Here is a 50,481-nt window from a genome sequence, read left to right as displayed (position 1 = left end):
GCGGCCGACGCTCGTCTATGGCGCCCGCAGCCCCGCGCAGGCGCTGTTCCGCGAGGACCTGGCGGACTGGCGCGCGCGGGGCGTCGAGGTCGAAGCGACGGTCGACCACGCCGGCCCGGACTGGCGCGGCCATGTCGGCGTGGTTCCGCCGCTCATCGCGCGGCGGGTGCGCGACCCGGCCCGGACCGTCGCCTTCGTCTGCGGGCCGGAGGTGATGATGCGCTTCGCCGCCTCGGCCCTGCTGGAGGCGGGGGTGGCGGCGGAGGCCATCCACATCTCGATGGAGCGGAACATGAAATGCGCGGTCGGCCTGTGCGGCCATTGCCAGTTCGGGGGCGACCTGCTGTGCCGCGACGGCCCGGTGGCGCCGCTGGCGCGGGTCGCCGACCGCCTGCACGTGGCGGAGCTGTGACCATGCCCCGCCCCCGCGTCGCCGTCTGGAAATTCGCCTCCTGCGACGGCTGCCAGCTGACCCTGCTGGACTGCGAGGACCTGCTGCCGGAGATCTTCGCCGCCCTCGACATCGCGTATTTCCCCGAGGCGCTGCGCACCTCCGCAGCGGGCCTGCCGGAGGGGGCGTTCGACCTGTCGCTGGTGGAGGGCTCGATCGCGACGGCGGCGGACGCGGCGCGGATCCGCGACGTGCGCGACCGCTCCCGCCTGCTGGTCACGCTGGGCGCCTGCGCCACGGCGGGAGGCATCCAGGCGCTGCGCAACTTCGCGGAGCCGGGGGCCTTCGCGGCGCTGGTCTATCCCTCGCCCGAGACGATCGACGCGCTCGCGGCCTCGACGCCGATCGGGGACCACGTCGCGGTGGATTTCGAGCTTCACGGCTGCCCGATCGCGAAGCCGCAGCTGGTCGAGACGATCTCGGCGCTGCTGGCCGGGCGCAGGCCGACCTTGCCGGGCCACAGCGTCTGCATCGACTGCAAGGCGCGGGGGACGACCTGCGTGAGCGTGGCGCGCGGGGTTCCCTGCCTCGGCCCCGTCACCCGGTCCGGCTGCGGGGCGATCTGCCCGGCCTACGCGCGGGGCTGCTACGGCTGTCACGGGCCGATGGAGACGCCCAACACCGCCGCGCTGGCCGCCAGCCTGCGCGCGCTGGGCCTGGAGCGGCCGGAGATCGCCCGCCTGTTCCGAACCTTCAACGCCGCCGCGCCGGCATTCCGCGAGGAGAGCGCGCGCCATGACGACTAGGACGATCTCGGTCGACGTGCTGGCGCGGGTGGAGGGCGAGGGCGCCTTCCGGGTGACCCTGCGCGACGGGGCCGTGCGCTCGGCCGAACTCTCGATCTTCGAGCCGCCCCGCTTCTTCGAGGCGCTGCTGCGCGGACGCCACTGGTCGGAGGCGCACGACATCACCGCCCGCATCTGCGGCATCTGCCCGGTCGCCTACCAGATGAGCACGGTGCATGCGGTGGAGCGCGCCTTCGGCGTCCGCGTCGAGGGCCCGCTGCGCGCCCTGCGCCGGCTGATCTATTGCGGCGAGTGGATCGAGAGCCACGCCCTGCACATCCACCTGCTGCATGCCCCCGACTTCCTCGGCTTCGACGACGCCGTCTCGATGGCGCGGGAGCATGGCGAGGCCTTCCGCCGGGGCCTGTCGCTGAAGAAGGCCGGCAACCGGATCGTGGCCCTGCTGGGCGGGCGCGAGATCCACCCGATCAACGTCCGCGTCGGCGGCTTTCATCGCGCCCCCCGCCGGCGGGAGCTGGCGACGCTGGTCCCCGAGCTGGAGCAGGCCCGCGACGACGCGCTGGCCTGTCTGCGCTGGGTCGCGGGCTTCGACGTCCCGGACCGCGAGCGGGATTACCTGTTCGTCGCCCTGCGCCACCCCGGGGAATACCCGTTCAACGAGGGGCGCATCGCCTCGAGCCGCGGGCTCGACATCGACCCCGCCGCCTTCCCCGAGCGGTTCCGCGAGCGCCAGGTGGAGCGCTCCACCGCCCTGCACTCGCGCACCGCCGAGGGCGAGGCCTACCTGGTCGGCCCGATGGCCCGCTACGCGCTGAACGCCCCCCGGCTGCGGCCGCTGGCGCGGGAGGCCGCGGCCGAGGCCGGGCTGGGCCCGGTCTGCCGCAACCCCTATCGCAGCGTGGTGGTGCGCGCGGTCGAGATGCTGCACGCCCTCGACGAGGCCCTGCAGATCATCGCCGACTACGAGGAGCCGGACCGCCCCGCCGTCGAGATCGCGCCCCGCGCCGGCGTCGGCGCGGCGGCGACCGAGGCGCCGCGCGGGCTGCTGCACCACCGCTACGAGATCGGCGAGGACGGGTTGATCCGCGCCGCGGCCATCGTCCCCCCCACCTCGCAGAACCAGGCGAGCATCGAGGAGGACCTCCTGCACCTGGTCGACGCCGACCCCGACCGCCCGGACGAGGACCTGCGCCGCCTGTGCGAGCAGACGATCCGCAACTACGACCCCTGCATTTCCTGCGCCGCGCATTTCCTGCGCCTCGAGATCGACCGCGGGGACCGGCCGTGACCGGGCGGCCCGTGCGGGTGATCGGCCTGGGCGCGCCCCTGCGCGGCGACGACGCCGTGGGCCGGGAGGTGGCGCGCCGCCTGCGCGCCCACGCCCCGCCCGGCGTCGAGATCCACGACAGCGACGGCGAGACCGCCGCCCTGGTCGAGCTGCTGGAGGGCGCGCGCGCCGCGATCCTGGTGGACGCCTGCCGCTCGGGCGCGGCGCCGGGCGCGCTGCGGCGGCTGGACGCCGCGGCGGGGCCGCTGCCGGCGGGGCTGGGCGCGGTCTCGACCCACGGGCTGGGCCCGGCCGAGGCGATCGAGCTCGCCCGCGCGCTGGGCGTCCTGCCGCCGCGCTGCCTGGTCTACGCGATCGAGGCGGCGCGCTTCGACCCCGGCGCGCCCCTGACGCCCGCCGTGGCCCTGGCCGCCGAACGGGCGGCCGAACGCATCCTCGAGGACCTCGCCCTCCCCCATGTCTGACGCCCCCTCCGACCGCCCCTTCCACGCGCTGACGGCCGAGGCGGCGCTGCGCGCGCTGGACGCCCCGGCCGGGGGGCTGACCTCGGACGAGGCCGCGCGCCGGCTGACCCGCCACGGCCCCAACGCCCTGCCTGAGCCGCCGCGGCGGGGGCCGCTCCTGCGCTTCCTCGCCCAGTTCCGCAACGTGCTGATCTACGTGCTGCTGGCCTCGGCCGCGGTGACGGCGGCGTTGCAGCACTGGGTGGACGCGGGCGTGATCCTGGCGGTGGTGCTGGTCAACGCCGCCATCGGCTTCATCCAGGAGGGGCGGGCCGAGCAGGCGATGGAGGCGATCCGGGTGATGCTGGCCCCCCGCGCCGCGGTCCTGCGCGACGGCCGGCGGGCGACGCTGGACGCCGCCGACCTGGTTCCCGGCGACGTGGTGCTGGTCGAGGCCGGCGACCGCATCCCCGCCGACCTGCGCCTGCTGGAGGCGCGCGGCCTGAAGGTCGAGGAGGCGATCCTGACGGGCGAGTCCGTCCCAGTCGACAAGGCCGTCGCCCCCGTTCCGGCGGAGGCGGCGCTGGGGGACCGCGCCTCGATGCTGTTCTCGGGCACGATCGTGGCGGCGGGGACCGGGCGGGGCGTGGTCGCCGCCACCGCCGGCAACAGCCAGATCGGGCGGATCGGCGCCCTGCTCTCGGACGTCGAGGCGCTGACCACGCCGCTGCTGCGCCAGATGGACCTGTTCGCGCGCTGGCTGACCCTGTTCATCCTGGCCGTGGCCGCGGCGGTGCTGGCCTGGGGGCGGCTGGCGGGCACGATGCCCTTCGCGGACCTGTTCATGGCGGTCGTCGGCCTCTCGGTCGCCGCGATCCCCGAGGGGCTGCCGGCGGTGCTGACCATCACGCTCGCGGCGGGGGTGCAGTCGATGGCCCGGCGCAACGCCATCGTGCGCCGCCTGCCGGCGATCGAGACGCTGGGCGCGGTCTCGGTGATCTGCACGGACAAGACCGGGACGCTGACGCGCAACGAGATGGCGGTGGCGGCGCTGGCCGCGGACGGGCGGATCTACTCGGTCGAGGCGAGCGGCTACGCCCCCGCGGGCGCAGTGCGCTGGCAGGAGGCGGAGGCGGACCCCGCCGAACATGCCGTGCTGCTGGACTTCGCGCGCGCCGCGGCCCTGTGCAACGACGCCGGCCTGCACCCCGGGCGCGACGGCTGGCGGATCGAGGGCGACCCGATGGAGGGCGCGCTGATGGCGCTGGCCGGCAAGATCACCGGCGAGGGCCGCGCCCCCTTCCCCCGCTGGAGCCGCAGCGACGCGATCCCCTTCGACGTCGCCCACCGCTACATGGCGGTGCTGCACCACGACCATGCCGGCCGCGCCGCGATCCACGTGAAGGGCGCGCCCGAGGCGGTGCTGGCGCTGTGCGCCGACCAGCGCGCCCATGACGGCGGGACCCGGCCGCTGGACGCGGAGGGCTGGCGGCGGACGGTCGAGGACCTCGCCGCCCAGGGGCAGCGGGTGATCGCGGTGGCGATGCGCGCGACGCCGCCCGAGCACGTGGTGCTCGACGTCGCCGACCTGCAGGGGACGCTGACGCTGATCGGCCTGATCGGCCTGGTCGACCCTCTGCGCGCGGCCGCGGCCGAGGCGGTGGCCGAGTGCCGCCGCGCCGGCATCGCGGTGAAGATGATCACCGGCGACCACGTCGCCACCGCCCGCGCCATCGCCGCCCAGGTCGGGCTGGAGCGTCCGGACCGCACCCTGACCGGGGCGGAGATCGACGCGATGGACGACGCGGCCCTGGCGCAGGCGGCGCAGGAGGCGGACGTCTTCGCGCGCACCTCGCCCGCCCACAAGCTGCGCCTGGTTTCGGCCCTGCAGTCGCGCGGACTGACGGTGGCGATGACCGGCGACGGGGTGAACGACGCGCCCGCGCTGAAGCGCGCCGACGCGGGGGTCGCGATGGGGCTCAAGGGCTCGGCCGCCGCGCGCCAGGCGGCCGAGATCGTGCTGGCCGACGACGACTTCGCCTCGATCGTCGCGGCGGTGCGCGAGGGGCGCACGGCCTACGACAACATCAAGAAGGTGATCGGCTGGACCCTGCCCACCAGCGCGGGCGAGGCGATCACCATCGTGGCCGCCCTGCTCGCCGGGCTGGCGCTGCCGATCACCGCCGTGCAGATCCTGTGGGTGAACCTGGTCACCGCCGCCACGCTGGGCCTGGCGCTGGCCTTCGAGCCGACCGAGCCCGGGACCATGCGCCGCCCGCCCCGCGCGCGCGACGCGCCGCTGCTGACGCGGGAGCTGCTATGGCACGTGGCCCTGGTCTCGACCCTGATCCTCGCCGCGGTCTTCGGCATCTATGCCTGGGCGACCGGCCAGGGGCGCGCGCCGGCGCTTGCGCAGACGCTGGCGATGAACGCGCTCGTGGTCCTCGAGATCTTCCACCTGTTCTTCATCCGCAACATCCACGGCGCGTCGCTGACCTGGGCGGCGGCGCGGGGCACGCCGGTCGTCTGGGCCTGCGTCGCCGCGGTGACGGCCGCGCAGGTCGCGATCACCTACCTTCCGCCGCTTCAGTCGGCGTTCGGCACGCAGGCCGTGCCCCTGACGGACGGACTGCTGATCATCGCCGTCGGCATCGTGTTCTTCGCGCTGCTCGAAGCCGAGAAGCGGATCCGGCTCGCCCTGCACGGCCGCCGCTCCGTCGGCTGAGCGGCCGTCGCCGCGCACCCCCGCCCGCGAAGGCGCCGTCCGCCGTCGACGCTCCGGCCCCGACGAGCCGGGCGGCCCGCGCGATGGCGAGCGCCGGATCATCGTCCCGCGGGCCGGGATCCATGGGCTCGCGAGGGACGTGCGGGCGGGTCGAAACCTGGCGCGGCGCAGGAAGGGGACCACGGTCGCGTTCAGCGGGATGGACGAGCGCCTGCTGCAGTCGCTTCGGCGGCTCGAGGAACTGTGGGGGCGGCGCCGCCATACGGCCGGATGGCGGCTTCATGCGAGACGGTCTGATCTGCGCCATGCGGAGGAACCGGCCGTCACGCTTGCAGTCATCGGAGCAGCCCATGTCGGCGCCCTCGTCGCGACCGGCGATATCGGTCCGGCTGACCAACCCGCGTCGACCGCCAGCCGCCGGCCGGACGGGCGTCGCCCCCTTGGCCGATGCGTGGCCCGCGCTGGAACGCCTGCCGATACCCTGACGAAGGATGAAGCAACCGGGAGGAAACGCGGTGCGGCTCGACCGCACGCGCGTCGCCACGGCCAGCGGCGACAGCAGCACGCCGACGCGTCCACCCGCCGGAAGGCTGTCGGCCCCGGAGCTTCGACGGCGCGTGCCGCGCCCGCGACGACAAGGCCTTCCCCCGTCGCTGGTCGAGCATGCCGACAGGGAGGACGCGATCCGCGCACCGGGGAGGCTGCCGTCTTTCCAGCTGCGGGGATCGCGCCGACCTCCTGGGGAGATCGACGCGACAACGCACAGAGACGACGCGGCGCCCCCCGCACGCGATGAGACCGGGATACGCCCCCTCGCCGACCCGGGGGAGCTGCCGCGGCCGTTCACGCTCGAGGCGGCGGCCCGAGAGCCGCCCGCAAGCGGAAGGCTCGCCACGCTCCGCGCAGCCCTCCACCGAAAGCAGCTGTGCGCCAGGTTCCTCGGCGGCGCTTCCTCCTCGCCCTGAACGCCCTGGAGGACTTCGTCGAACGCCCCGCCCCTGCGCCCCGTCACGTCGCCACCAGCGCAACGGCGACGGCGCCCCCGTCATCGTCGAGGGCGGCAAACAGCAACGCCCGGGCCATGAGGCCGTCACGCGGAAACTCGAAGAGCGCTCGCGGATCGCCCTGCGCCCCGACGACCCGCAGGGCGCGGCCCTGCGTCGGCGTCGGAGGCGACGGTCGGCGAGCGCCTCTCGGACGCCCATCGACGGGCGTGGAACGGCACGCCGATCTCGAGCGTCAAGCCGGCGTGGCGGGAGACCCGCGAGCGGTCGGGCCTCGTCCCGGAAGCCGCGCCGCACACGCTCGAGCCCACGGCGGTCACGCGGGCCTTCGAGAGGGGCGTCTCGCGGGAGGACGCGACCGACGACTTCGGCGACGCTGGAGGGGGTCTGCCGGCGCCGCAGCCCGGAGCATCAGCAGCGGGCGGTCGCGATCATGGAGACGACAGCGGGGCGATCAGGTGAGTTTCGTTGCGCGTTTCGCTGCGGCTCGGTCCGAAAAGACCAGCTGAGCGCTGGTCGGAGTGAGAGGATTCGAACCTCCGACCCCTGCCTCCCGAAGACACCGGACACGCGTAAAAACGTGCGCAATCAGCGTTCCTTGCGCCCGTCGTGTGCCGTCGTTTCCCGAAACGTTCCGTCAAAGCTGGGCGGAAACTGGGCGCCTGAGAAGGAGAGAGAGATGACCCGAACCTACACCCCCATGGACTTTCGCCTGGGCGCGGTTGTCCTGCGCCGCGATTTCGACGGTGACGAGCGGCTAGGCCACGTCGAGGGCTTCGGCCGGAACGCGACCGGAGAGGCGGTCATTTCGGTCAGATGGGAAGGTGGTGGGGTGAGCATGATCCACCCGAACAACGTCACTTTGGACCCCGCTGACTGGCCCGCGCCTTGGTCCGAGAAGAAGTGCTTGGACAAGCTGGCGCAGCGCACGCGAGAGGCTGACGAGGCCGCCAGCAGGGCGCGACGGTCGAGCCTCTTCGGTTTTCGGATCTTCGGCTGACCCCCTAACCCCGCGCCTATCGCGCACCCCACCCGCTCCGTGACGGGGCGAGGAGAGATGGAGAGACGATGATGGCGCTGCCCTATGCTTCATCGACCGCCGGCCAGGCCCGCGAGAAAGAGATCCGAGACACCCTGCGGAGCGTCGGGGCGAGCGCGGTCGGGTTCATGGTGGACGACGATGCGGACCAGATCGTCGCCCAGTTCCGGCTTCACGGTCGCGAGATCACGATCCCGATCAACGTCGGTGCCTACGAGGCGGCCTGGCTGCGCGAGAACCCGCGCGGCTCGAGATCCCGGACCAGCGAGAAGGACCATAAAGCGAAGGCTCGCGCGCAGGCCGAGCGGGCCTCTTGGGCGATCCTCGCAGACTGGATCAAAGCCACTGTCGCGATGATGGCCGCCGGCTTCGTCGACGCAGACACCGCGTTCCTGCCGCACGTCCGCACGCCCAGCGGGGCGCGCGTGATCGAGGCCCTGGCCGATAAAAACGGCCCGAAGCTACTTCCTCCACCCACCTGACCCCCAGCGCCCCCGGATGGGATGCGCGAGACGAGGAGACGAGAGACGATGAATGTGATCGAGGAAATCGCCGCGGAGCGCCAGCGGCAGAAGGACGTCGAGGGCTGGACCGAGGCGCATGACGACAGCCACGCAGAAGGCGAGATGGCGCGCGCGGCTGCTTGCTACGCGCATTTCGGGAGCCTCATCGAAGATGAGCGCGTCCCGGCCAACTGGCAGCACGAGAACATCGGGGAGCCGCAACTGATTGTGACCCGCCGCCTGTGGCCGTGGGATTGGTCATGGTGGAAACCGAAGGACCGGCGTCGCGACCTGATCCGGGCTGCTGCGCTGATCGTGGCCGAGATCGAGCGCTTGGACCGCCTCCCCACCCCCGCGGGCGACGAGTGAGGGAGGGCGGGATGGGCGAGCGCGAGGACGCTAAGTTCTGGATCAACGCTACACGCGAATGGAACGGCGGCGCGGGCCTGATCGTTCCGCGCCCCGTGGCGGAGCACCTTCGTGAGATCGGCATCTCGGAAGGCTTCACCGAAGCAGTCCCGCTCCCCGCCGCCCCCGCGGACCTGAGAGAGGAGAAGGACGATGGCTGACCGCGAGATCCGGCCCGTGGACGGCCGAGCCGCGAAGTGCTGCGCCGACGCCCTGTCCGAGACCCTGGCGACCATCGACCCGGCCACGCAAAACCTCGTTCTGAGCGGGATCGCCTGCCACGAAGTCGTCCGCCTGCTGCGGCTGATACCGCAGGTCGCCGCGGGGACGCATGTTGTGGTGCCGGTGGAGGCCGCGAACAAGGAACTGGAGCTTCAGAACCTCCGCGCCGCCCCCACCGCCTCCCGGCGCGAGACGGCCGAGGCCCTGGCGCTGGTGGGGAAGATGCGGGAGGCGCTGGAGCCGTTCTCGGCCGCGCTCGATCTGGCTCAGGCCGCCCTGAAATCCGATGTGCCGTCCCCTCTGCACGTTGAACCGTTGGCCCGCGGCCTGATCGTCAATGGCGCGCTCCACAAAACCGCCGCCGCCCTCTCCGCCCCCGCCCCCGCTGCGCTGGAGTCGATGCGGGAGAGGATCGCCAATGAGGCTACGGCAGAGATGCGGGAAGCGTTGCAAGACCCGGTAAGGGTCCACGCGAACATGCTCCGCGGAACGGTCGCAAAGCCGACGCTGCCGAATCTGATCCACCTGATGCCTGACGAGTTCAAGGCGATGCGGGCCGAGATCAGGGCGGAGGCGCTGGAGGAAGCGGCGAGGAAGGTGAGTGGCTATGCGGGGCGGTACGACGGTGCAGATGTCGCACCACTCGCCGCCGCCATCCGCGCCATGAAGCGGGAGGGCGAGGGGTGATCGGGATGCTTGAAATGATGGACCTGAAGCAGTGCCCGTTCTGCGGCGCGGATGCGGAAATGAGATGGGTTCTGGACGACGTTGGCGTCCACAATGGGCACGGCGGGAAGGCGATCCGCGTCTCATGCTCGCGAGAGGGCGAGTGTCCGTCCCCATCGTGGCAGGAGGTTTGCAACGAGCACGAGGACGACGCCGCCTGCCTGCATAGCGTGGCGCGCTTCTGGAACACCCGCGCTGATGATTGGGAGCCTTTGGAGTTGCTTCGTCTGCGCGTGGCGCTGGTACGAGCGGAATCCGAACTGCGGGTGACGCGGATCGAGCGGGACAGGGCGCAAAAGGCTTGCGAGCAGATCGCCGAGACCATCGACAGGGAACGGGAGGGCGAGGGGTGAGCGCTTCAACGGCTTGGGCGCTCGTCATCTGCATGGGCGCGTTCACTGCAGGTGGCGGCGCGGCAACCTCGGACTGGCCGGCCGGGATTGCTGGGGTGATCGTCACGGGGGTTGGGGTCTTCGCCTTTCGTCGGTTCCGAGAGGAGGGCGAGGGGTGAGGGTCTTGGCAGGGGCGCTCTTCGGCATTTCCATCGAAACCCCGCACACAGATGTTGCGGCGTGGGCCATCTTCGGCGTCTGGATCTGCGGGGCGATCATCCTCGTTAGATGGTGGCGCAACCCGGAGCATGACCTATGAAGGACACGCCGGTGCTGCTGCCCACGGTCTGGATCATGGTCACCGCGGACGGCTGGTATCCGATCCAGCCCACCGACTGGTGCACGCCAGAGATCCACGCGAAGCTGAACGACCACGTTGTCAGGATCGAGGACGCTGAGGGGAAGACTCTTTGGGAGAGGACGGTTCAATGAAGGGTGTCGATCTGGCCGATAACCTTCACTGCGCCCGCTGTTCCGCTGAGGCGATGCTGCCCGAGCGCCTGTCGACGTGGCGCGAGGCCGACCGGCTGATGAAGGTCCGCGAGCGGCTGTCTCGCGTGCCTGACGTCGATTCGCGCGACCTTGCCGCGATCACCGAGGCGGCGGACCTGCTGCGGATTGCGACGGTGACGAAGGAGGGGGAAGGGTGAGCGAGCGCGACGAGTGGATCAAGTCAGCCTCCCCGGAATACGCCAGCCTTGCGCTTTCTATCCGCGACATGATCGTTTCGCTTGGCTATCATTGTGGGACGAGCCTTGAGTGCGAGGGGGGCGTAACTCTTGGCGTCGGCCTTACGATCAGGGATCGTCTCGGGCGATGCATCGGCGTAGCAACCGTGGACGAGCACGGCCTGACCTACGGCAATGCCGACTGGGCGGCGAAGGGTATCGATCTTACCGACACCCTTTGTGACCAGACCCGCCCCTGAGAGCGGGCCTGTCTCGTGAAAGAAAGCGGGCGGAATCTTTCAGGGAGCCCAGCCGCAGACCCGCGACCCGGCCTCGTTGTGCGCCAGGATCTGACCCGCGAGCGCGTCGCTCATCGCGTCCACGTCGGTAGAGGTCGGACGGATCGCCCGGACCCACTCGCAGCCGTCAGTCGCGGGACCACCGGCGCAGGCGCTCACGACGCTCAATAGCGTCAAGATCATCCACTTCTTCATCGACCTTCCTCCGGTCATCGGCGCGCTTGAACGCCGCCTCGCGCTGCTCCGCCTCGGCGTCGGCCTTGCCGTCGCTGCGCCACTTCGCCCGCAGGCCGAGGAACGCCCCCAGCACTAGCAGCGCGGCCCCGGCCCATCGCGCGGGGCGGCTGCTTAGGAGCGCCGCCAGAAGGCCGCTCACGCCGTCCTCCCGGCCCGCAGGCGGCCAATGACGAAGGCCACGGCCAGGGCCACCACGGCGACGCCCACGGCCCCCGCGAGCACGGTCTGCGCCGTGTCCCCCAGACCATCGGTCAGGCCGCGCAAGGCGGCGGCTCCGGCCCCCGCTGCACCCGCGGCTTTCTGCGCCTGCTCCACCCGGCGGTCGAAGGCGTCGGGTGCGGCGGCCGGCTTCGGCTTCTCTACGGCGGTGCGGAGCTGGGTCCAGGTCCGCGCGCCCACGATCCCGTCAGCCGGCAGGCCCTCGGCCTCCTGGTAGGCGCGGACGGCCGCCAGCGTGTCGGGGCCGAAGACCCCATCGGCTTCAAGGCCGAGCGCGCGCTGCAACTCGGTGACCGAGGGGCCGCGATCCCCGAGGCGCAGAACGGTGGGCGAACTCTGGCCGGCATGGCGGCGATAGGCCGAGGCCAGCAGGCCGGCGTAGCGATCCACCTGGCCGGGCCCGTTGTAGCCCCGGGCGAAGGCCGACCAGTCCTGACCGCGGAGCGCGCCCAGAAGCCCGGAGGCCCGCATGAAGGAGACCATGGCGTCGAGCTGCGCCTGCGCGTCGTCGGCGAACGCCTGCACCATGGCGATGGCCGAGGGATAGCCCACGGTCCCGGCGTTGAACCCCATGATCTGAGGACCGCCCCAGCTCGTCGCGGCGCAGGCGGCCTCGGGGTCCATCTTGAAGACCTCGGCGAACAGCGCCTCGCGCGCGGTGGTGGAGAGCGCCGCGGCCTTCTCCCAGCCGCCGACCCAGCGGATGCGCTCGCGGATCGCGGCCGGCAGCTTGTGCGGCTCGAAGCGGCGGGGCAGGGTGCCGTCGCGGTTGAACCAGCGGCCCGAGGCTTCGACCTCGATCACGGCCTTCAGGGCGGCGACCTCGCACCCGATCTCGCGTGCGACGGTTTCGACGGCTCCCGCGGGCAAGGGGTTGGCGTTGCCGACGTAGATCGGTGAGCGCATAATCATCATCTCCAAGGCTTGATGAGAAGGGCGAGTGCGAAGGCGATCAGGACGATGAGCCAGAGCACGTCCATGTCAGAGCGCCTGCCCCTCGACGGGCAGGGGGTCGGGCGACCATCCCTCGCCGCCGGCTACGATGCAGGACAGACCGGCGAGCGACGTGGACAGGACCGTGAACGATCCCGTCTCCGCGTTGACGAAGACCTCCACCACGCGCGCGCCGTTCTGGATGCCCATGCCGATGCGGTGTTCCCCGAACTTCTGGGCGAGGGCTTCGACCACGATGGGCCGGGGTGCGCACTGAGGCTGCGCCACGACCGGAGAGGCGGCGAGCGCGATTGCTGCCGCCGACAGGATGGTCCGCATGGCGGTTTTCCTTGATCGGTGGATGGTGATGAGGTAATTTCGCGGCCAGAGCAGCTAGACTGCCATTAGCCCAGAGCCCCTAGAGGGCCGACCTGCGGGTGATAGGACTATCAGGTGGGCAGAACCCCGTCGTTGCTTTCCCGCAGCGGCGGGGTTACTCTTTGGGGGCGAGCGCGGCGCTGAAAGCAGAAGCGCAGGCATCCTAAAAGTCGTGGGAAGGCGAAAGGCAATCCAGCCGATTAGCAGATCCCCCACCGCCGATAGATCGCCGGAGTAGCGCCCGGCCGCTCGCACAAGACAGGCTCAGAGGTTCGCGGGCTCCGGCCTTCCCTCTGGGTCTACGGCTTGTAAGCCGCCGGGCATCTCGGCGCAGATATGGGGGAAGGATTGGGCAATCCCGGTCGGCCGCCCCGCCCCACCCGTTAACGAACCCGCCCTTTCGCGAACACGTCGGCGGTGATATGTTCGTTCGGCGAACTCGGATCGGCCAAGCCCCCGCGATGCAGATGCAGGCGGGGGCTTTTCGTTCAGCGAGGCGCGGTGTGTCCATCGTGCAGGATGCCCACGAAGGAAGCGCCGTCCGCTTCCGCCAGGCGCGACCCAACTTCGTTCGCATGGGGCTCGTGATCGAACTCGCCGAGGCATTCGGAACTAAAGGAGCCGCAGCCGTCCGCATCCTCGCTCTCGGTGTAGCGGGTCACGACGTATCGCGTCACCGGGCGCACCCGGTATTCGATCTTGGTGGTCATGGTCTCTATCCTCGGATAGATGCGCGTTGACGCTCGCGCGGGCGAACCGCAGGTGCGGATTTCTTGCCGCAGCGTGACGGCGGTGATATGTTAAGCGGGCTCGGCAAGGCAGTCCGCATGGACGTTGCGCCGCCCTTCACATCGCGAGTTTCCTAGGCCAGCAGATGTGAAGTGCGGCCCCACCTCACTCCACCCGATCCAGATCCGCCGCGGTGGAGACCTGCGCCGGCGACAGCGCCAGCATCAGCGCGATCACGGCGGCGGCGGCCACACGATGATACCCTTGGCGTAGGCCCAGACCCCCAGCCCCCCGGCCGCCAGCGCCCCAATGAGCCCGAACCGCTTTCGCCAGCGCTCGATCCGATCCCACATGATCGTCTCGGCTTCCACCGTCCGGGCCACCGCCACCAGCGTTTCCGCATGAGGCGAAAGCCTCTCCAAGCCGGGCGAGGCTCTCGAAGCCTTCGACAGACCATCGATGAGAGCCATCAGCTCGGCCGGATCGCTGTTCAGGTAGAGCAGCAGTATCTCCGCCTTCGCCAAGTTCGCGGGCGAAAAAACCCGTTCGATATCTCTCAGGTGCGCCCACTTCCCAGCTAGTTCCGCCAGGAGAAGGCGATCCTCGTCCGTGATCTCGCCGCCCATCAATCATGCCTTGATAGCCCCAGTCCTCGAATACGTGGACGGCACGGCCCCCCGCGCGCCCGGCTCAACTCGCGTTACGGTCCGTGCGCTGCCAGATGATCCCCATCACCCCGGCGAGCAGCAGACCACCCAAAAGCGCCCCCGAAGCCCACGCGGCCACGGAGAGCGGCAGAAACGGCCCGCACAGCCCCGCGGCGACCGCGCCGGCCGTGTGGCAGCCGAAATCTTTGAAGGCGTCCCAGCGACGCGCAGACGCCCTCTCAGCGCCTCTCTGCCTGAGAAGGTGCCAGACCTCCCACGCGGCCGAGACCCCGAACGGCACGGCCACGCCCCACCAGCCCCACAGGCTGCACGGCACGAGCCCGAACAGCAGGCCCAGGTAGGCGTGCCCGGTCTGGTTGGCGCTCTCCACGTAGCTGCCCCACGCGGACTGCACCGAGGGCGTCAGGATCGACCGCAGGAGGCTCATTCGATCACCTGCAAGCCGGCCGGAAGCAGCGCCCGCATCGTCGGCGACAGCAGGTCTTCCTCGCCCGGGCTCAGCACCGCGTCGAGGTGGTCGCTGCCCCACAGCCCGCCATCCCGAAGGTGGTAGCTGTAGACGATCTGCGCCACGTCCAGCGGAGGCAGACCGAAGCCCGCTTCCAGCTTTGCGAGGATGACCGGACCCGCGTCCGTGTGCAGCGCATAGTGGGTCGCGGGGGCCGACCCCGTGGCCGACAGCGCGCAGGCGAAGCCTCGCCCGTAGCCGTCCGCCTCGGAGGCGTCCCGAACCTCGCCCACAAGAGCGGCGGGGACGATGATGACGAGGGAGTAGGGCTGGTCGCTCACGGGTTCAGCTCCGCTACGCGCGTCGCATTCAGCGGCGCCAGAATGTCGGTGTGATCGCTGTCCGAGATCGCACCCTCAAGCAGCACGACCCGGGACAGGTTGATCGCGCCTGTGCCGCCCCGGGATAGCTCGATGGGCAGGGCCGTGTTCATGGTCGCGGTCCCTATGGTCATCGCGGTCCACGAGCCGCCGTTGATGCTGTATTGAGCCGTCGTCCCATTCCACCGAATGGTGATCGCGAAATAGACATCCTGAGCCGGCGCAGGCACGAAGTCGAAGTTCCCACCGTTCCTGATGTTGTAGGTCAGTTTCGGGCCAGAGTTGCCGAAAAACACCGTGAAACTTGGGCTGTCCTGAGCGATCAGGGGCTCGAAGACAGACGTGCGGGTTGCGACCACGAGGGAAAGCGTCCACGCCGCCCCCGAGGCCGCGTTCAGGGCCGGGACCACCGTCCCCATCGCGAGGTTCATGGTGTCGTCGGTGTTGTCGAACACCAGCGCCCGCGAGGAATTGACGGTCGTGAGCAGGGGCCGTTGGCTGTCGCTAGGCGCGACGGCATCGGCAGCCGCATCGGTGTAGGACCACACCCGCACGCCATTGCCAGGGGCCGCAGCCGTCGTCTTGGCCGCGTCCTGCCACAGGGGGCTGTCAACCGCGTCCAGCGTCCCGCCGCCGTAGGTCGAATGCAGGCTTTCGAGGCCGCTTCCGCTGTCGAACGCGCCGGGACCGCTGCGCCCCGGGCCATAGCCGAGAATGAGCTTGCCGAAGGTGTTCATACGTGGCCTCCCGGATCGGGTGAGGGATCAGGCATCGAGAACCCAAATCTCGGCTTCGTGGATATCGACTTCGGAAGTGGACGCCTCCGATCCACTGTCGTTCGGACGGAGGTTCACCCGGATGTCCTCATCGCTTTCCACGTAGGCGACGAAGCTGTGATAGGTCCGGCTCCCAGAGCCCGCCTCCTCGGTCCACGAGCTGGCGGTCGTCATCTTGGAGAGCCCGGCTCCCTGAAGTCCGCAGTTCAGGTTGAACGGCCCGGCGCCCTTCGGCGTGGCGGTCATCTGCAAGACGATGATCTTGCCGACGAGGCACTCGCTGTCCGCCTTGGAGATCGCCGCCGTCTGGAAAACGTTGCAGCCCGTCCCGTCGCAGACCGCCCGGAGGCGACCGCTGACGCTGGTGAAAGAGGAAAGGTTGCTCGACGTCCATCCGGTCGTGGTGGTCATGTCCCCGGCCCAGACGCGCTTATGGCCGTTCCCGCCGACCCTCAGCGGATAGCCCTGCGACTGAGGCTGGAACCGGCCGATGAAGTCCGCATAAGACCCGTCCGGGTTGTCGGTCACATGGTAGAAGTTGGTTTTCAGCGGACCTTCGATCCGCAAGAAAGAGCCGCTGTCGATGCCGAGCACCGAGAAGAGCTGAAGCTGCCGGCCGGATTGTGGGTCGGGCGGGGATGCCGGGGTGAATGGGACAGTGTTCCCGTCGATTGGAACGCTGCCCGTGATGTAGTGAATCCATGCACCGTCCCGGGCTACGATGAGATCGCTCGCCCAGCCGGCATAGAATTTCTGCGGGCTGTCGATGACGATCCCGCCGTTGGGGTAGATATCTCCGCCGTCCGCGAGAATGCCGATGGGAGAACCCGTAGGGACGCCCGCGCCTGAACGGAAGCCCACGTTCTCGATGTAGGGCCCGCGGATGCTCAGCACCCGGGTCGGCTTCGTTGGCGTGAACTTGATGAGCCCCTGCACGCCGAAGGTGAAACGGCAGTCCGTCCAGTTCGCCTGGTAGTCGCCCCAATAGCTCCAGCCGTTGCAGTTCGCGAAGGTGCAGTTGATCCCCGAGATGGGGCCAACTTCCAGATGCCGGAAGGCGGCGCTTCCGGAGTGCGAGCTGGGGGCGTTTTCGATGATGACGCGCTCGAAGCGCGAGCCGTCATTGTTGCCTTCGACCTTGATGCCAAAGTCGACATAGCCGCGGATCATCGTGTCATGAACGAGGACGTGATGGCTGAACGAGATCTCCGCCATTCGCAGCGGCACGAGGGCGACGTCGTTCCCCTCGATGCGGACATGGCCGATCTCGCAACCATAGGCCGCGGCGGTCTCGCCGAACGCGAAGGTCGCGGCGGCGTCGAGCATCTGAATGAAGGTCTGCCCCTGTCCGATGATGCGGCGGAAGTAGCCCGCGGCCGAGACGTCTACAGCACCGGAGATCGCATACGATCCGGTGAGGCCGACTTCGCTGCGGAACGAAAGCGCGCTCTGCAACGCGCCCCGTGCGTTCGTGGCGCCGTCAGCCACGGCGCCCAGTTGCTCGACCTGAACTTTCGCGTTCGCGATCTCCCACCAGTTATCTTCAGCGTCTTGGAAGCTTCCGGCGTGCCCCGGCGAGGACGCGGCCCGCTTGTATTGCGCGGTCTCGCCATCCCCAGCCGTCGTGTAGCCCAGAAGCCGAACCGCCCCCACATCGCTCGCGATGGTCGCGGCCTGCGCCGCCGCCCGATTGTCGAAGTCCTTGGAGATGACCGAAGTGATGCCGACGCCCGCGACCACGTTGTCCACGGGATAGCCGGAGATGGCCGCACCCGAGGCCGTCGTGACGCCCAGCTTGTAGGTTCCCGGCGGGACGTAGACCGGGGGGAACACGCCGGCCGAGCTGGCGACGACAGGGACGCTCTGGGCGATGCTGAGGTCAGCGTCGCTGTAGGTCGGGACCTCGGTGGTGGTCCCGGCCTCGTAGACCGTCAGCAGCGCGCCGGGGACCGGCTCGTCATCGCTGTCTGTGGCGCGCAGGATGCTGTCGCCGAAAAGTCGCGGCATGGGCAGGGTCTCCAAATGAGAAAGCCCCGCGCGATGGCGGGGCTTGGTCTGCTCGGTGGGGGGGGGGGGGGGGGGGGGGGGGGGGGGGGGGGGGGGGGTTGTGCTGGCCGTCAGGCCGGGAACGAAAAAGGCGGCCCCGGAGGACCGCCTTGGTGGTTTGCGTCTATGTGGGGCGCGTCAGGAGCCGCCCACCTGATCGTGATGGACGCGCTCGCCTCATTTCGGTGTTAGGAGGCGTGCACTATATTTTCGTACCGTCGCGATTCGCGGCGCGCGTCCATAGGGGCTCCCATGAAGCACTTCTCCATCGTTGTCCGCGCGAACTGGGACGAAGAAGCTCGCGTGTGGGTCGCGTCCAGCCAGGATATCGACGGCCTCGCCGTCGAAGCCGATACCCTCGAAGCCCTCCAGCCGAAGGTTGTCGCTGCGATCTGCGACCTTCTCGAAGCGAACGGGGATGGCTCCGATGAGCCTGAGATCCCGGTTCGCATCCTCGCCGAGCAGGTCTCCCGCGTCCCCAATCCCTGCCACTGACCTGTGCCCGGCTACCGGAAAGAGCTGCTCGCGCTGCTCCGGGAGGCCGGGTGCTACTTCGTCCGCCAAGGGCGGGGCGATCACGAGATCTGGTACAGCCCGATCTCGGACCGCAATTTCACCGTGGACGCCGGCGTGAAGTCCCGCCACACGGCGAACGAGACGCTCAAGCAGGCCGGGCTCCCCAAGCAGTTCTGAGATGGAAGGACGGCCCCGTGGGGCCGCCCCGTGGGTGGTGGCCGGCCGCGTCAGGAGCCGCAGGCGACTTGGGACGGCCCCGGCGAAGCTGCGTAAACCGCGCTAACGAACTGCTCCACGAACACCCTCACGGCCGGCAAGAGATCACCCAGGAGATCTTCCATCTCGTGCGGATACTCTTCGAAGTCCGAGAGCATGGCCCGATGCGCCTCCCTTACGTCAAAGCCGGCTGAGTTGAAGGCGGCGTGAGCGGTGACCATGGCGAGTGGGGCCGAGATGATGTCGACGATCTGAGACGGCGACATCCGAAAGCCCTGCTCCGGCAAGGGAAACAGGCGGTCAAAGAATTCCCTCGCCCGCGCTTCGTCGATCTCAGGTCGGATCTTGCGCGGGTAGTCGCTTGCGACGGGATGAAACCCAGCCACCACATCGTCCGCGAGCAGCCCGAACCATTCCCCGACCCTTCGGTGCTGGGCGAAGCGCGCATGCATGTCCATTTCAAGGCCCCGCGCGTTCAGTTCGGCATCGAAGAAGTATCCGTGCAGGAACTCACGCCCGGATGCGCCAGACAGCGTGGATGCCCGCGCGGTTGGGCTTGCGGCAAGGCCAATCTTCGTCGCCCCGTCGAACTGCATCACGTAGACCACCTGGTGCCGGCGCCTGACCTGTTCGCCAGAGTTGAACTTGATCCACATGGCGGTCACCGCCCGATCCGGCGACGGCTCGCCCGGTTGTCGCTGACCGCCTGATGGACAGAGCGGGCGGCCATGGCGGTGACGTCGCAACACTCGTCGGCACCCCAGCTCCGCTCGTCCTCCATGTGCTCGGTCGCCAGCTCTTCGGCGAGGATCACCTGCGCCAATTCCATCCGGCTCATGCGGTCACGCAAGTTGGCCTTCTTCGGGAGACCCATTCGCTCCCGCATCCGCCCGGCGCTGGCCCCGAACAGCCCGACGTAGGTCGCGTTCGTCGCTCGGGCGAAATCACGAGGCTTCGTCACCCCATGCTCGGCCAGCGTCGACGTGAAGTCGTTGCGCATGGCGCGGGATTCCTGCCGCACCGCGAGCCACCGCGTGTCCTGCGGGCTCGGGGGAGGCGTCCCCTCCATGTAGGCCCGGACGACCTCGTTGCACCATGCGTGGAACGCGGGGCTGAGGTACTTGGCGTAGGCCATGCCGATCTGCCAGTGAGCCCAGGTGCCCCCACCCCGACCCGGCCGGTTCTCGAAAAGGTGGGCTGTCCCCACCTTTTCCCCGATTTCTCGAATGAAATCAGAGCCTTCGTATCGACTCCACTCCGCCGGCTTCTTGTTTCGGGGAGAGCCGGCGGCCTTCCACATGTCGGTCAGACAGAGCATCTGTTCACGGTCCCGGATCGGCGTGTCGTTGAAGCTCAGTGACGAGATGGACGTTTTCATGTCAACGGTCCTGTGGGTCCTGCTTTGCCTTGGGAGGATTCCCGCGGCCGGGGGCGCTCAGGTGGCCGCCTGAGCGATTGGTCCCCCGGCCGGTCTGCGACCAGGACCAAGTCGCAAACCTCGATGTCAGGGTGTGACCCCGGCGCTTGGTGCGCTAGGGCAGAAGTGCCTAGAACGTGAGCGTCAGGCCCTCCCGAGGATGTTGCGGACCTGGCCGAAGAACGCCGACGTGTTCGGGCAGGACGGGTCGTCGTCCAGCGTGGAAACGGCCTGCATCACGAACTCGCGAAGCGTCTGGGGCCGGATCTCCAGCATCCGATCCACGCGGCCGGCGACCTCGTAGGCCCTCGCGTAGAACCAGTCGTCGCCCATGTGGTGAGGCGCGGCCTCGACCACCTCGTTGATCTCCTCGATTTCGCGGAACAGCGCCTCGATCTCGCTGGGCGCGGCAGCCGCGACGGCCGAGGGCGCCATGGCGACGGCGGGCAGGGCCGCAGCGCCGAGGGCGAAGGTGCGGCGGGTCGGGCCTTTCGGCTTCGGGCGGCGGGCGGTATCTTCGGCAGCAGCCATGCTCGATCTCCTGTTGATCGTGCTTCGGTCAGGCCCCGTTTGACGTTGCAGCGTCTTGCGGGGCCGCTTCATATGTCATAGCTTCTCTAACGTCTGTCAATGGCAAATGTTAGAGAACCGCAGAATGGCCAAGTCAGCCCCGATTGGGTTCCGCATCGATCCAGAGATCAAAGCCGCGCTGGAGCGGGCGGCGAAGGACGACGACAGGTCGCTGTCATCGCTCGTGACGATCATCCTGCGCGACTGGCTGCGTGCGAAGGGCTACCTCCCGGAGTGAGGCGCTTCCCCGTCGCTCGCTCCCGTGGGAGAGTGCTCCGAGGAATTCAGGGGGAGGTATTCATGCGCTACGCTGCCGTTTCGATCATCACCGCAGTTGCGCTGTCCGTGCCCGCGAGCGCCCAAGCACAGGAACCAAGCGGTGATGCGGATACCGTTCGGACGCTAATGCTCGGATGCGAGGGCGCTCTCCGCGGCGAATGGTCGGACCCCATATCCTTTTATTGCCTGGGGGTCGTGGCCGGAATTTCGTGGATGATGGAGTCCAATTGCATAAGTGTCAGCTACGGCAGGACCCCGGTTGGCATGTTGACCGCTGGAGACATCCCCACCATTGATGCCGGAGCCCAAGCATTCGCGACCTGGGCTCGCGCAAATCCGAGCCGGTGGGGCGACAACGCAAGGCTATCCATGATCGAGGTCTTTCACCGGGAATTCCCGTGTGAATTCAGTGAGTAGGCGTCACGCCCGAATGCGCGGCGGCCTGCGGACGTCAAGCAGCCGGTCGGCTGGGTAAAGGGCCTCACTCACGCTGTCGCCTTGGTTCCCGCCGAGCACCTTGATGTAGTCGCGCCCGTTCTTGCGCACCTTGCCGGCATAGAAGCCGACGTGCCCTTTCCAGCTCTCCGGGCTCTCGCGCCAGAAGACCGCCACGTCACCGATCTGAGGCGTCTCGGCCTTGGTCCCGAATTCGAGGAACGACCGGGCGTTCAGCCTGCCGGTTCCTTCCCCACCGCTGGCGCCCAGGATGGCGTTGACGAAGGCCGCGCACCACGCCGTTTTCGCCGGGTCCAGCTTCGTGCCGCTGGCGCGCTTGATGAATTGGGAAAGGACCCGCGCATCCTTGTTTTCGTTCATGCCGACGAAAGCCTGCGCGAGCTTGAACGGGCTGGTGGTCTCGACCGGAACAGGAGGAGGCGTAGCATCCCGGAGGTCAGCCACATGGCCCTTTACCTCAGAGGGGAGGGCGGATTGAGGCCCCGGCGCAACTTCAGGGGCGGCCTCCTGCGCGGGGATGACCTCCCACCCCCTGAACCGCTCGGCCTGCGCTCCTCCAGTCATGCCGCCGCCAGCCGCGGCGCCCGCAGCGATGGGAGCGCCCGGAGACGCTGCGGGGAGCGCCCTCGCAGCGGCCGGAGCCGGGAGGGCCGGGCTGCCCGCCGGAACGACGGACGTGCCCGCGCGGGCAATGTTCGGGTCGATAGCGCGACGCAAGATTTCGTCGCCAACCGACTCGTTCACGCCCTGAAGGAACCGATCCTTGGCGCCGCCGGCGGCCTTTGACCCCGCATTCCAGATGGCGTTCACAAGGCTGGTTGAGCTTCCCCCTCCGCTCACCACATCGGCCGCAGCATCCCCCAGGATGCCGGACGTGAATGCATCATCCTCGGCGAGGCGGCCGGCCGTCTGAGACCCCTTGAGGAGCGCGTTCCGCGTCTCCTGCATGATGCGCTCCGTCCGGGTGCGCTCCATGAAGTCGGCGAAGGCGAACTCATTGCCGTCGAACAGCGCGCGGATGCGGTCCCGCATGTTCGGGTTCTGGAACATTCCCGAGACGTCGCCGCTGTCGATCTTGTTGCCCATGCGGTCGCGAATGGCCCGCGCGGCGCCGAGGCGGAACATGTCGCGCTCGGCCGGGGTGTAGCCCTCCACCAGCGCCGAGGTCGCGTCCCCGTCGCCGGAAAGGAAGCGGCGGCCCTGCTCCAGCGCGTCGAGAAGCTCGCTCTCGGATCGGTAGGTCGCCATGACCGCGCGGAGGTCGTCGGGAACCTCGCGCAGGAATTCGTCCCGCAGGTTGCCGATGCCGCCGGCCATCTCGCCGGCCCTCGCGCCGCGGGCGCCCCCTTCCATGTCCCGCATCGCGCGCTGGATCTGGTCCAGCATCTCAACCGTGTATCGCCCATTATCCTCGCGGATCGGACGGCGGCGGTCCTGCATCATCCGCGTGGCCCTGACGACAGCGCGCCGGCCGGTCGGGGTTTCGAGGATGGTCGAGACGTTCTCGGAAAGCGCAGGCGCCGGCTGCGCGTAGGCGCGCGCATAGCCCGGACGTGCCGCTGCGGCTCGACGCTGAGAGACGGCCGCGGCGGTGGCTCCGAAGTCCTGGCCATCCACGCCGAGGTTCTCGGCCAGGTTCTGGTTGATCCGACCGTATTGCCCCCTCGCACGGTCCTCGAAGAACTCCTCGAAGCCCTCGCGCGCCGCACCGCCTCTGCGACCTGCGGCCGCAACCACGGCGCGGGTGTTCGGCCCCAGATCCGCCAGCGAGAACGGCGTGCCGCTGTCCGCGATGGCCTGAAGGTCGGACGCGGACACGCCGTCCTTGCGCATCGCCTCCGTGAGCATCTCCTCGGCCCGCCGGACAGCGCCCTCGCCCTTCAGCCCCCGAACGTAGGACAGCCCACGCGCGACGCGGGTGATGCCCTCGGCCACCGCGGGAATGGTCGCGCCAACGCCGGCCCCGAAGAGCCCTCCGACAAGACCGCTCTCCGCCCGGTTCAGGGCGCCGCCCTCGCCCTCAGCGAAGCCAGCCGCAGCGCCGGTTCCCGCGCCGACAGCGGCCCCTTGGCCGATGCGGGAAATCGCCGACGTGGCCGCCGGGGTCGCCGCCCCGACAGCGCTTGCGCCAGCGCCGAGGACGCGCGCCGGAGCCGCGGTCGCGCCGCCGAGGACGTTCATGATGACCGAAAGGACGGGATACTCGTCACGCACGCGGTCCTGCTCGGCGCGCTCCATTTTGAGGTAGTCGTCGTAGAGGGCGCGAATGCCCGGAGCCTCCGGGCCGCCCAGCAAGCTCCTGACGTTCGAGACCACCGCATCGTTCAGCGCGCCGACGCCGGCCCGGAACTCATCCGCCACCGGGCCAACAGCCTCGTGCATCAGGCCGTAGCCGCCGCCGGTCGTGCGCCGGCCTTCGGCCATGGCGCGGCCGGCGCCCTCGCCGCGAACGGCATCGATGGCGGGGTAGTTGTCGGGCGCAGCGTCAGCCGCCATATTGGCGGGGATGATCTGCCAGCCTTTGAACTGCTGAGGGTCCATGAATCGCTCGTGGCCTCACTTCTTTCGGCACCTGTGCCACCTCGGCGGGATCGCCGCCGTGCTCGGCCTATGGGTGCTGTGGTATGTCGTGCCGCCCAGCGAGGACGCCGACTTCATGCTGCTGTGGACGGGGCCGATCTGGGCCTTGTCTCAGGTCTGCGCCGGCCTGCTGACCTACTTTTTTCGCCTCAAGGGTTGACCCGGACGAACTTGGTCCCGTTCCATTCCACGATCTGGCTCGGGTCCTGCGGGTTGCGCAGGCGCGTGCCGACCGGGATTTCCTCGACGTTGCCGGAGAAGCCGCCAGCGGCCTGAGGTGGCGCGGGCGCATCTGGGGCGCCGGGACTCCGCATCGCGCCGGCTCGACCGGCGGCGGCGCGCATCGCCTCCATCGCCTGCTGGCGGGCCTGCGCCTTCTGCTGGATCACGCCCGGCCCATCTCCGGGCTGCGGGAAGTAGGTGCGGATCTCTTCGTCCGCCTCCTCATCACCGATCACGGCTCCGGATTCGAAGCGGAGCTTGGACCGGACCCAATCACGCTGCGCCTGACGCACCTGAAGGTCATCCTCGCCGAGGGCATAGCCCTCCGGAAGCAGGGTGTTCAGAGCGCGCTCTCCGATGCTGGGCGTCGTGTAGCCTTGGCCGTAGAAGCCCTGAAGAATTTTCTCGGCGGCCTCCATCCGGTCAAGGAAGCCCTTCGCCTTGCGCTCGCCCTCGGACGTAGCGGCGTCGCGGGTGTTGGCGGGGTGGAAGCGCCCGGTTCGCTCATTGATCTGGCCGGCCTCGGCCCCGTAGGACGCCGCCTCCTCCGCCGTTGCCGGTCGGAAGCTGTCAACGACCTCCTGCGTTCGGCGGACGCCGCCGTTGATCATGAAATCGCTCCATTCCGGGGAGCCAGGAACAAGCCCGGCCTCATCTGCGCGCGCGCGCAGCTCGGCAATGGGGTCCTTCTCCGGCGCCCTCGGCGCGGTCCACACCGGCGCCGGACCCCGCTCCCCCATGCCGAGCACGCTGTTGCCCACGACCTTGTAGCCGTCCCACGGGTCGGCCGCCTTGGGCTGCTCTCCGGAGAGATAGGCGGCGAGCATGCCGGCCATGCCGGGCTGATACTGGTCAGGAGTGGGAACCCCGGCAAGGTCCAGTCCATCACGCTGCGCCCGGCTGTAGAGGGACCCATATGCCGCGGCCTGACGGTCGGGCGGCAGTTTGTCGATGATATAGAGCGGAGCCGAATAGCGCAGGCGAGCATCCTTGGACGCGGCCTGCCGAGTTTCCGCCTGCATGGCCTGCATCCGCGCCCCGGCGATGGGGTCCACGGCCATCAGGGCGTTGGTGAAGGCCGGGGAGCTTGCGCCCTCGGTCTGGGCGATCTGGGCGAGACGATTTCGGGCCTGCCCCGTCTGCATCTGCTCGCGCGCCTGAAGGCCCTGCGAGACCGCGCCGACGAGGTTGGGGACCATGATTTCAGCCATGTCAGGAGGGCCTCGGAACAGGGACGGGAGAGGAGTTTGGGGCGAGAGACGAGCCACCATCCGCATCAAACCCACCGCTCAGCGCGTAGAGCCCCAGCCCGTTCTGCACGCCGCCGCTCAGCGCGTTCGCCATGCCGCTGTAGCCGCTGGCCCGCGCCTGTCCTGCGGTCATCAGCGCGTTCCCGGTGTTCGCGGCCGAAGCCTGACCCGCGCTCGCCGTGGCGCCCGTCGCGGCTTGCCCCGTCCCGGCCAGCGCGGCGAGGCGGTTGAGGTAGGTGTTGTATTCCTGCGCCGCGAGGCCCTGTCCGAACCGCTGGCTGGCCTTCATCGTGGCCCCGGAGAACAGGCCGCCGCGGGCCGCCGCGCTGCGGTCGATGGCCTGCTGTCCCTGCTCAAGCTGGAACTGGTAGCCCGGCGTCGCCTCGAACCCGCGGTATTCCGTGCCGCCGCCCCTCTGGTCCTTGATGTAGGACCGGGCCGAGGCGCGATCCGCGAAGGTCATGTCGCCGACCTTGAACAGCGGGTTGGTGCGGCCTCCGCCGACCGCAGCCCCGCCGGGCGCCGTGTAGCCGGGTCGCGCCTGCACGCTGTATTTGAAATCGCCGTCGGGCGTCTCATAGTAGCCCGGCCCGCCCTGCCGTCCGCCGGCAGGCTGGGCAGGGCCGCCCTGCCGCGTTCCGGGGATGCGCTCGATGTTCAGGTCTGCGCCGCCGCCGCCAACAGAGCCGGGCCGCGGGCCAAGCCCCAGCTCGAACGCCAGCGCGCCGAGGGCATCGTATCCCGCCTCGCGGTAGGGACCGTAGTCCTCGCGGGTCTGGTCATACATGTACTTCTGAAGCGCCGCGGAGGCGTCTGCCGCGTCTTTCTGCGCATCGGCCGCCTTGTTTGCCCCTATGATCCCGGTGACGCCGGAGGCGGCTGCCGACCCGAGGGAGATCGCAGTGATAGGGTCACACATCGAGACGCTCCCGATAAATCATTTCGACAGGCTCATAGCCGAGGCGAGTCATCGCCACCGAGTGGCGGGCAGTGAACCGAATTTCAGCCGCGCCACGCGCTCGCGCCTCCGCAGCCATTGAACGGAGAAGGGCCAGCCCGGAGCCGTCTTCGGCGAACCAGAACGTTTCGATGGCCTGCATCCGAGATGGGGCGGACCAGTGCGGCGTCAGGATGGCCCCGATCATGCCCCCGTCAGACACGAGAACGATCCCGCTTTCGGAGGCGATCATGCGCGCGACCGTGGCGGCAGTCGCCTCCGGGTCGAAGCCGCTTGCGCCGACGACGCGTCGATAGTTCTCCCGCCCCATCTCCACGATGCGCGGCAGGTCTTCGGCGGTCGCGCGGCGGATGGTCATCGGGCCAGCCTCAGAACCGTGAACGGCCCGCGGGTGTGCGCGTCCCGCTGCGCCGCGATCTCGACCGCCCGCTCCGCACTCGCGCCAGCGGCCATGGCTCCGATGGCGATAGTTGTCCCGGAGCCGGTCGCCGCGAACTCAGTCTTGATCGGAACGGGACGCCCCTCGGTCTCAATGAAGCTGATCGCCCCCTCCGGAGACACAAGCAGCGCCTCTGTTCCGTTCTTGATCTCGAGCGGGCCGTCCGCGCCTCCCTCCGCCCATGCGAACACACGGCCCGCATCGGCCGCGCTGCCAGAGACGCCGACAAGAGCACCCGCCGACGTTCGGATCGCCTTCACGACCTCTCCGACATAGGTGTCGCCGTCCCAGCAGCCCGTGTCCGCGACCATCACCCCGTCGCGATAGGCGATGGTCGTCATCCCTGCGTGCGCCCGCTGATCGTCAGCGTCAGCGCCGAAGCCGTCCCGGCCACGGCCTGCACCGTCGCTCCGCGCGCCAGGCACTGGTTCACCAGCCCCGTGAGCGGGACCGTCGCTCCGGCGTCCACCGACAGCTCGTGATACAGCTTGTCCGCGGCGGAGGCCGTGCCCCCGCTCGCCACGATGTGCAGCGTCAGGGTCGCCGCCGAAGCCGTGGGGTTGCAGACCGTCGCCGCGTCGATGGTCCGGGTTACGTCCGCCGAAGCGACGATGGTCCCGAGCGAGTCCGAGGGCTGGCCCGCGTAGAGGAGAACCTTGCTCATACCGGCTCCAATCCGCCGTTGTCGCAGCCGCAGGAGGCCACGGGATCAAGAGGAGCGCCGTCGCGGCTGGGGGGCGCAACGGGCTGGATTTCAACAGCCGCAGCGGCGACCGAAACAGGGGCGAGGGAGGCGGCTACGTAGAAAGGGACCGAGGTCGGCGCGAGGGCGTTGTCGCCATCTCCCGGCGTGACGATGGTCCCCGGCCCGCCGACCGCCAGAACCAGCCCGTTCACGAACGCCAGAATGTCCCGGTCGCCGCGCCACTGGTAAGGGATCGGCGGGAGCATCAGGGTCGTCATCCCGCCCTCACCTTCGCCCCGTAGATCGCCACGTCGATGGGGTCCGTGATCCGAACCCTGGCCCGGAACTGCCGGGCGTTCCCGAGCCCGTGCCAGCGGACCCGCTTCAGGTAGTTGCCGATGCTGCCCAGCGGTCGCTCCCGCTCAAGGCCCCATTCCCGCCCGTCCTTGCTGATCTGGAGCACGGCCGTTGCGTCGTCGAAGTCCGTGGCGCCCGTCTTGAAGGACAGCTCCAGCTCGTGAAGGCTGAAGCGATCCCCGCCGTTCTCCAGCGGCAGGGAAATCGCCTCGCGCAGCATCGCCGTGCCGCCGTCCGTCACCCCGCCGAGAGTGTAGACCGTGCCGTCGCGCCCACCGATCAGCGTCTCCGACCCGAACCGGGCTGCGCAGAGCGCCATCCAGCGCGGGGCTTCCGTGCCCGTGGCGCGCTCGTGCCACAGGTTCGTGGCGATGTCGTAGATCCACGCCGGCCGGTCGCTGAACCGCAGGCAGTAGCTCTTGTGGCCGCGCCAGGTGAAGGTGAAGCCGTAGATATCTCCCTCAGTCTCCTGGAGCGCGCGGGAGACGGGCGGCGTCGAGATGACCGAAGGCGTGTAGCCCTGCGCCCGGTAGCAGAGCCGGTCGTCCCCTACCCAGAAAACCGAGTTGTCGTCGCTCGCCACGGAGCCCCCGAAGGCGCAGCCGCGCTCGATCACGCCGCCGCTCAGGCGCTGGAACGGGAAGTCCGCGTTCCCGGTGTTGCCGAAGACCTCCACCGTCTCGGTCCCGAAGAACCACAACTCGGAGTGGTCGGCGTGGACCCGCACCACGTCGTCCGGCGCGCTCTCGGCCGAGGCGAAGTCCAGTGCATCGATCGTGCTCGCGTCCGCCAGCGCCGTGATGGCGAACCGCTGCCCCCCGCGCTCGCTCAGGATGATGTAGTTGTCCAGCCGGGTGACGCTCTCGGTCCTGTTGAAGACCCCGGGCGCCACCTCGGCCAGCGTCTCGTCCGCAATGTTGTAGACGTAGTAGTTGCCGCCAGCCGCCACCGCGACGTCGAAGCCGTTCCCGGTGATGGTCGTCGTCGGATCGTCCACGATGGCGCCGAGGTTCGTCACGGCCCCGCCGGAGCGGATGCGGTAGAGGCTGCCGTCGCTCGCGGCGTAGGCGATGCCGGCCTGCACGTAGATGTCGCGCACCGGACCGGTGGAGAGGTTGGCGAAAGCGGTCAAGCCGGGGGAAGGGGCGAGGATCAGGCGGCCGGTCCCGGCGTCGGGGAATGGCTCGGCGAAGAAGTTCAGAAGGCGCTCGCCAGAGTATTCCGCGAACTCGGTCCCGGCACTCTGGCGGGCGAAGGCGAGAAGGGGCATCAGCGCAGCATCCTGACGATCTGCTCGTCATCGGGAACGTCCTGCGTCGCCCACGGGGGCGTCTCGCGGCGATACTCGGGGGCGAAGTTGCGGCGGGCCTGGACGTTACGGGCTTCGACTTCGCCTGCGGTGCGGCGATACAGATCCAAGGGATCTCCGACAGAAGCGGTCTCGATCTTCCAATATTCGTCAAATTTCGGGTGACGCTCGACCTTCTCCAGAAGGTTTTCCCAGATCCTCAGATCCTGTTCCGGGGCGACATCCGAGAAGTTGGGGCCATACCGCTCGGCCAGCGACTCCGCGGCCCGGTCCCTGGCGTTCAGCAGGCTCGCAAGCGACGGGTTCCGCTCCCGGAAAGCAGCAAGATCAGCCTCTTGAGCAAGCCGCATGTCGCGCTCAGCGGCGGAACGGCTGCTTCCGCTGGCAAACCCTTCCTGCTGCTGAACCGCGTGCTGGAACTCGTGCAGCGCCGTCGAGCGGCGAGCCTGCGCATTCGGCTGACCAACCACCACCGCGCCGATATCGGGCTGGTAGTAGCCCGCGGCCCCTTCCATCTGCCCCGAAATCGGACGATCCGAGATGCTCTGCTGCGTCTTGGCCCACATCTCAGGATAGGCGTCCTGAAGATCGTCATGCTGAAGTCGCTGGAACCCCTCCGGCGCGTTCGCGGGGCTCTCAAGGAAAGCGTCGCTGTCTTCGATCTCCCAGCGCCACTTCCCATCCACGCCTTGGAACCATCCGGTCTCACGCCACACGTCGTCCCGGTTCGCCCCCGCCGCGGTCATCTCCTCGGCCCGCCGCAGCATGTCGGTCGGCGCGTTCGCCGCCTTCACCCCTGCGAAGATGCCCAGGGCCGCTCCTGTGCCGGCCTGGAGCCCCGAGGCGCTGACGCCAGGCATGAAGGAGGCCAGCCCCGCAGCCCCGGCCTGAGCCGCGTCCTGCGCGCCCTGCCAGAGGTCGCCCTGCATCAGCGCGTTCGCGGCCCGGCCGCCGTAGTCGTAGTAGTCCCGCACGTCTGCCGCGTCGCTCATTTCGCCCGCCAGCGTCAGCGCATTCAGCGCAGGTTCCGCCGCCGGCCCGCCGTAGTAGCGCACCGCGTCCGTCAGGGCCGCATCCTGTCGGTCCAGCCACGCCCTGCGCTCGGCGCCCGTGGGCACGGCCTCCATCAGCGCGTTCCAGCGCTCGGAAGCCGCGTCCGTCAGGTCGCGCAGCGCGCCAAGGGCGTTCTCCAGCGGCATCAGAAGTGCTCCACCTGCACGGGCTCCACCCGGTCGTCGGGGAAGACCTGCGCCCGAAGCCGGGCCATGTCGCGCCGACCGTCGTAGGCCCGGCCGAAGATCGGTGCGATGCGCTCCGCCACCAGTCCGGCGAGGTTCAGCCAGAGCCGATCCGGGGTCGCCGACGCCGCCCATTCGAAAGCCATGCCGTGGTCTTCGGACAGCTCTTCCAGCAGCGCGGCATACGTCTCGGTCGCGACGAGCGCATCTTCGGCGGAGGGGTCTTCCGACACGTCCGCAACGGCGATCAGCCGCAGCGCCCGCGTGGCGACGTCCAGCTCACTCTTCGCCATCGTCTTCGGCGTCCTTGGCGGCCTTCTTCTCCGCCGCTTTGATCTCGCGCTTCAGCCGGGTTTCGCCCCAGCGGCCGTCCACCTCGATTCCCAGCCCCTCGGCGGTGGCGCGCAGATCGTCGCGGTCCACGTCCCCGTCGCCGTCTTCGTCGCCCACCACCTCGAAGTGCGAATTGCCCGCGATGCGGCCAGCCAGCGCCTCGGGGACCTCCACGGCCTCGCCGAGGGGGAACGTCACGCCGCCCCAGGTCAGCGCCTCGGGGTCGTTCTGGCCGTTGCCGATGAAGCGCGCCTTCATGGGATGCCTCCTGCGAAAAGGAGGGCGGGACCGAAGCCCCGCCCCGCTGCTCAGTTGTCGACGGTGTAGATCAGCACCATGGACAGGGTGCCGCCCGTGTTCGCGTCCGCGTCGGCCAGCGTCACGATCACGTCGAGGAAGCCGCCGGGGTCCGAGGACAGGCCGGCGAGCTGCCACGCCGGAAGGCCGACGTTGGCGATGTTGGCCGCCTTGAAGACGCCCGCCGAGCTGGCGGCCGTAGCCGCGTCCAGCCCGTCGTTCAGCGCGTCCGGGTCCGCAGCGAAGCCGATGTCCAGCGTCGGCGCGCCGGTCGAGGCCAGATCGTCCCAGTAGAGCGTCGACAGCGGCATGATGCGCGCCGCCGAGGCCACGCGGCCCATGGTGTAGGTCGACGTCGCCGAGGCGGCGGCCGTGACTTCGACGGTGCTGCACACCGCCACCATGTTGGCGTCCTTGGGGACCTGGTTCGCGTTGGCGGTCGTCATCGCGATGGGATGACGGCGCGTCGCCGTCAGGTTCTCAACGGCCATGACCGTTTCTCCTTGAATATAGAACTTCGCTACCCATGTTTGGAGCATGGATAATTGGAAGCCCGTACTCGGATTTGAGACTTGCTATGAAGTCTCGGACGATGGCCGTGTCCGCCGAACTCGTGGCGGGCATGGCGCGAAGGTTGGTCGTTTGTTGCGCCCTCAGATAAACAACAAAGGCTACGTGCAGTTCTGCCTTTGCCAAAACTCCAAGGCTCGGCGACATCTCGCCCACCGACTGGTGTAGGGGGCATTTGTCGGTCCGATCCAGCCCAAGTTGGTGATCAACCACAAAAATGGGTGCCCACTGGACAATCGACTGGAGAACCTGGAGGCAGTCACCCAGAGCGAGAACCATAGGCACGCATACGCCGAGCTTGGGCGCGTCGCGAACAAGAGCACGGTGCGCGGGGAGCGACACCATCTCTCCATCCTCGACTGGGATACCGTTCGCGAGATCCGGCGGCTTCACCGCTCTGAAGGCATGACCCATGCCGCGATATCTCAGAAAATCGGCATAGCCCGGGGGCATGTCTCACGGATAATCAACAACAAGCGCTGGCCAGACCACGAAGACCCGGCCAGCGCTAAGTAGTGATATCAGGAATCCGCGACGTTTGCGAAATAACCAGTCAGTAGACCGTGATCCTTCGGGTCGTCAGTGTCATCAGACCCAGCCCCAAATCGCAATTTCGCGAAGTTGCCGAACTCCTTGATGCCGATGCCGGGCTTGTCGCCGTAGTCGTCTTCCTTGGACTGGATCGACCGCCAGCGGCTGACGATTCCGTAGCCCAGGGCCTGCGCGCCGCAGAAGAACGCCGGGGCCACGTCGATGTCGCCCGCGCCGACACCCTCGATCACCGGGATATCGTCGATCTCCTTGACGATGATCCCGTCCCACTCGACATCTCCGCCCATGAACAGTTTCTCGTTCTGCATACGCAGCGAGACGTCCTTCTGGGCGTTGATGATGGTGTCGTCCGCCTTCAGGTCCCGCATATGGAGCGGGGTCACGTAGCAGACGTAGAACCGGCGGCCGGACTGCTCCGAACGGATGGGCCGGATCTTCGGCGAGGCGGTCAGGGCCATGCGCTTCATCAGCGACAGGGCGCCTGCGGTCAGCACGTCGGTGGTCCCGTCGATGTTCGCCAGCGACGCCGAGTGGTCGTTGCCGGAGTTGTTCGACTTCGCCGCGCCGAAGAGCACGCGGTCGGCGTTGTCCGCCAGCCAGGCGTCCTTCTGCGCCTCCGACGCCGAGGCGTAGGCCACGTCGTTGATCGACATCATCGCCTGGATGATGCGATCACGGGTGTCCTCCTGCGCCCAGTCCATGAGCGCGGAGCGGGCGGCGTTCCGCAGGTCGATGGCGGAATACTGCTGCTCCTGCTCCGGGACCACGACGCCGTGCCGGCGCACGGTCACGGTCAGCGGGTAGGAGCGAGACCCGAGGGCCTCCTCGTTCCCCACCAGCCGCTGCGTGCCGGTGACGCCATCGCCGGTCAGGCGGGACAGAAGGGCGAACGTGACCGCCGAGCCCTTCTTGCCGGTCAGGTCTTCCTTGACCTGGATGACCGAGTTCTCCGAGGTCCCCATTTCGCTCTTGAAACGGTTCTCCTGGAAATACTCGGAGAAGAACTTATCGTCCCACTGCTGGACGGTAAGCCCGGTCGCTGCACGGGTGTCAGCCATGATGTAGTGCTCCTAGGGAAGGAGCGTCAGCGCCCGATGATGCTGCTCAGGCTGGGTCGCGCGGTCGGGGCTCCCGCCGCGCTGCCGACGCTCGTCTGGTCCGCGAGCGACGGAGGAGGCGCCGGCTGCTGCCGAACCTGCTTCGCCGCCATCTCGGCTTCGATCTCCTTGCGGATCGCTTCCCGCTGGGCAGTCTTCCACGCGTTCGGGTCTTCCCCGATCTCCTTCATGGCCTCGGTCTTCTGGTGCCATTTCACGAGGGCGTGGTAGGGGCTGCGCTCGGCCATGATGGCCTGATACGCGGCCCGGTCGGCCACCTGCCCGTTCGCGGCGATGGCGTTGAACGCGGCTTCCACCGCGTCGTCGCCGAACTGGGAACGGGCTGCCTGCTCCGAAACGTCGAGGCGCACGTTGTCCGTGGCCTGTCGGATCTGGGCCTGCATGTGCTTGGTGTAGGCGTCGGGGTCATCGAAGACGTCCGGGCTCTTTTCCGGCTGCTTCGGCTGACGCTCGGCCTCCATCGCCTTCAGCCGCGCTTCGAGGTCGCGCGCCCGATCCCGTTCCGCCAGCATGGCGGCGAGGGGAACGGACTGCTCGGCCTTCTCGGGCTTGGCTTCCGGCTCTTTTGCGGGCTCGGGGGCCGGTTCCGGCTCCTTCGCCTGCTCCTGCACAGGTTCCTGCCCCTCGGACGCAGTGGCTTCCGGCGCGTCGGCCGGCTGCTGCTCGCCCACGGGGTCGGGCATGGGTTCGGGTTCGCGCTGGCTGCCCAGCACGTCCGCAAGGTTCACATCGCTCATTGGATTGCCTTCCCGTCTCGTCGGAAGCTGCACGAACCGCCCGTATCGTCGGCGACACGCTCCGCCCGTTTTCCCGCGGCGACCGGGGTTCCTGTGCGGGAGCCGGGGGCTCTACCGCCGGGGCTCAGAAGCCCGTGATGATGTGCAGGGCGCGGACCAAGCCGTGCTCATGAATGAGCCGGCGATGGGTCGCCGGCATCTGGTCGATCAGGTCCATCTGAGCCCGCGCCTCGGCGGCATAGGCTTCCCGCTCTGCGTGGGTCTGCATTCGGGTGATGCGCACCGGCTTGATGGCCGGTGCGTCGCCTAGGATCGCTTCAAGGCTGACCATCAGCCCGCCGCGACGTTGCCGCCCGGCACGAACTGCGGAATGGCCTGCACGCCCTCGCGCGCCTTCGCCTGCGCGTCGGCCACGTTCTTGAGCGCGATGCTCTCGTCTTTCTCGATCTTGGCGACGGCCTCGCGCTCGGCCAGCGGCGCGCCCTGCTGCTGGGCCTGCGCCTCCATCTCCTGCCGCTGCTGGATCAGCTCCAGGAGCTTGTCCTTGCGGTCGCGGCGCAGGCCGGGGGCCAGTTCCACGATCATTTCCGGCGGGATCGGGACCATGCCCGAGGTCGCGAGGTTCGCGATGGCCTCGAAGGTCTCGCCCTGGAGCGTCAGCGCGTCGGGAACCTCGTCGAGGATGATATCAACGTCGAGCCCGGCGACCTCCTGCTTGACGCCCACGACCATGCCGAGGCGAGGATCATCCGGAACCAGCCCGAGGGCGCGGGCCTGCATGATGGCCTCTTCCTCCGGCATCTCCCGCAGCGCGTCGGCCAGCGTGATCGGCTGGTTGATGCCCACCCACCGGATATTGCGCTCGTCGTCCGTGACCCTGATCCACCGCTCTTCGGTCCAGAACTGCCGGATGCGGTTCCAGATCGCGCGGTAGACCCGCTTTTTCCACGACTGGTAGCGGTCGAAGATCGGGGCCAGCTCGACCATGGCGCCCTGCTGGCGGGCGAGGACGGCGCGGCCCGACGTGCTCTCGCCGGTGTCGCCGGACAGCGCGCCCGACGCCTGCATGCCGTCGATTTCGTTCTTGGCCTCCTGGAGGAGCTGGAGCTGACCCGAGGCCAGGTCCGTCGTGTTCAGCATGCCGAAGTCTTGGCCGTAGACCCCGTCCAAAAACTCTACATGGCCATCTGGCCGCGCCATCTCTCGCTTCAGGGCAGAGACGCTGTCGATCACGCCCTTGCGCCCGAAGGTCTGGCGCTGCGTCAGCAGGTGCAGGGCCTTGGAGCGGCGCTTGTTGATCTCGTCCTGCACGTCGATCATCTCGCGGACGATGCCGTAGCGCCGGTTTTCGCGGTCGACGTAGGTGCTCTGAAGGATCAGCGGGCAGGTGCTGTTCCCGTCCTCGTCCATGTAAGGGCTATCGCCCTCCTCCAGCACGGCCCCGCCGCAGAACAGGGTGTAGCTCCACACGCCCTTGACCTTGCGCCACAGCAGCACGACCCGGACGCGGGCGCGGTCGCTGGACACGTAGGTGACCCACTTCGGCCGGTCGTCGTAGGTGTCGCCGACCTCACCGCGCAGGTTTCCGTCCAGATCGGCCGCGGCCTGGGGATAGGCCGCCTTCACCTCGTCCAGATCCTGCCAGATGACGCCGCCGAGATAGCGGGCGTCGCTGAAATCCGGCTCGCGGGAGTGCGGGTCGAAGAACAGGCGATCCCACGGCCAGCGCTTCAGCGCGACATCCACCCGCTCGTTGCCCTGCGCATCACGGGCGACCCGGTGCGAGACCTCGATCCCGCCGAAGCCCTCCACCAGCATGTTTTCGAAGACCGAGGACGCCTTGCCGTCGAAGTCGTCGGAGTCGCAGACGAACTTGATGCTATCCGTCGCGGACTCGGCATCCCGCTCGTGCTGCGGCGTGCGAGGGAAGGCCCGAGGATCGGTGCGCTTCTGCGCCTCCAGCCCGCGCAGCCAATCCACCTTCCGCTTGATGCGGTTGATGACGACCGGCGGCTGTCCTCGCGCCCGCAGCGTGGCGATCTCCGAGTCCGTGAGCTGCCAGTTGTCGTAGTAGTCCCGGTCGCGCTGCGCCAGGTCGCGGGCGTGCTGCGTCGCCGTCTCGCTTTCGAGAAAGAGGCGCTTGGCCTCCTCCAGCTTCACGGCGTCAGGCTTCGCCTTCGCGGGGGTCACAGCGTCTTCCAATCGTCGCCCCCCTCGTCGTCCGGGTCGGTGTAATCGCGTGTCGTCCGGTCGACCGTCTCGCGCGTCGCGATCCACGGGCGGGAAGACACGCCGTAGCGCGCTTCGTCTGCCGCATGGTCTTCAGCGTCGGTGTCGAGGTCTTCCGCCCGGTTCGGGTCGTGTTGCAGCGTCGGGACGGTTCGAATGAAATCCCGGCAGGCTTCGGTCACGAAGAGCATGGGCCGCCCGTCCTGGCCGCGGAGGCGGGACCTCATCAGATCCCAGCCGCCCATATGTCCGCGCCCAGCGACGCGCTTGTTGTCGCCGCGCTTCCAGTGGACGCCCCGAAGGATCATCCGTTGCGCGATGGAAGGGCCGCCGTCCTCGGCGAAGGCCGCGGGGTCGATCACCCCGTAGGACATGCGCTCGCCCTTCTCGCGCTCCTTGATGCCGTCCGCGACCTCTTCGGCCGTCATGCGGAGACCGACGTTCGGCTTGGTCGCGCCATACCACTCGCGGTATCGAACCATCGCGCCCCGCGGGATCGTCTGCCCGCCGAACTGCGTATCGTCACTCGCCACCGCCCACCAGCCGACCGAGAAGGGCGCCGCGAAGCCCCAGTCCATAGACCGGAACCGCATCCAATCTTCCGGCGGGCTCCAGCGCGGCAGAACGTGCCGTTTTTCGTCCCACTCGGCGAAGAAGGCTCCGTCAATGGCGCTCCAGTCGCCATCCAGCCAAGCGCGCACCAGCTCGGCCGCGCCGACCATCTTGAGCCGGTCGACGTATCCGGGGTCTGCCGCCAGGAGCGCCTTGTTGTCCGTGATGCGCGACGGGATCACCGCCGCGTCGATCTCGCCCTCGTTGATCTTCACCCGGCGAAGCGCCGGCTTCCTCGGGAACGGGTGAAGCCCGAACCGATCCCTGATCCACGTCTGCCCAGGGCCGCCAGGGTTGGCCGAAAGGACCATCTGGATCGGCACACCTCCAGCCGAGCGCAGCACGCCGAACAGCTTGTCGATGGGAGCCGGCGATGCGTATTGCCCGGCCTCCTCTATCCATGCGTCGCTGAGGTTTCGCCCCTGCCACTCGTCGGCGTCCGTCACCTTGTCGAGGTAGCGGAAGGCGATGCGCCCGCCGCTCGGGCCGCGCCACGACAGCTTGCTCTCGTTGTATTTCCACCCCAGCGGGAGGAAGAGCTGCTTGCTCCGCTCGATGGCGTCCTCGGACGAAACCGTCGTCCGCCGGAACATGATCGCGTTGAAGCCCTCGCCGTATCGGGCCTCCTTCGCGGCCCACTTCCCGAGCATCCCGTCCGTCTTCCCGCCGCCGCGAGCCCCGCCGAAGAACACCAGCGGAAGCGGGCATTCCATGAGCGCGTGCTGCGGCCCGGCTTGCGGCGCCCAGACGGTTTCGGTTCTCATCCCTCGTCCGCGTGCCGCTCCGCCCACTCGTCCGCGGTCATCGGCTTCTCGGAAACGACGCGCTGGACCATCTCGCCGGTGTGCTCGATGGCCGCGAGGCGGGCGTGAACGTAGGGCGCCGCAGCCTTGGCCGCGTCCATGCGCTCAGACTGCTCGGCGGCCTCGTCCCGCATGACCTTCAGCATATATTCAAGCGGCGTAATGCCTTCACCGTTGGCCGCTTCACGCCGCTGCCTGGTCTTCTGGTTCGTCGCGCCCTTGGGCCGACCCGCGCCGGCCCTGTGTCCGCCATGTCGGGTCAACTTGATTTCCTCTTGATTTCTTCCCTCAGGCGTAAGCGAACGGAAGCGTGCGCCGGACGCTCATGCCGGGCGTGATGCGGATGCGCTCGGCGTGGACCTGCGACTTGACCCCGCCGTCATCCATGATGACCTCCAGCCGGCCGAAGCCGCCGTTGCCGGAAACCCAGTCCGTGGCGGCCACGGTGATGGTGATCTCACGGGTTCCCGCGTTGGTGATGGCGACGGTCGCCTCCAGCGGGCGGGCCTGCTGATCGAGGGCGTAGGCCGTGAACGTCTCGGATGCGAGGGAGCCGGAACCGGCCACGGTGACCACGCGAGAGACGGTCTGACCGGCGGCGACGCGAAGCATCAGGCCACGGCCTCGACGTGGATCACGTCGCCCTCGCCCAGCTTGGGGATGTAGTCCACCGCGCCGACCGGGATCAGCGCGACGAAGGCCGTGGGGCTCGCGTCGGCGTTGACGTTCACATAGACCGCAGCGGTGTGAGTGTTGGTGATCTTGGCGTGCTCGTCTTTCCGGGCCGTGACCGTGAAGCTCGCGCTTCCGGTGGTGGCGGTCATCACCTCGCAGGCGCCGGAGCGGGGCACGAAGAGCGGGGCGCCAGTGTAGAGGTCCCGGCCGAAGTTGATGGCGACGGTCATGCTCGCCTCCTGTCAGCCGCTGATGGGCAGGATGTGGACGTCGGGCTGCTTGTCGAGGTTCGTGGAGCGGATGTATTGGTCCGTCCCGTCGTAGAACACGTCGAGAGGACGACCGATGCCGCGGACCGTCGCTCCGTCGTTGGGGAGCAGCGTGTCGGTGTTGCCGGAGAGCGCGAGCGGCGAGCCACTCGTGTAGGTCCCGTCTGCGTAGTCGATCCAGCCCGCAGACAGGTTGCGGAGGTTGAAGGTCCCGCCGGCGCAGGTGATGATCGGCATGTGCGGCCCTCCTCAAACGCGAACGCCCCGCCGGTTAGGGCAGGGCGTTTCATCTTCTCGCAAGAAACCGCAGTTTCCGGATATGACATTTTCAGACCTACGGTCTGTCGTCAAGCCTTTTGTTGCATCCCGAAGTGCTCCGCCAGCGCTTCCAGTCCCGCCAGGAGCCCCGCCCCGCTGTGGGGCAGGCGGTCATCGCAGCAGACGTCCTCGACCGAAGGCAGGACGTGCGGACCGCATTCCCGCAGGACCGCTTGCGCTGAGGCGTGAGCGGCCATGGCGGCCTTCCGGCTGTCAGGGTCCCAGTTTTCAGACCCTCCCCTCACAGCCCCGTAGGATGCGCTCTGAGCTGACCTCGGCGGCAGGCCCTTGGCGAGGCGGTAAGCCTGCTCGACGGCGGCGTATCGCTTGCCAGCCCCGAGGAAGGCCTTCGCCTTGTCCTCGTCCGGCTTTCCGAACATGCCGCGGATGTATAGGCGACCGAGCATGAAGCCTTCGTTCGGATCGAGAACGGCCCTGCGGTTGGCGGCGGTTGGAGCGATGCCACGCTCCCGACAGCGACGCTCCGCCACGACCGAGACGGCGGCGTCGGCTTCCTTGCGGGTGGCGCGGCCGTTGGGCTCCCGGTCGGGGAGGATGCCGGCGGCCTTGGCTTCGCGGGCAGCGGCCTTGCGGCGGCGGGTTTCGGCGACGCTGGTCATCGCGAATACCCCCGAAGATGCAGGAAGGACTCCAGGGCCTCTGAGCCCTTGGGATAGTCGCTGGAGACGGGCGGCCGGTCAGCCCAGTCTTTCAGCTTCGGCCGGGCTTTCTTTCGCGGCGGCGGGGCGTCGTCCATGTCGTTCTGCTCGGTCATTGTCCTGCCTCTCGTTCTGCTCGGGGTGGGGTCAGGATGCGGGGTGCGCGCGGCGGTCGGCCGCGATCCTCCAGGCCACATGGCCGATCAGCCAGCGCCGCCCCCGCTCCGTGGGTTGCCACAGGATCGCTCGGTCCTTGGACAAGCCGCCGGCTGTCTGAACCAGCCCCATGGCCTTGAGCATCCGAAGCGCGCTGTGCGCTGCGCTTAGAGGGGCTGAGCCGCCGTCCTTGTCGGGCATCCGGCGGGCGACGGTGCGGGCGGAAGCTGGCGTATTGCCTTTTTCGAGATACGCGATCCCCATCGCGCGCATGGCCTGCGCCTGTCGGTGGGTGAGCGGGGACATGCGGGGAGATGCGTCAAGCATTGAGCAGGCCCTCTGTTTTCCAGATTTCGTGGGTCTCGACCAAGGCCCGGAGAGCCTGGGCGGCGAGGTAATCCTGCCCGTAGTCCATCCACCGGCTGTCCGCTCGGTCGTATATCGAGTGGCAATCGCTGCACCCGAAGAACGCCGCGGTGTCGGGGCACTTGCGCCCCATGCCGCCGGTCTTGACGTGGCACAGAACGGTGGTTTCAGGATTCCGATTGCAGGCCCCGGCGAGGCGGAGCGTGCATTCCCGGCCGCGGGCGGATTGGCGAAGCTTCGGGTTCATGCAGCCGCCTCCCGCTCTGCCCGCTCGCGCAGGGCCTCCTCGATCTGCCGCGCTCTGGCGACCGACGCCTCCGCCTCCTTCAGATCCTGCGCCTTGCCCTTGGACCCGCGCTGACCGGCGGCCAAAAGCTTCTTGATCGCGTGCTGGCAGGCCGGGCAGGTGACGCCGAACGCGATCAGGACCTCGTAGACGTCATGCTCGGTTCCATCCAAGAACCGCTTCCGGTAAGTGCTCATGCGGCGACCTCCCCCGTGACCCGCGCCTCGCACCAGTCGAGCACCGCCGTCTTGGATGCTTGGAACCGCTGCGCCCCCATCGACCGGACGCTCTGGCTCTCCGCCGTGGCGACGATCACAAGCGGGCCTTGAACGCTGGCAATGCAGTATTCCCGGTGCATGGCCGGGATCGCCGCCGCCATCCGCTCGGCCGCGGCCTTCGACCCGGCGTCGATGGTGTTGACCACCCGGTAGCCAGTGGCGATCAACGCATGCTTCCGGAAGGCTTCCGGGTTCGCCGCCCAGGGCTGGTCGGCGTCATCCTCGTGGATGTTCGCCCACATGTCGCGGATCTGGGCGAACTGGTGGCGGTGGCTTGCCATGGAGCGCTGCCGCTCGATGGTCAGGATCAGGCTCTCGCCGTGGCGGAAGGCATCGAGGCAGCGGCGGAGGGCGGAGCGGAGCGGGAAGAACCCGCCCCTCTCGTCCCACTTGGCCACGATGCAGAAGTCATCTTCGGTCATGGCTGCACCTCAGAAGGGCAGATCGTCGCCGTCGAGGTCGTCAGCCGGGGCCTGTCCTCGATACGCCGTCTCATGCTTGGGGTCTGCGAAGCCGCGACCGCTGTCCTGCCGGTCCTCCCCGCCGCCCGCTGGATCGAGGAACGTCAGTTCCCCGCCGAACGGCCGGATGGTGACCTCGGTGCTGTAGCGGTCCTGGCCAGACTGATCCTGCCACTTCCGGGTTTCCAGCTTGCCTTCGACGTAGACCTTGGAGCCCTTCTTGAGGTAGCGCTCGGCGTTGTTCGCGATGACCTCGTTGAAGATGGCAACCTTGTGGAACTCTGCCCGTTCTTTTCTTTCGCCCGTCTGCTTGTCGCGCCAAGTCTCGTTCGTGACTACGGTCAAGTTGCAGACTTTACCCCCATTGGCGAAATTTCGCGTTTCGGGATCGCGGGCGCAATTGCCAATGATGATGACCTTATTAACCGATCCGCTCATAGCTGACCCCTCGGCTGATGTTGCTAACAGTTCCAACGTTCACATTGAGAGCCGCGGCAACCTCTGATGGTCTTTCCCCGGCATTGAGACGCCGCCTGATTTCTTGGAGCTGCCATTCCACCAGATGCTTGCGCCGGCCGCCGGCTGTTCGCCCTTTGGCCATCGCGTCGGCCATGTTTTCGCGGCGAGATCCAAGGAAAAGATGCTTTGGGTTTACGCACCAGCGGTTGTCGCATTGGTGACAAACGTCCATGCCGGACGGAATATCGCCTACGAACAATAAGAATGCCTTCCTGTGCGCCCCCATGTTCTTTCCAAGATATGTCGCGTGCCCGTATCCGTTACCCTTGTACGCGCCCATCCACACCCAGCACTCGCTGTCAGAAGAGAAGTCCTTCACCAGCCGCAAGAACGACACGGCAGCCTTGTTGACGCTGCTCATGCGATCATCCCCAGCGCGTTCATGTAGAGTTCCAGCATGGCTTCCTCCTCAGAGCGCTCCTCCGGCCGCTTCTTCCGGAGGGCCACAATCTTGCGGAGGGTCGCCGCGTCGAAGCCGTTGCCCTTGGCCTCGGCGTAGACCTCCTTGATCTGCTCCGAGACCTCGGCCTTCTCGGCTTCGAGGGTTTCGATGCGCTCCACGATGGCGCGAAGCTGGCCGGCCGAAACGGTGGTGGTCGAGAAATCGTCTTCCATGGTATCAGTCCTCCATCACGTTCATTGCTTCGGCGTCGATCACTTCGTCCCACGCCATCACGCGGTCACACGCCTTTTCCTCGGCCTCCGCCTCATCTCGCGCGTAGACCGTGATCTCCTTCGTCCGTTCCTGCTGGAACTTCACTTCGACCGTGAAACGGGGCATGCTCAGCCCTCCTTGGCGATGCTGTAGATTGCGAACCGGGGGCCTTCCTCCGGGCGCTCGGAGAGGATCGGAAGACCCTCCCCCTTCAATTCGTGGATGCGCGCGGCGAGGCGGTCGCAGCCGAACAGGTCCTGAGCCTGTCGGGGCGTGATGCTGTTGCCGGCCTCCAGGTGGGCGCGGATCTGGGCGCGCTGCGTCGTGATGGACTGCTCGGTCATTCGGCGGCCTCCTCGGCGAGGGCGCGAAGGATGGCGGCGGCACGGTCATAGGCCTCCTTCTCCAGCCGCTCGACCTCGGGCCAGTCCCGATCCGCCAGCGCGCGATTGAAGGCGGCCTCGTCAGCATCGGAGCCGAAGGCAGCCTCAGCGGCCACGAACGACCGACGCTGCGCCTCGGTCATCGGCCCGCGCTCGCGAACCTTGTCCATGAGCGCCCGCAGTTTCTCAGCCCTCGTCATTCGGCGGCCTCCTTCGCAGCGGCCTGCTCGGCCTGCGTGGTCTTGATCAGCTTCTCGATCTCAGCCCACGCCCCGGGAGCTTCACGCTTGATCGCCTCGACAAGATCAGCCTGCCGGCGGAGGGCTTCCGCCTGCTGCTCCGGGTTGTCGCGAAGATCGATGTAGAGGCGCTTGGCGCGTTCGATCACAGGCTCGCCATGCGCAATCGATTTTCCTGCATCAGGAGCCCCGGCTTGCTTCTCAGCCTGCCGAGTGGCCTGAGAACGAGAGGTGGCGCTCTGGGACCCGCTGGCGGGCTCTGCGGGGGCGGCAGCCTTCCGGTCCACCGCCTCCATCTCTTTCGCGCTGGCGAACTCCCCGCCCGACAGGCCGAGGCACGCCAATGCGCGGCCGATTGCGGAGGTCTCCGCGTTCTCCAGCGCCGAGGTCGAGTTGACTTGGCCCTGACCGCGGATCTCCTCCGCATAGCCCGAGCCGATAACGTTGCCGGCGGTATCGCGGACGACGGCGCGGACCACGATGGGCGAGCCCTTCTCGGAGCCCCACTGGATCACCTCGGTTTCGACGCCGAGTTCGGACCCGCAGTGGCGGCGGAAGATCTCCACCCGCACCGCGACGGAGGTGTATTTCTTCCCCCGCCGCATCTCGATCCCGTTCGCGTTCTCGGCGCGAGCGGCCTCGATCATCTTCGCGAAGTCCATCACGCGGCCTCCTTCATCTCGCTGAGAAGCGCGAGTTCCGTCTCGCACTCCCACGCCAGGAGCCGGTGGCGGACCGCCTCGTCCCGGTAGTGCTTCCACCACTCGTCGGGCTCGCTGCACTCGTCAGCCAGCGCCGTGAAGCGGTCGGCCTCGGCGTTGTGGTAGTCCCGGTAGCGCCGGTGGACGCCAGCGGCCCCCTCGCCAAGAACAGCGGGCGCGATCTGGTTCGGCTTGCGAATGCTCATGGTCAGGCCCTCCGGATGCTGATGGTTTCGCCGCCGTTCGACAGCCGCGCGCCAGGGACCGTGCGGCCGGCCTCCAGCGCCTTCTTGATCGCGGTCTTGTCCGCCTCGATCTTCTCCCGGCGCAGGTCTTCCGGGAGGCAGGACGGCTCGCCGTCGTAGATCAGGGACGGGGCCACGGCGCGGACGCTCACCGTCGCCAGTGCGTGTGGCAGCTTCCGCAGGCCAGTCGCCCGCATCAGCGACGCCAGCTTGTCCTTGATGTGCTGGGAGCGGGCCGACAGAACCGAAGCGCGCGCGGCGTATTCCTGCGCCAGCGCCTTGTTCGCGTCGGCCTGCGCGTCGGCCTCGAACATGGCCTTCAGCAGAACCCCGGCGACCTCGTGAAAGTCGGTCTCGCCTTCGAGCATGTCCGCGACGAGCTGGTCATCCTCGCCGAAGTCCGCGCGAAGGTCCGCCGCGAACCGCTCGTAGATGTGGGTCTCAATCAGCATCGGAGCCTCCACGCCCGACCACGCCGCGCACCAGGGCGGCAATCCGGGCTTTGCTTTCCTCAGAAGGTTCGGCGCGCGGGGGCTCTTCCTCCGCGGCCTTGCGCTTGGTAAGCTCGCGGCTGTAGGGCTCCGCGTGCTGGATCGCTCTCTTGCGGACAGCGGCAGGCGTTGGGCGGACGGTGCTTTCCACGGCGGTCTCGTCCAGCGCCTGCTTCACTGCCCAGCCGGGCAGGTCGCTCAGCGCCATAACCCAATGCTTCTCCGCGACAGCCCGCACCTCGTCAGCCTCCCCGGGCCTGAAGAAGTGGGACAACAGTCCCGAAACCTCCCGGACGATCCGACCAGCGGTCATCCGCGGAGCGCCATCCGTCATCGCCATCAGCGTCGAAGTCGGCGTAGCCGGGATTTCCGGGAGCCTGGGACGCTCGGGCGTCAAGCTCGTCCCACCGGGCGAGCCGGTCGGCAAAGCCGGGGTCTGCCGAACCCACTGGGGTCCGTCTTCCATTCGATCCTCCATTGCTGTGATGCTTGGGAACGCGCCGCATCCAGTTCCGCCACGTCGCCTCCCAATCGAGCTTCGTGGCGTTCTTCCCAGATGCGGAAATCCAGTAGTCCCGGAAGGTGTCGGCCTGCTCCCGGATGACGGCCTCTGGCCATCCCTCCGAAAGCGCCCACCGACCCCAGGCCATGGGCAATGACCAATCCTCAGAAAGGCGAGTGGCTCGGCCTTGCTTTTTGGGAGAAGCGTTAGCTTCTCCTTTTTCTTCTCTTCTCTTCTCTTCTATTCTGCTTGAAGCGGTCGCTTGGCCATGATCGTTATCTTTCATGACCTTAGCAGCGCGTTCGGCTCTGGTTCGCCCACCTTTCGCGCCACTTTCGGCATTGAGTTGAGAGCGAACCGAACGCGAAACGACATCTTCGCGGGCCTTCTCGGACCACAGGAAACCGTTTTCCTCGTAGACCTTCCCGGCCTCGATCAGGTCACGGATGAGGGCCCGCGCCTTCCTGGTCGAGGACCGGAACAGGCCCGCCAGCACCCGGTCCACGTTCGGGACCGGGGCGTCATTCTTGTTGATCGCGTTAACGATCCGGAGGAGCGCGGCCTCCTGCTCTAGGGTCAGGTGCGCAGTGGCGTTGTCCCACTTGGCCGGCACCATCTTGTAGAACTCGCTCATGCGGACAGCCCCCGGCTGGCCCACGGACGGCCAAGGCCCGCTCCGTCAGGCCGACCGCACTCAACCGCGGACCAAACCGCTTGCGCGCTCACCCCGAGAGCCTGACCGGCCTTGCGGAACCCGTCGTAGAACTCCCCTCGGATCTCCACCTTGGTCGCCTGCCCGCCGCCCTTTCCAAGCCCGATCCGGTCGAGCCTCCCAAGGCGGCGCGCCTCCAAAACCCACTGGCGCGACACGTTGAAGTAAGACGCCGCCGCGTCTGCGTTGTCGAACTCGTGCTGGCGTATCTTGATCTTATCTTGCATGGGTCTCCCCGTGTTGATCTGCTCTGCACGCAGTCTACTCGACAAAGGCGTTATCCCCGGCCTGTGAAGAACGGGGATGGATGGCGCTTCTCAGGTATCCCCAGAAGCATCCACAGGATGTTCGGCGGTCCAGCCGTTCTTCGCCGAGACGTCGCGCACCACGTCCGCCGTGAAGTCGGGGGGGAGCGCGCTGTTCAGCGCCCGCACGATCACGACGACCTTCTCCGAGCCTTCAGCGGACAGGCGCTTGTCGATCACGCAGCGGGCGACCTGGGCGTCATCGGCCCATGCGATGCCGTTCAGGGAATCCGCGATCAGCTTGGCGATGTTGTCTGCGTCGGGCTTGCGGGTGTCCCAGCCGGTCGCCAAGGCCTCGGCGCGGCGCTTCTTGGTCCAGCTCTTCGGGATCGCGGCGACGGCGGTGATGTCGAGCAGGACGGGGCCCTCGATGGGGGTGACGCCGGCCTGCAAGGCGTGGTGCTTGACCCACTGCTCCGCGTTGAGCGTGGCCGCGGGGGTGTAGGTGCGTCCGCCGCCGAAGCGGGGGCGGCCCTTGCCCATGGGCTTGCCGGGGATCTCGAAAGCGTAGCGGGTCATTCGCGGCGCTCCAGGCTGTCAAGCGTCCCCGCCCGCCAATGCTTACGGATGGTCTTGGTGTGGCGGCGCAGATGGGACGCGCAGGCGTTGAGCGAAGGGAAATCCACGCCACGCCAGACGACTGGTACGGCCGCTCTCGGACCCCTGTCTCCCATCCCGGCACGATCAGCGGTCCCGCGGCAGTAGGCGCGCCACATGACTTCGCGAGCGACATTCGCGGCACGGGCGGCGGCGGAGATGCTGGGATACAGATCGCCGCGCCACAGGACAGGAACGGGAGCAGACATCACTTCGCCTCCCCGAGCATGGAAAGCTGCTCAGCCGGCGCGGGGCGCTCCACGAACATATCGGGCTGCTTGTAGGCGTCCTCGATCCGCTTGCAGGCAATGTCGAAGTAGCCGGGGTCGATCTCGATCCCGATGCCGCGGCGGCCCAGCTTGGCGCAGGCAACGAGGGTGGTGCCAGAGCCCATGAAAAAATCCAGCACCGTGTCGCCCGGATCGGTCAGAACGCGGACATTCCACGCGATGAGCGCGAACGGCTTCTGTGTTGGATGGGCTACCTTGCCGGGCTGGCCAAAACGGTAGCTGTCGGCGTCAAAAACGTTGTGCTCATACTGGCCGCCGTTCCATTGCCGCCCCGGCTTGTATCCATAGACGGCATGTTCCGCTGCCGAACAGAAGCCAGCGCCGGGGGGCGATGGCGGGGGGCACTTCTTCCGCCAATAGATGAGCCGCGTCGCGAAACCGCTGCCCTCCAACTCGTCCACGATCCGGCCGATCTGCCGATGCCCGCACCAGGCGACGAAGGACCGAGGACCTTTCTGGATAGCAAGGGACATCGCGTCGCCAACGATGCTGGTCATTCCCCGCCAGTCTGTGTCTCCCTTAAAAAAGTCTAGGTTGCGGGTGCCTTTACCCTTTCGTCCGGTGACGGTCGATCCGGCCACCGAAACCGAGTAGGGTGGATCTGTAATCACAGCATCCACCGACCCCAGCGTCGGCAGCACGTCCATGCAGTCGGCGTTGTAGAGCGTGCAGTCGCCTATCTGTTCGACGCGCATCACACGGTCTCCGAATTGGCGGCGGGGCCGGCATCAACGGGGTCCGCTGCCCCGGAGCCGTGCCCCGCCTCGCGCGCCGCCGGGAGGGAGGAGCCAGGGGCGCGCGTCTGAATAAAGGTGCGGCCGGCCCTGTCCCTCAGAGACCGGCCGCAGTTGCCCGACGCGGGACCGGCAACCGAGGGGCTGGCGGGAGCGAGGCGACGGGGATTTGGGCCGGGGATCTCGCTCCCGGCGGGCGTCGCGTGGCTGCATTCCCCGGAGCTATGAAAGCCCGCCGTGGCGGCCCCCTGCGGGACCGTGGTTGACGCCGTGAGGCGCATGCAGCCTTTCACCGGTGCGAACCCGGCTGGAGTATCCCCGCAGGAGGTGTCGATGGAGCGGGCGACGCGCAGGGAGGGGCGCGCCGCCCGCAGACCCCGGCCCGACAGGGGGAGTGCGGCCAGGGTTTGGGGATCAGGGACGGCGCCGGGAGAGGGGTTCCCGTTGCCGTCCCCTGCCAGCGGGGCTGCCCGCCGGGTCTGGGTGAGGGGGGTCATGCCGCGGCCCTCGTGTTGATGGCTCCGCCCCACTGATCGGCGCAGGCAGCTGCCACGCCCTCGAAGGTGCGGGAGCGGAAGCGCCAGCGGTCCGGGCCCGGCGGGGCGCGATGCACAGCGCTCCATGCCTTGTGCTCCTCGGTCCCGGGGGCCGGCGGCGTAAGCTTGTCGGTGGGGGTGAGGGCCGGCAGGCCGCGGGTATAGAACCCCGTCGCCTTGGAGAACGGCTCGCCGAACCACCAGGGCTGCACGATCTGCGGCTTGGGCAGGTCGGCCGGCATCCGCTCGCGGGCGTGGCGGTGCATGATCGGGTTCTCGACCGCCACGCGCTCGACCGGCGCCCGCCAGCACGCGGAGAACAGCGCGACGCCTTCCTCCAGCTCGGCCCACATCTCGGCGTGGGTCCGGCCCGGCGGCGGCGTGGTCAGCCAGCGCACGCCGCTGTTGCAGAGGCGGGTGCAGGGCGGGTGAGCCACCACAAGCAGATCCCAGCCCTCGCCCAGCACGTCGCGGACGTCGCCGGTGATGTGGCGGTTGGAGCCGTCCTCGGCCGGAAGCAGGTCGCAGCTCCACACGTCGAAGCCGCGAGCGGCGAAGGCCCGGCGCATCACGCCCGAGGTCTCGCAGCCGATCAGGACGCGGGCGGTCATGCGGAGCGCCCCCGCATGGCTTCCTCGTGCTCGGCGAGGTTGATTTCGGAGCCGCGAGAAACCTTTCCGCAAGTTTTCCGGCGACCGGCCGCCCAAGAGAGGCGACGGGCCGCGCGCTCTGCCCACCACCGGCCCAGCGCGCTCAAGCGCAGGGCGGCGATGATCTCGGCAGTGAAGATTGCGCGCAGGACGGTCATGCCGGCGCCCCGCTGATCGCGGCGAGCGCGGCGTCGCGCATTTCCGGGTCCGTCACCGCGCGCCCGACCACCCAGCCGGACGGCGCGTTGACGCCATCCCACCAGTTCGTGGCGGTCTTGCCGTCGACCTTGAAGACGTGCGCGGCGTGCTCCGGGCTTTCGAAGTTGTCGCGGATGAACTCGCTCCACGCTGCGGCGAAGTGCTGGCGATAGGTCAGGGCCTCACGGCGGCCGGAAAACTTTCGGGAAGACATGCTGGGGGCTCCAATCTCATGTTGCTGCTGTGCGATGCAGCGAACATCAGCGGAGCGAGGGGCGGCCTGGCCGGGCATGGTCAGGCCGCCTCGCTGCGGAAGCTGTCGGCGCTCACGACGCCGCCAGTCATCTTGAAAATCTCGTCCAGCGCATCGCGTCGCGGAAACGACACGCCAGCGCGCCAGCGCGAGACCGTGGCGCGGGTCGTGCCGAGGCGCTTGGCGACGCTGGCGCAGGTCTCGCCCTTCTCGTCCATCCACTCGCCGAGGGTCGTATGCTTGGTTCGGTCCATACCTCCTGTTACGAAAAACGGAACAGCGGCGCAAGCGAAACTTGTCACGAAGTTCGTAACGCTCTGCCTCAGGTGTTTCGCAATGCGGACCGGCAGGGCAGAACGCTGGCATGAAAACGCGGTTGCGGGAAATCCGGGAAGCCAAGGGAATCAGCCAGCGGGAGCTTGCCCGCCGGCTGAACACGTCCAATGCCTCGATCTCTCGGCTGGAGAACGAGGAAGCGTCCGCCCTGATCAAGCTGGACAGGGCCGCTCGCGAACTCGGCGTGACGCTTTACGATCTCATCTCCGATCGGCCAACGATCGCTGCGGACATGGAGCGCCTGTTTCTGGCGCTTCCTGTTGAACAGCAGCGTGCGGTTCTGGATCTGGCCCGCAGTCTGGCCGCGCAGCAGCGCTGAGCGCCCCCGCGAGGGCGTGCGCCAGGATCGCCAGCGAATCCCCATTCAGGCTGGCGGCAAGGCGTCGAAATTCCTCGCTTTCCGGTGTCCCCATGATCTCCCTCATTTCATCTTCGGCGTGAATTAGTCTGGCAACCTTACGCTAGGCGCCGCTATGGCGCGATATGAGCGTTACGAAAAACGCGACATTTCCCCTTGCCATAGTGTCACGATAAACGTAACACTCTCCCCACACCGCCCGCCGCAGACCCTCACCGAGGTGAGCCGGGGCAGCAGATGGAGAGACAGACCGATGGCGAAGAAGTCCAAGCCGGCCGAGGCCCCCGAGACCATCGAGTGCGTGAAGGGCTTCGACGCCGACTTCCGCTGCCGGGGCTTCCAGTATGCGGTCGGCGAGACCTACCGCCATGAGGGCAGGGTCGAAGCCTGCGCCTCCGGGTTCCACGCCTGCGAGCACCCGCTGGACGTGTTCAACTACTACGATCCGGCTTCGAGCCGCTTCGCCGTCGTGGATATGGGTGGCGAGACGCAGCGGCACAGAGATGACACCAAGATCGCCTCCGCCGAGATCACCATCAAGGCGGAGATCGGCCTGCCGGAGGTGATCGACCGGGCCATCCGCTACGTTTTCGCCCGGGCCACGCCCGAGAACCATGAGCACGCCACGGGCGTCAGCGGCGCGGCCTCCGCCACGGGCTACAGCGGCGCGGCCTCCGCCACGGGCGTCAGCGGCGCGGCCTCCGCCACGGGCGTCAGCGGCGCGGCCTCCGCCACGGGCGGAGGGGGCGCGGCCTCCGCCACGGGCGAAGGGGGCGCGGCCTCCGCCACGGGCTCCAGCGGCGCGGCCTCCGCCACGGGCTACAGGGGCGCGGCCTCC

The 50,481-nt window shown here is 68.3% G+C and carries 79 protein-coding genes (1 of these 79 only partly in view); 22 read left to right on the top strand and 57 right to left on the bottom strand.

Going from position 1 to position 50,481, the window contains the following annotated elements; genetic code table 11:
• The 14 genes from BM064_RS20585 to BM064_RS20525 form a co-directional block, all read left to right on the top strand.
• Positions 1 to 412, top strand: the 3' portion of a protein-coding gene (locus BM064_RS20585; protein ID WP_092863210.1) for an FAD/NAD(P)-binding protein. It extends 398 nt beyond the left edge of the window; 412 of the gene's 810 nt are visible here — the last part of the coding sequence; its start codon lies beyond the left edge, outside the window; it ends in the stop codon at positions 410 to 412.
• A gap of 2 nt (positions 413 to 414) precedes the next feature.
• On the top strand, positions 415 to 1,197 hold the full coding sequence (locus BM064_RS20580) for an NADH-quinone oxidoreductase subunit B family protein (protein ID WP_177236349.1): 783 nt from the start codon (positions 415 to 417) through the stop codon (positions 1,195 to 1,197).
• The gene (locus BM064_RS20575; RefSeq protein ID WP_092863204.1) at positions 1,187 to 2,485 is read left to right on the top strand and encodes a Ni/Fe hydrogenase subunit alpha; all 1,299 of its coding nucleotides are present in this window, start codon (positions 1,187 to 1,189) and stop codon (positions 2,483 to 2,485) included. The genes BM064_RS20580 and BM064_RS20575 overlap by 11 nt, the downstream gene beginning before the upstream one ends.
• Complete coding sequence (locus BM064_RS20570; protein WP_218161092.1) at positions 2,482 to 2,949, top strand: hydrogenase maturation protease; 468 nt, start codon at positions 2,482 to 2,484, stop codon at positions 2,947 to 2,949. The genes BM064_RS20575 and BM064_RS20570 overlap by 4 nt, the downstream gene beginning before the upstream one ends.
• Positions 2,942 to 5,653 carry an HAD-IC family P-type ATPase gene (locus tag BM064_RS20565; RefSeq protein WP_092863201.1) on the top strand — a complete coding sequence of 904 codons (2,712 nt, stop codon included), beginning with the start codon at positions 2,942 to 2,944 and terminating at the stop codon, positions 5,651 to 5,653. The genes BM064_RS20570 and BM064_RS20565 overlap by 8 nt, the downstream gene beginning before the upstream one ends.
• Before the next feature lie 1,683 nt (positions 5,654 to 7,336).
• Entirely contained in the window at positions 7,337 to 7,657 is a 321-nt protein-coding gene (locus BM064_RS20560) for a hypothetical protein (protein ID WP_092863198.1), read from the top strand.
• A gap of 71 nt (positions 7,658 to 7,728) precedes the next feature.
• Complete coding sequence (locus tag BM064_RS20555) at positions 7,729 to 8,178, top strand: hypothetical protein (protein WP_143103400.1); 450 nt, start codon at positions 7,729 to 7,731, stop codon at positions 8,176 to 8,178.
• Positions 8,179 to 8,226: 48 nt separating this feature from the next.
• A complete protein-coding gene (locus BM064_RS20550) occupies positions 8,227 to 8,568 on the top strand; it encodes a hypothetical protein (protein ID WP_092863192.1) in 342 nt (113 codons plus the stop codon).
• Between the two features lie 11 nt (positions 8,569 to 8,579).
• On the top strand, positions 8,580 to 8,768 hold the full coding sequence (locus BM064_RS20545) for a hypothetical protein (RefSeq protein WP_092863189.1): 189 nt from the start codon (positions 8,580 to 8,582) through the stop codon (positions 8,766 to 8,768).
• Positions 8,761 to 9,516 carry a hypothetical protein gene (locus BM064_RS27615; protein ID WP_092863186.1) on the top strand — a complete coding sequence of 252 codons (756 nt, stop codon included), beginning with the start codon at positions 8,761 to 8,763 and terminating at the stop codon, positions 9,514 to 9,516. The genes BM064_RS20545 and BM064_RS27615 overlap by 8 nt, the downstream gene beginning before the upstream one ends.
• Positions 9,513 to 9,908 (top strand): hypothetical protein, encoded by a 396-nt coding sequence (locus BM064_RS20535; RefSeq protein ID WP_092863182.1) that lies wholly within the window; start codon positions 9,513 to 9,515, stop codon positions 9,906 to 9,908. Before BM064_RS27615 ends, BM064_RS20535 begins: the two co-directional genes overlap by 4 nt.
• A gap of 294 nt (positions 9,909 to 10,202) precedes the next feature.
• A complete protein-coding gene (locus BM064_RS27610; protein ID WP_177236348.1) occupies positions 10,203 to 10,379 on the top strand; it encodes a hypothetical protein in 177 nt (58 codons plus the stop codon).
• Positions 10,376 to 10,597 (top strand): hypothetical protein, encoded by a 222-nt coding sequence (locus BM064_RS20530; protein ID WP_092863179.1) that lies wholly within the window; start codon positions 10,376 to 10,378, stop codon positions 10,595 to 10,597. Before BM064_RS27610 ends, BM064_RS20530 begins: the two co-directional genes overlap by 4 nt.
• Entirely contained in the window at positions 10,594 to 10,875 is a 282-nt protein-coding gene (locus tag BM064_RS20525; protein WP_092863176.1) for a hypothetical protein, read from the top strand. Before BM064_RS20530 ends, BM064_RS20525 begins: the two co-directional genes overlap by 4 nt.
• Before the next feature lie 166 nt (positions 10,876 to 11,041).
• On the opposite strand, the gene BM064_RS20520 is transcribed toward BM064_RS20525, so the two are convergent.
• The 9 genes from BM064_RS20520 to BM064_RS20480 form a co-directional block, all read right to left on the bottom strand.
• The gene (locus BM064_RS20520; RefSeq protein ID WP_092863173.1) at positions 11,042 to 11,290 is read right to left on the bottom strand and encodes a hypothetical protein; all 249 of its coding nucleotides are present in this window, start codon (positions 11,288 to 11,290) and stop codon (positions 11,042 to 11,044) included.
• Positions 11,287 to 12,276, bottom strand: coding sequence for an N-acetylmuramidase domain-containing protein (locus tag BM064_RS28140; RefSeq protein WP_177236347.1), 990 nt, complete (start codon positions 12,274 to 12,276; stop codon positions 11,287 to 11,289). The genes BM064_RS20520 and BM064_RS28140 overlap by 4 nt, the downstream gene beginning before the upstream one ends.
• 75 nt (positions 12,277 to 12,351) lie before the next feature.
• The gene (locus tag BM064_RS20510; RefSeq protein ID WP_092863167.1) at positions 12,352 to 12,642 is read right to left on the bottom strand and encodes a hypothetical protein; all 291 of its coding nucleotides are present in this window, start codon (positions 12,640 to 12,642) and stop codon (positions 12,352 to 12,354) included.
• 527 nt (positions 12,643 to 13,169) lie between these two features.
• On the bottom strand, positions 13,170 to 13,391 hold the full coding sequence (locus BM064_RS20505; protein WP_092863164.1) for a hypothetical protein: 222 nt from the start codon (positions 13,389 to 13,391) through the stop codon (positions 13,170 to 13,172).
• A 252-nt stretch (positions 13,392 to 13,643) separates the two neighbouring features.
• The gene (locus BM064_RS27605) at positions 13,644 to 14,036 is read right to left on the bottom strand and encodes a hypothetical protein (protein WP_092863162.1); all 393 of its coding nucleotides are present in this window, start codon (positions 14,034 to 14,036) and stop codon (positions 13,644 to 13,646) included.
• A gap of 64 nt (positions 14,037 to 14,100) precedes the next feature.
• Positions 14,101 to 14,505, bottom strand: a complete 405-nt coding sequence (locus tag BM064_RS20495; protein WP_092863159.1) for a hypothetical protein — start codon at positions 14,503 to 14,505, stop codon at positions 14,101 to 14,103.
• Positions 14,502 to 14,867, bottom strand: coding sequence for a hypothetical protein (locus tag BM064_RS20490; RefSeq protein ID WP_092863156.1), 366 nt, complete (start codon positions 14,865 to 14,867; stop codon positions 14,502 to 14,504). Before BM064_RS20490 ends, BM064_RS20495 begins: the two co-directional genes overlap by 4 nt.
• Positions 14,864 to 15,643: a hypothetical protein gene (locus BM064_RS20485; RefSeq protein WP_092863153.1), complete on the bottom strand. Its 780-nt coding sequence runs from the start codon at positions 15,641 to 15,643 to the stop codon at positions 14,864 to 14,866. Before BM064_RS20485 ends, BM064_RS20490 begins: the two co-directional genes overlap by 4 nt.
• 27 nt (positions 15,644 to 15,670) lie before the next feature.
• A complete protein-coding gene (locus BM064_RS20480) occupies positions 15,671 to 17,689 on the bottom strand; it encodes a carboxypeptidase-like regulatory domain-containing protein (protein WP_092863150.1) in 2,019 nt (672 codons plus the stop codon).
• 291 nt (positions 17,690 to 17,980) lie between these two features.
• Here BM064_RS20480 and BM064_RS20475 point away from each other — a divergent pair, with 291 nt between their 5' ends.
• A complete protein-coding gene (locus BM064_RS20475; RefSeq protein WP_092863147.1) occupies positions 17,981 to 18,223 on the top strand; it encodes a DUF1902 domain-containing protein in 243 nt (80 codons plus the stop codon).
• A gap of 3 nt (positions 18,224 to 18,226) precedes the next feature.
• On the top strand, positions 18,227 to 18,421 hold the full coding sequence (locus BM064_RS20470) for a type II toxin-antitoxin system HicA family toxin (protein WP_092863144.1): 195 nt from the start codon (positions 18,227 to 18,229) through the stop codon (positions 18,419 to 18,421).
• A 50-nt stretch (positions 18,422 to 18,471) separates the two neighbouring features.
• On the opposite strand, the gene BM064_RS20465 is transcribed toward BM064_RS20470, so the two are convergent.
• The 3 genes from BM064_RS20465 to BM064_RS20455 all read right to left on the bottom strand — a co-directional run bounded on the left by BM064_RS20465 (position 18,472) and on the right by BM064_RS20455 (position 20,408).
• A complete protein-coding gene (locus BM064_RS20465) occupies positions 18,472 to 19,116 on the bottom strand; it encodes a GIY-YIG nuclease family protein (RefSeq protein WP_342741390.1) in 645 nt (214 codons plus the stop codon).
• Between the two features lie 5 nt (positions 19,117 to 19,121).
• Complete coding sequence (locus BM064_RS20460; RefSeq protein WP_092863138.1) at positions 19,122 to 19,838, bottom strand: KilA-N domain-containing protein; 717 nt, start codon at positions 19,836 to 19,838, stop codon at positions 19,122 to 19,124.
• Between the two features lie 183 nt (positions 19,839 to 20,021).
• Positions 20,022 to 20,408 carry a hypothetical protein gene (locus tag BM064_RS20455; protein ID WP_092863135.1) on the bottom strand — a complete coding sequence of 129 codons (387 nt, stop codon included), beginning with the start codon at positions 20,406 to 20,408 and terminating at the stop codon, positions 20,022 to 20,024.
• A 124-nt stretch (positions 20,409 to 20,532) separates the two neighbouring features.
• On the opposite strand from BM064_RS20455, the gene BM064_RS27600 reads away from it, so the two are divergent.
• Positions 20,533 to 20,685 carry a type II toxin-antitoxin system antitoxin gene (locus BM064_RS27600; protein WP_177236346.1) on the top strand — a complete coding sequence of 51 codons (153 nt, stop codon included), beginning with the start codon at positions 20,533 to 20,535 and terminating at the stop codon, positions 20,683 to 20,685.
• Between the two features lie 461 nt (positions 20,686 to 21,146).
• Here BM064_RS27600 and BM064_RS20450 read toward each other — a convergent pair whose 3' ends face one another.
• A complete protein-coding gene (locus tag BM064_RS20450; protein ID WP_092863132.1) occupies positions 21,147 to 23,723 on the bottom strand; it encodes a TIGR02594 family protein in 2,577 nt (858 codons plus the stop codon).
• Positions 23,724 to 23,781: 58 nt separating this feature from the next.
• Between BM064_RS20450 and BM064_RS27595 the strand changes: the two genes are divergently transcribed.
• Positions 23,782 to 23,922: a hypothetical protein gene (locus BM064_RS27595; protein WP_177236345.1), complete on the top strand. Its 141-nt coding sequence runs from the start codon at positions 23,782 to 23,784 to the stop codon at positions 23,920 to 23,922.
• Here the strand turns inward: BM064_RS27595 and BM064_RS20440 are convergent.
• Genes BM064_RS20440 through BM064_RS20390 form a run of 11 tightly spaced genes read right to left on the bottom strand, consistent with a single transcriptional unit; the run spans position 23,912 to position 31,341 of the window.
• Positions 23,912 to 25,195 (bottom strand): hypothetical protein, encoded by a 1,284-nt coding sequence (locus tag BM064_RS20440; protein WP_092863126.1) that lies wholly within the window; start codon positions 25,193 to 25,195, stop codon positions 23,912 to 23,914. The two genes, BM064_RS27595 and BM064_RS20440, sit on opposite strands and share 11 nt — an antisense overlap.
• 1 nt (position 25,196) lies before the next feature.
• Positions 25,197 to 26,153 (bottom strand): hypothetical protein, encoded by a 957-nt coding sequence (locus tag BM064_RS20435; protein ID WP_092863123.1) that lies wholly within the window; start codon positions 26,151 to 26,153, stop codon positions 25,197 to 25,199.
• A complete protein-coding gene (locus BM064_RS20430) occupies positions 26,146 to 26,550 on the bottom strand; it encodes a hypothetical protein (RefSeq protein WP_092863120.1) in 405 nt (134 codons plus the stop codon). The genes BM064_RS20435 and BM064_RS20430 overlap by 8 nt, the downstream gene beginning before the upstream one ends.
• Complete coding sequence (locus BM064_RS20425; protein WP_092863117.1) at positions 26,547 to 26,972, bottom strand: hypothetical protein; 426 nt, start codon at positions 26,970 to 26,972, stop codon at positions 26,547 to 26,549. Before BM064_RS20425 ends, BM064_RS20430 begins: the two co-directional genes overlap by 4 nt.
• Positions 26,969 to 27,295, bottom strand: a complete 327-nt coding sequence (locus BM064_RS20420; RefSeq protein WP_092863114.1) for a hypothetical protein — start codon at positions 27,293 to 27,295, stop codon at positions 26,969 to 26,971. The genes BM064_RS20425 and BM064_RS20420 overlap by 4 nt, the downstream gene beginning before the upstream one ends.
• On the bottom strand, positions 27,292 to 27,594 hold the full coding sequence (locus BM064_RS20415; protein ID WP_092863111.1) for a hypothetical protein: 303 nt from the start codon (positions 27,592 to 27,594) through the stop codon (positions 27,292 to 27,294). Before BM064_RS20415 ends, BM064_RS20420 begins: the two co-directional genes overlap by 4 nt.
• Positions 27,591 to 28,943 (bottom strand): packaged DNA stabilization protein, encoded by a 1,353-nt coding sequence (locus BM064_RS20410; RefSeq protein ID WP_092863108.1) that lies wholly within the window; start codon positions 28,941 to 28,943, stop codon positions 27,591 to 27,593. The genes BM064_RS20415 and BM064_RS20410 overlap by 4 nt, the downstream gene beginning before the upstream one ends.
• Positions 28,943 to 30,181, bottom strand: coding sequence for an LPD23 domain-containing protein (locus tag BM064_RS20405; protein WP_092863105.1), 1,239 nt, complete (start codon positions 30,179 to 30,181; stop codon positions 28,943 to 28,945). The genes BM064_RS20410 and BM064_RS20405 overlap by 1 nt, the downstream gene beginning before the upstream one ends.
• The gene (locus BM064_RS20400; protein ID WP_092863102.1) at positions 30,181 to 30,513 is read right to left on the bottom strand and encodes a hypothetical protein; all 333 of its coding nucleotides are present in this window, start codon (positions 30,511 to 30,513) and stop codon (positions 30,181 to 30,183) included. Before BM064_RS20400 ends, BM064_RS20405 begins: the two co-directional genes overlap by 1 nt.
• Complete coding sequence (locus BM064_RS20395; protein WP_092863099.1) at positions 30,500 to 30,811, bottom strand: hypothetical protein; 312 nt, start codon at positions 30,809 to 30,811, stop codon at positions 30,500 to 30,502. The genes BM064_RS20400 and BM064_RS20395 overlap by 14 nt, the downstream gene beginning before the upstream one ends.
• A 50-nt stretch (positions 30,812 to 30,861) precedes the next feature.
• Positions 30,862 to 31,341, bottom strand: coding sequence for a hypothetical protein (locus BM064_RS20390; protein WP_092863096.1), 480 nt, complete (start codon positions 31,339 to 31,341; stop codon positions 30,862 to 30,864).
• A gap of 46 nt (positions 31,342 to 31,387) precedes the next feature.
• Here BM064_RS20390 and BM064_RS28515 point away from each other — a divergent pair, with 46 nt between their 5' ends.
• Entirely contained in the window at positions 31,388 to 31,588 is a 201-nt protein-coding gene (locus BM064_RS28515; RefSeq protein ID WP_092863093.1) for an NUMOD4 domain-containing protein, read from the top strand.
• Between the two features lie 18 nt (positions 31,589 to 31,606).
• Entirely contained in the window at positions 31,607 to 31,936 is a 330-nt protein-coding gene (locus BM064_RS28510) for an HNH endonuclease (protein ID WP_092863090.1), read from the top strand.
• Between the two features lie 5 nt (positions 31,937 to 31,941).
• Here BM064_RS28510 and BM064_RS20375 read toward each other — a convergent pair whose 3' ends face one another.
• The 33 genes from BM064_RS20375 to BM064_RS20230 form a co-directional block, all read right to left on the bottom strand.
• Entirely contained in the window at positions 31,942 to 33,030 is a 1,089-nt protein-coding gene (locus BM064_RS20375) for a phage capsid family protein (protein WP_092863087.1), read from the bottom strand.
• A gap of 26 nt (positions 33,031 to 33,056) precedes the next feature.
• Positions 33,057 to 33,827, bottom strand: coding sequence for a hypothetical protein (locus tag BM064_RS20370; protein WP_092863084.1), 771 nt, complete (start codon positions 33,825 to 33,827; stop codon positions 33,057 to 33,059).
• Between the two features lie 124 nt (positions 33,828 to 33,951).
• Entirely contained in the window at positions 33,952 to 34,158 is a 207-nt protein-coding gene (locus tag BM064_RS20365; RefSeq protein ID WP_092863080.1) for a hypothetical protein, read from the bottom strand.
• Positions 34,158 to 35,987: a portal protein gene (locus BM064_RS20360; protein ID WP_143103397.1), complete on the bottom strand. Its 1,830-nt coding sequence runs from the start codon at positions 35,985 to 35,987 to the stop codon at positions 34,158 to 34,160. The genes BM064_RS20365 and BM064_RS20360 overlap by 1 nt, the downstream gene beginning before the upstream one ends.
• A gap of 26 nt (positions 35,988 to 36,013) precedes the next feature.
• Entirely contained in the window at positions 36,014 to 37,432 is a 1,419-nt protein-coding gene (locus BM064_RS20355) for a phage terminase large subunit (protein WP_092863075.1), read from the bottom strand.
• Entirely contained in the window at positions 37,429 to 37,734 is a 306-nt protein-coding gene (locus tag BM064_RS20350) for a hypothetical protein (protein WP_177236344.1), read from the bottom strand. Before BM064_RS20350 ends, BM064_RS20355 begins: the two co-directional genes overlap by 4 nt.
• 25 nt (positions 37,735 to 37,759) lie before the next feature.
• On the bottom strand, positions 37,760 to 38,083 hold the full coding sequence (locus BM064_RS20345) for a hypothetical protein (protein ID WP_092863072.1): 324 nt from the start codon (positions 38,081 to 38,083) through the stop codon (positions 37,760 to 37,762).
• Positions 38,083 to 38,376: a hypothetical protein gene (locus tag BM064_RS20340; protein ID WP_092863069.1), complete on the bottom strand. Its 294-nt coding sequence runs from the start codon at positions 38,374 to 38,376 to the stop codon at positions 38,083 to 38,085. Before BM064_RS20340 ends, BM064_RS20345 begins: the two co-directional genes overlap by 1 nt.
• Before the next feature lie 12 nt (positions 38,377 to 38,388).
• On the bottom strand, positions 38,389 to 38,652 hold the full coding sequence (locus BM064_RS20335; RefSeq protein ID WP_092863066.1) for a hypothetical protein: 264 nt from the start codon (positions 38,650 to 38,652) through the stop codon (positions 38,389 to 38,391).
• Positions 38,653 to 38,762: 110 nt separating this feature from the next.
• Positions 38,763 to 39,353: a hypothetical protein gene (locus BM064_RS20330; RefSeq protein ID WP_092863063.1), complete on the bottom strand. Its 591-nt coding sequence runs from the start codon at positions 39,351 to 39,353 to the stop codon at positions 38,763 to 38,765.
• Complete coding sequence (locus BM064_RS27590) at positions 39,350 to 39,508, bottom strand: hypothetical protein (RefSeq protein ID WP_177236343.1); 159 nt, start codon at positions 39,506 to 39,508, stop codon at positions 39,350 to 39,352. The genes BM064_RS20330 and BM064_RS27590 overlap by 4 nt, the downstream gene beginning before the upstream one ends.
• Positions 39,509 to 39,539: 31 nt before the next feature.
• Positions 39,540 to 39,854: a hypothetical protein gene (locus BM064_RS20325; protein WP_143103396.1), complete on the bottom strand. Its 315-nt coding sequence runs from the start codon at positions 39,852 to 39,854 to the stop codon at positions 39,540 to 39,542.
• A 13-nt stretch (positions 39,855 to 39,867) separates the two neighbouring features.
• Positions 39,868 to 40,161: a nuclease domain-containing protein gene (locus tag BM064_RS20320; RefSeq protein ID WP_092863057.1), complete on the bottom strand. Its 294-nt coding sequence runs from the start codon at positions 40,159 to 40,161 to the stop codon at positions 39,868 to 39,870.
• Entirely contained in the window at positions 40,158 to 40,397 is a 240-nt protein-coding gene (locus BM064_RS20315) for a hypothetical protein (RefSeq protein WP_092863054.1), read from the bottom strand. Before BM064_RS20315 ends, BM064_RS20320 begins: the two co-directional genes overlap by 4 nt.
• Positions 40,394 to 40,900: a hypothetical protein gene (locus tag BM064_RS20310; RefSeq protein ID WP_092863051.1), complete on the bottom strand. Its 507-nt coding sequence runs from the start codon at positions 40,898 to 40,900 to the stop codon at positions 40,394 to 40,396. The genes BM064_RS20315 and BM064_RS20310 overlap by 4 nt, the downstream gene beginning before the upstream one ends.
• Before the next feature lie 9 nt (positions 40,901 to 40,909).
• Positions 40,910 to 41,377: a single-stranded DNA-binding protein gene (gene ssb, locus BM064_RS20305; RefSeq protein ID WP_092863048.1), complete on the bottom strand. Its 468-nt coding sequence runs from the start codon at positions 41,375 to 41,377 to the stop codon at positions 40,910 to 40,912.
• A complete protein-coding gene (locus BM064_RS20300) occupies positions 41,361 to 41,819 on the bottom strand; it encodes an HNH endonuclease (RefSeq protein WP_092863045.1) in 459 nt (152 codons plus the stop codon). Before BM064_RS20300 ends, ssb begins: the two co-directional genes overlap by 17 nt.
• Positions 41,816 to 42,073, bottom strand: a complete 258-nt coding sequence (locus tag BM064_RS20295; RefSeq protein WP_092863042.1) for a DUF2312 domain-containing protein — start codon at positions 42,071 to 42,073, stop codon at positions 41,816 to 41,818. Before BM064_RS20295 ends, BM064_RS20300 begins: the two co-directional genes overlap by 4 nt.
• Positions 42,074 to 42,077: 4 nt before the next feature.
• Complete coding sequence (locus tag BM064_RS27585; RefSeq protein WP_177236342.1) at positions 42,078 to 42,239, bottom strand: hypothetical protein; 162 nt, start codon at positions 42,237 to 42,239, stop codon at positions 42,078 to 42,080.
• Between the two features lie 2 nt (positions 42,240 to 42,241).
• Positions 42,242 to 42,457, bottom strand: a complete 216-nt coding sequence (locus BM064_RS20290; RefSeq protein WP_092863039.1) for a helix-turn-helix domain-containing protein — start codon at positions 42,455 to 42,457, stop codon at positions 42,242 to 42,244.
• Positions 42,454 to 42,696, bottom strand: coding sequence for a hypothetical protein (locus BM064_RS20285; RefSeq protein ID WP_092863036.1), 243 nt, complete (start codon positions 42,694 to 42,696; stop codon positions 42,454 to 42,456). Before BM064_RS20285 ends, BM064_RS20290 begins: the two co-directional genes overlap by 4 nt.
• The gene (locus BM064_RS20280; protein ID WP_092863033.1) at positions 42,693 to 43,397 is read right to left on the bottom strand and encodes a hypothetical protein; all 705 of its coding nucleotides are present in this window, start codon (positions 43,395 to 43,397) and stop codon (positions 42,693 to 42,695) included. Before BM064_RS20280 ends, BM064_RS20285 begins: the two co-directional genes overlap by 4 nt.
• Entirely contained in the window at positions 43,397 to 43,642 is a 246-nt protein-coding gene (locus BM064_RS20275) for a hypothetical protein (RefSeq protein WP_092863030.1), read from the bottom strand. Before BM064_RS20275 ends, BM064_RS20280 begins: the two co-directional genes overlap by 1 nt.
• A 2-nt stretch (positions 43,643 to 43,644) precedes the next feature.
• The gene (locus BM064_RS20270) at positions 43,645 to 44,133 is read right to left on the bottom strand and encodes a siphovirus Gp157 family protein (RefSeq protein WP_092863027.1); all 489 of its coding nucleotides are present in this window, start codon (positions 44,131 to 44,133) and stop codon (positions 43,645 to 43,647) included.
• Positions 44,123 to 44,380 (bottom strand): hypothetical protein, encoded by a 258-nt coding sequence (locus BM064_RS20265; protein ID WP_092863024.1) that lies wholly within the window; start codon positions 44,378 to 44,380, stop codon positions 44,123 to 44,125. Before BM064_RS20265 ends, BM064_RS20270 begins: the two co-directional genes overlap by 11 nt.
• A gap of 34 nt (positions 44,381 to 44,414) precedes the next feature.
• Positions 44,415 to 45,308, bottom strand: a complete 894-nt coding sequence (locus tag BM064_RS20260; protein ID WP_143103395.1) for a DUF1376 domain-containing protein — start codon at positions 45,306 to 45,308, stop codon at positions 44,415 to 44,417.
• Positions 45,305 to 45,613 (bottom strand): hypothetical protein, encoded by a 309-nt coding sequence (locus BM064_RS20255; protein WP_092863018.1) that lies wholly within the window; start codon positions 45,611 to 45,613, stop codon positions 45,305 to 45,307. Before BM064_RS20255 ends, BM064_RS20260 begins: the two co-directional genes overlap by 4 nt.
• Positions 45,614 to 45,703: 90 nt before the next feature.
• The gene (locus tag BM064_RS20250) at positions 45,704 to 46,210 is read right to left on the bottom strand and encodes a RusA family crossover junction endodeoxyribonuclease (RefSeq protein ID WP_092863015.1); all 507 of its coding nucleotides are present in this window, start codon (positions 46,208 to 46,210) and stop codon (positions 45,704 to 45,706) included.
• Positions 46,211 to 46,496: 286 nt separating this feature from the next.
• Positions 46,497 to 47,273 carry a DNA-methyltransferase gene (locus tag BM064_RS20245; RefSeq protein WP_092863012.1) on the bottom strand — a complete coding sequence of 259 codons (777 nt, stop codon included), beginning with the start codon at positions 47,271 to 47,273 and terminating at the stop codon, positions 46,497 to 46,499.
• A gap of 532 nt (positions 47,274 to 47,805) precedes the next feature.
• Complete coding sequence (locus BM064_RS20240) at positions 47,806 to 48,459, bottom strand: hypothetical protein (RefSeq protein ID WP_092863009.1); 654 nt, start codon at positions 48,457 to 48,459, stop codon at positions 47,806 to 47,808.
• Positions 48,456 to 48,656, bottom strand: a complete 201-nt coding sequence (locus BM064_RS27065; RefSeq protein WP_143103394.1) for a hypothetical protein — start codon at positions 48,654 to 48,656, stop codon at positions 48,456 to 48,458. Before BM064_RS27065 ends, BM064_RS20240 begins: the two co-directional genes overlap by 4 nt.
• Positions 48,653 to 48,910, bottom strand: coding sequence for a hypothetical protein (locus tag BM064_RS20235; RefSeq protein WP_245779232.1), 258 nt, complete (start codon positions 48,908 to 48,910; stop codon positions 48,653 to 48,655). Before BM064_RS20235 ends, BM064_RS27065 begins: the two co-directional genes overlap by 4 nt.
• 80 nt (positions 48,911 to 48,990) lie before the next feature.
• Complete coding sequence (locus BM064_RS20230) at positions 48,991 to 49,203, bottom strand: helix-turn-helix domain-containing protein (protein ID WP_092863006.1); 213 nt, start codon at positions 49,201 to 49,203, stop codon at positions 48,991 to 48,993.
• A gap of 110 nt (positions 49,204 to 49,313) precedes the next feature.
• Between BM064_RS20230 and BM064_RS20225 the strand changes: the two genes are divergently transcribed.
• Positions 49,314 to 49,604: a helix-turn-helix domain-containing protein gene (locus BM064_RS20225; RefSeq protein ID WP_092863003.1), complete on the top strand. Its 291-nt coding sequence runs from the start codon at positions 49,314 to 49,316 to the stop codon at positions 49,602 to 49,604.
• Between the two features lie 292 nt (positions 49,605 to 49,896).
• Positions 49,897 to 50,481 (top strand): DUF7666 domain-containing protein (locus tag BM064_RS27580; protein ID WP_218161091.1); only part of this gene is annotated, 585 nt, incomplete at its 3' end.

Origin of the sequence: Albimonas pacifica (assembly GCF_900113695.1) — a bacterium.
GTDB lineage: Bacteria > Pseudomonadota > Alphaproteobacteria > Rhodobacterales > Rhodobacteraceae > Albimonas > Albimonas pacifica.
This window is presented reverse-complemented; position numbering and strand designations above follow the sequence as displayed.

Coding starts and splice junctions, on each gene's coding strand:
- BM064_RS20580 (WP_177236349.1), top strand. CDS start 415: ATGCCCCGCCCCCGCGTCGCCGTCTGGAAATTCGCCTCCTGCGACGGC.
- BM064_RS20575 (WP_092863204.1), top strand. CDS start 1,187: ATGACGACTAGGACGATCTCGGTCGACGTGCTGGCGCGGGTGGAGGGC.
- BM064_RS20565 (WP_092863201.1), top strand. CDS start 2,942: ATGTCTGACGCCCCCTCCGACCGCCCCTTCCACGCGCTGACGGCCGAG.
- BM064_RS20560 (WP_092863198.1), top strand. CDS start 7,337: ATGACCCGAACCTACACCCCCATGGACTTTCGCCTGGGCGCGGTTGTC.
- BM064_RS20555 (WP_143103400.1), top strand. CDS start 7,729: ATGGCGCTGCCCTATGCTTCATCGACCGCCGGCCAGGCCCGCGAGAAA.
- BM064_RS20550 (WP_092863192.1), top strand. CDS start 8,227: ATGAATGTGATCGAGGAAATCGCCGCGGAGCGCCAGCGGCAGAAGGAC.
- BM064_RS20545 (WP_092863189.1), top strand. CDS start 8,580: ATGGGCGAGCGCGAGGACGCTAAGTTCTGGATCAACGCTACACGCGAA.
- BM064_RS27615 (WP_092863186.1), top strand. CDS start 8,761: ATGGCTGACCGCGAGATCCGGCCCGTGGACGGCCGAGCCGCGAAGTGC.
- BM064_RS27610 (WP_177236348.1), top strand. CDS start 10,203: ATGAAGGACACGCCGGTGCTGCTGCCCACGGTCTGGATCATGGTCACC.
- BM064_RS20530 (WP_092863179.1), top strand. CDS start 10,376: ATGAAGGGTGTCGATCTGGCCGATAACCTTCACTGCGCCCGCTGTTCC.
- BM064_RS28140 (WP_177236347.1), bottom strand. CDS start 12,276: ATGCGCTCACCGATCTACGTCGGCAACGCCAACCCCTTGCCCGCGGGA.
- BM064_RS20510 (WP_092863167.1), bottom strand. CDS start 12,642: ATGCGGACCATCCTGTCGGCGGCAGCAATCGCGCTCGCCGCCTCTCCG.
- BM064_RS20505 (WP_092863164.1), bottom strand. CDS start 13,391: ATGACCACCAAGATCGAATACCGGGTGCGCCCGGTGACGCGATACGTC.
- BM064_RS27605 (WP_092863162.1), bottom strand. CDS start 14,036: ATGGGCGGCGAGATCACGGACGAGGATCGCCTTCTCCTGGCGGAACTA.
- BM064_RS20495 (WP_092863159.1), bottom strand. CDS start 14,505: ATGAGCCTCCTGCGGTCGATCCTGACGCCCTCGGTGCAGTCCGCGTGG.
- BM064_RS20485 (WP_092863153.1), bottom strand. CDS start 15,643: ATGAACACCTTCGGCAAGCTCATTCTCGGCTATGGCCCGGGGCGCAGC.
- BM064_RS20480 (WP_092863150.1), bottom strand. CDS start 17,689: ATGCCGCGACTTTTCGGCGACAGCATCCTGCGCGCCACAGACAGCGAT.
- BM064_RS20475 (WP_092863147.1), top strand. CDS start 17,981: ATGAAGCACTTCTCCATCGTTGTCCGCGCGAACTGGGACGAAGAAGCT.
- BM064_RS20465 (WP_342741390.1), bottom strand. CDS start 19,116: ATGTGGATCAAGTTCAACTCTGGCGAACAGGTCAGGCGCCGGCACCAG.
- BM064_RS20460 (WP_092863138.1), bottom strand. CDS start 19,838: ATGAAAACGTCCATCTCGTCACTGAGCTTCAACGACACGCCGATCCGG.
- BM064_RS20455 (WP_092863135.1), bottom strand. CDS start 20,408: ATGGCTGCTGCCGAAGATACCGCCCGCCGCCCGAAGCCGAAAGGCCCG.
- BM064_RS27600 (WP_177236346.1), top strand. CDS start 20,533: ATGGCCAAGTCAGCCCCGATTGGGTTCCGCATCGATCCAGAGATCAAA.
- BM064_RS20450 (WP_092863132.1), bottom strand. CDS start 23,723: ATGGACCCTCAGCAGTTCAAAGGCTGGCAGATCATCCCCGCCAATATG.
- BM064_RS20440 (WP_092863126.1), bottom strand. CDS start 25,195: ATGGCTGAAATCATGGTCCCCAACCTCGTCGGCGCGGTCTCGCAGGGC.
- BM064_RS20435 (WP_092863123.1), bottom strand. CDS start 26,153: ATGTGTGACCCTATCACTGCGATCTCCCTCGGGTCGGCAGCCGCCTCC.
- BM064_RS20430 (WP_092863120.1), bottom strand. CDS start 26,550: ATGACCATCCGCCGCGCGACCGCCGAAGACCTGCCGCGCATCGTGGAG.
- BM064_RS20425 (WP_092863117.1), bottom strand. CDS start 26,972: ATGACGACCATCGCCTATCGCGACGGGGTGATGGTCGCGGACACGGGC.
- BM064_RS20420 (WP_092863114.1), bottom strand. CDS start 27,295: ATGAGCAAGGTTCTCCTCTACGCGGGCCAGCCCTCGGACTCGCTCGGG.
- BM064_RS20415 (WP_092863111.1), bottom strand. CDS start 27,594: ATGACGACCCTGATGCTCCCGCCGATCCCTTACCAGTGGCGCGGCGAC.
- BM064_RS20410 (WP_092863108.1), bottom strand. CDS start 28,943: ATGCCCCTTCTCGCCTTCGCCCGCCAGAGTGCCGGGACCGAGTTCGCG.
- BM064_RS20405 (WP_092863105.1), bottom strand. CDS start 30,181: ATGCCGCTGGAGAACGCCCTTGGCGCGCTGCGCGACCTGACGGACGCG.
- BM064_RS20400 (WP_092863102.1), bottom strand. CDS start 30,513: ATGGCGAAGAGTGAGCTGGACGTCGCCACGCGGGCGCTGCGGCTGATC.
- BM064_RS20395 (WP_092863099.1), bottom strand. CDS start 30,811: ATGAAGGCGCGCTTCATCGGCAACGGCCAGAACGACCCCGAGGCGCTG.
- BM064_RS20390 (WP_092863096.1), bottom strand. CDS start 31,341: ATGGCCGTTGAGAACCTGACGGCGACGCGCCGTCATCCCATCGCGATG.
- BM064_RS28515 (WP_092863093.1), top strand. CDS start 31,388: ATGGATAATTGGAAGCCCGTACTCGGATTTGAGACTTGCTATGAAGTC.
- BM064_RS20375 (WP_092863087.1), bottom strand. CDS start 33,030: ATGGCTGACACCCGTGCAGCGACCGGGCTTACCGTCCAGCAGTGGGAC.
- BM064_RS20370 (WP_092863084.1), bottom strand. CDS start 33,827: ATGAGCGATGTGAACCTTGCGGACGTGCTGGGCAGCCAGCGCGAACCC.
- BM064_RS20365 (WP_092863080.1), bottom strand. CDS start 34,158: ATGGTCAGCCTTGAAGCGATCCTAGGCGACGCACCGGCCATCAAGCCG.
- BM064_RS20355 (WP_092863075.1), bottom strand. CDS start 37,432: ATGAGAACCGAAACCGTCTGGGCGCCGCAAGCCGGGCCGCAGCACGCG.
- BM064_RS20345 (WP_092863072.1), bottom strand. CDS start 38,083: ATGCTTCGCGTCGCCGCCGGTCAGACCGTCTCTCGCGTGGTCACCGTG.
- BM064_RS20340 (WP_092863069.1), bottom strand. CDS start 38,376: ATGACCGTCGCCATCAACTTCGGCCGGGACCTCTACACTGGCGCCCCG.
- BM064_RS20335 (WP_092863066.1), bottom strand. CDS start 38,652: ATGCCGATCATCACCTGCGCCGGCGGGACCTTCAACCTCCGCAACCTG.
- BM064_RS20330 (WP_092863063.1), bottom strand. CDS start 39,353: ATGACCAGCGTCGCCGAAACCCGCCGCCGCAAGGCCGCTGCCCGCGAA.
- BM064_RS27590 (WP_177236343.1), bottom strand. CDS start 39,508: ATGACCGAGCAGAACGACATGGACGACGCCCCGCCGCCGCGAAAGAAA.
- BM064_RS20325 (WP_143103396.1), bottom strand. CDS start 39,854: ATGTCCCCGCTCACCCACCGACAGGCGCAGGCCATGCGCGCGATGGGG.
- BM064_RS20320 (WP_092863057.1), bottom strand. CDS start 40,161: ATGAACCCGAAGCTTCGCCAATCCGCCCGCGGCCGGGAATGCACGCTC.
- BM064_RS20315 (WP_092863054.1), bottom strand. CDS start 40,397: ATGAGCACTTACCGGAAGCGGTTCTTGGATGGAACCGAGCATGACGTC.
- BM064_RS20310 (WP_092863051.1), bottom strand. CDS start 40,900: ATGACCGAAGATGACTTCTGCATCGTGGCCAAGTGGGACGAGAGGGGC.
- ssb (WP_092863048.1), bottom strand. CDS start 41,377: ATGAGCGGATCGGTTAATAAGGTCATCATCATTGGCAATTGCGCCCGC.
- BM064_RS20300 (WP_092863045.1), bottom strand. CDS start 41,819: ATGAGCAGCGTCAACAAGGCTGCCGTGTCGTTCTTGCGGCTGGTGAAG.
- BM064_RS20295 (WP_092863042.1), bottom strand. CDS start 42,073: ATGGAAGACGATTTCTCGACCACCACCGTTTCGGCCGGCCAGCTTCGC.
- BM064_RS27585 (WP_177236342.1), bottom strand. CDS start 42,239: ATGCCCCGTTTCACGGTCGAAGTGAAGTTCCAGCAGGAACGGACGAAG.
- BM064_RS20290 (WP_092863039.1), bottom strand. CDS start 42,457: ATGACCGAGCAGTCCATCACGACGCAGCGCGCCCAGATCCGCGCCCAC.
- BM064_RS20285 (WP_092863036.1), bottom strand. CDS start 42,696: ATGACGAGGGCTGAGAAACTGCGGGCGCTCATGGACAAGGTTCGCGAG.
- BM064_RS20280 (WP_092863033.1), bottom strand. CDS start 43,397: ATGGACTTCGCGAAGATGATCGAGGCCGCTCGCGCCGAGAACGCGAAC.
- BM064_RS20275 (WP_092863030.1), bottom strand. CDS start 43,642: ATGAGCATTCGCAAGCCGAACCAGATCGCGCCCGCTGTTCTTGGCGAG.
- BM064_RS20270 (WP_092863027.1), bottom strand. CDS start 44,133: ATGCTGATTGAGACCCACATCTACGAGCGGTTCGCGGCGGACCTTCGC.
- BM064_RS20265 (WP_092863024.1), bottom strand. CDS start 44,380: ATGGCGCTGAGCGACCTGCCCGGCTGGGCAGTGAAGCAGGCGCTGGAC.
- BM064_RS20260 (WP_143103395.1), bottom strand. CDS start 45,308: ATGAGCGAGTTCTACAAGATGGTGCCGGCCAAGTGGGACAACGCCACT.
- BM064_RS20255 (WP_092863018.1), bottom strand. CDS start 45,613: ATGCAAGATAAGATCAAGATACGCCAGCACGAGTTCGACAACGCAGAC.
- BM064_RS20250 (WP_092863015.1), bottom strand. CDS start 46,210: ATGACCCGCTACGCTTTCGAGATCCCCGGCAAGCCCATGGGCAAGGGC.
- BM064_RS20245 (WP_092863012.1), bottom strand. CDS start 47,273: ATGCGCGTCGAACAGATAGGCGACTGCACGCTCTACAACGCCGACTGC.
- BM064_RS20240 (WP_092863009.1), bottom strand. CDS start 48,459: ATGACCGCCCGCGTCCTGATCGGCTGCGAGACCTCGGGCGTGATGCGC.
- BM064_RS27065 (WP_143103394.1), bottom strand. CDS start 48,656: ATGACCGTCCTGCGCGCAATCTTCACTGCCGAGATCATCGCCGCCCTG.
- BM064_RS20235 (WP_245779232.1), bottom strand. CDS start 48,910: ATGTCTTCCCGAAAGTTTTCCGGCCGCCGTGAGGCCCTGACCTATCGC.
- BM064_RS20230 (WP_092863006.1), bottom strand. CDS start 49,203: ATGGACCGAACCAAGCATACGACCCTCGGCGAGTGGATGGACGAGAAG.
- BM064_RS20225 (WP_092863003.1), top strand. CDS start 49,314: ATGAAAACGCGGTTGCGGGAAATCCGGGAAGCCAAGGGAATCAGCCAG.